The 57,160-nt window shown below is 69.7% G+C and carries 47 protein-coding genes and 2 pseudogenes (2 of these 49 only partly in view); 21 read left to right on the top strand and 28 right to left on the bottom strand.

The genetic code is table 11. The features are described from left to right. On the bottom strand, positions 1–639 hold the 5' portion of the coding sequence (locus AT699_RS15365) for a DAPG hydrolase family protein (protein WP_024069005.1). Its footprint begins 63 nt before the window's first position; 639 of the gene's 702 nt are visible here — the first part of the coding sequence; its start codon is at positions 637–639; its stop codon lies off the left edge, out of view. A gap of 117 nt (positions 640–756) precedes the next feature. On the opposite strand from AT699_RS15365, the gene AT699_RS15360 reads away from it, so the two are divergent. Continuing rightward, on the top strand, positions 757–1,425 hold the full coding sequence (locus AT699_RS15360; RefSeq protein ID WP_020927882.1) for a TetR/AcrR family transcriptional regulator: 669 nt from the start codon (positions 757–759) through the stop codon (positions 1,423–1,425). Here the strand turns inward: AT699_RS15360 and AT699_RS15355 are convergent. Together AT699_RS15355 and AT699_RS15350 are read right to left on the bottom strand one after the other, a co-directional pair. Continuing rightward, complete coding sequence (locus AT699_RS15355; protein ID WP_006387195.1) at positions 1,422–2,069, bottom strand: CerR family C-terminal domain-containing protein; 648 nt, start codon at positions 2,067–2,069, stop codon at positions 1,422–1,424. The two genes, AT699_RS15360 and AT699_RS15355, sit on opposite strands and share 4 nt — an antisense overlap. A 111-nt stretch (positions 2,070–2,180) precedes the next feature. Beyond that, positions 2,181–3,437, bottom strand: a complete 1,257-nt coding sequence (locus tag AT699_RS15350) for a M24 family metallopeptidase (protein WP_024069004.1) — start codon at positions 3,435–3,437, stop codon at positions 2,181–2,183. 208 nt (positions 3,438–3,645) lie between these two features. On the opposite strand from AT699_RS15350, the gene AT699_RS15345 reads away from it, so the two are divergent. Further along, positions 3,646–4,197, top strand: a complete 552-nt coding sequence (locus AT699_RS15345) for a Dps family protein (RefSeq protein ID WP_006387193.1) — start codon at positions 3,646–3,648, stop codon at positions 4,195–4,197. 66 nt (positions 4,198–4,263) lie between these two features. Here the strand turns inward: AT699_RS15345 and AT699_RS15340 are convergent, their stop codons facing one another. Both AT699_RS15340 and AT699_RS15335 read right to left on the bottom strand, forming a co-directional pair. Beyond that, entirely contained in the window at positions 4,264–4,764 is a 501-nt protein-coding gene (locus tag AT699_RS15340) for a hypothetical protein (protein ID WP_006387192.1), read from the bottom strand. 163 nt (positions 4,765–4,927) lie between these two features. After that, the gene (locus tag AT699_RS15335; protein WP_024069003.1) at positions 4,928–7,732 is read right to left on the bottom strand and encodes an autotransporter family protein; all 2,805 of its coding nucleotides are present in this window, start codon (positions 7,730–7,732) and stop codon (positions 4,928–4,930) included. 195 nt (positions 7,733–7,927) lie between these two features. Here AT699_RS15335 and AT699_RS32380 point away from each other — a divergent pair, with 195 nt between their 5' ends. Then, on the top strand, positions 7,928–8,050 hold the full coding sequence (locus tag AT699_RS32380) for a hypothetical protein (protein ID WP_024069002.1): 123 nt from the start codon (positions 7,928–7,930) through the stop codon (positions 8,048–8,050). A gap of 150 nt (positions 8,051–8,200) precedes the next feature. Here AT699_RS32380 and msrA read toward each other — a convergent pair whose 3' ends face one another. Together msrA and msrB are read right to left on the bottom strand one after the other, a co-directional pair. After that, positions 8,201–8,887: a peptide-methionine (S)-S-oxide reductase MsrA gene (msrA, locus tag AT699_RS15330; RefSeq protein WP_020927877.1), complete on the bottom strand. Its 687-nt coding sequence runs from the start codon at positions 8,885–8,887 to the stop codon at positions 8,201–8,203. A 34-nt stretch (positions 8,888–8,921) separates the two neighbouring features. Further along, complete coding sequence (gene msrB, locus AT699_RS15325) at positions 8,922–9,419, bottom strand: peptide-methionine (R)-S-oxide reductase MsrB (RefSeq protein WP_024069000.1); 498 nt, start codon at positions 9,417–9,419, stop codon at positions 8,922–8,924. On the opposite strand from msrB, the pseudogene AT699_RS32490 reads away from it, so the two are divergent. Further along, positions 9,418–9,720 (top strand): annotated as a pseudogene (locus AT699_RS32490) (pentapeptide repeat-containing protein); the annotation flags it as partial. The gene msrB and the pseudogene AT699_RS32490 overlap by 2 nt on opposite strands. Here the strand turns inward: AT699_RS32490 and AT699_RS32485 are convergent. The 3 genes and pseudogenes from AT699_RS32485 to AT699_RS15310 all read right to left on the bottom strand — a co-directional run. Then, positions 9,676–9,843, bottom strand: a pseudogene (locus tag AT699_RS32485) (pentapeptide MXKDX repeat protein); the annotation flags it as partial. The pseudogenes AT699_RS32490 and AT699_RS32485 overlap by 45 nt on opposite strands. A gap of 42 nt (positions 9,844–9,885) precedes the next feature. Further along, positions 9,886–10,677, bottom strand: a complete 792-nt coding sequence (locus AT699_RS15315; protein ID WP_024068998.1) for a molybdopterin-dependent oxidoreductase — start codon at positions 10,675–10,677, stop codon at positions 9,886–9,888. Positions 10,678–10,687: 10 nt separating this feature from the next. Beyond that, a complete protein-coding gene (locus AT699_RS15310) occupies positions 10,688–11,326 on the bottom strand; it encodes a cytochrome b/b6 domain-containing protein (RefSeq protein WP_024068997.1) in 639 nt (212 codons plus the stop codon). A gap of 197 nt (positions 11,327–11,523) precedes the next feature. Between AT699_RS15310 and AT699_RS15305 the strand changes: the two genes are divergently transcribed. Together AT699_RS15305 and AT699_RS15300 are read left to right on the top strand one after the other, a co-directional pair. After that, entirely contained in the window at positions 11,524–12,255 is a 732-nt protein-coding gene (locus AT699_RS15305; protein ID WP_024068996.1) for a response regulator transcription factor, read from the top strand. Continuing rightward, positions 12,252–13,724: a sensor histidine kinase gene (locus AT699_RS15300; RefSeq protein ID WP_054518393.1), complete on the top strand. Its 1,473-nt coding sequence runs from the start codon at positions 12,252–12,254 to the stop codon at positions 13,722–13,724. Before AT699_RS15305 ends, AT699_RS15300 begins: the two co-directional genes overlap by 4 nt. Before the next feature lie 27 nt (positions 13,725–13,751). On the opposite strand, the gene AT699_RS15295 is transcribed toward AT699_RS15300, so the two are convergent. The 6 genes from AT699_RS15295 to AT699_RS15270 form a co-directional block, all read right to left on the bottom strand. Further along, the gene (locus AT699_RS15295) at positions 13,752–16,349 is read right to left on the bottom strand and encodes a PEP/pyruvate-binding domain-containing protein (protein WP_232254228.1); all 2,598 of its coding nucleotides are present in this window, start codon (positions 16,347–16,349) and stop codon (positions 13,752–13,754) included. Then, positions 16,346–16,987 carry a TetR/AcrR family transcriptional regulator gene (locus AT699_RS15290; protein ID WP_024068993.1) on the bottom strand — a complete coding sequence of 214 codons (642 nt, stop codon included), beginning with the start codon at positions 16,985–16,987 and terminating at the stop codon, positions 16,346–16,348. The genes AT699_RS15295 and AT699_RS15290 overlap by 4 nt, the downstream gene beginning before the upstream one ends. 92 nt (positions 16,988–17,079) lie before the next feature. Further along, the gene (locus AT699_RS15285; protein WP_006384251.1) at positions 17,080–18,237 is read right to left on the bottom strand and encodes an NAD(P)H-dependent flavin oxidoreductase; all 1,158 of its coding nucleotides are present in this window, start codon (positions 18,235–18,237) and stop codon (positions 17,080–17,082) included. A gap of 183 nt (positions 18,238–18,420) precedes the next feature. Continuing rightward, entirely contained in the window at positions 18,421–19,809 is a 1,389-nt protein-coding gene (locus AT699_RS15280) for a tripartite tricarboxylate transporter permease (protein ID WP_020927869.1), read from the bottom strand. Next, positions 19,806–20,279, bottom strand: a complete 474-nt coding sequence (locus AT699_RS15275; protein WP_020927868.1) for a hypothetical protein — start codon at positions 20,277–20,279, stop codon at positions 19,806–19,808. The genes AT699_RS15280 and AT699_RS15275 overlap by 4 nt, the downstream gene beginning before the upstream one ends. Before the next feature lie 94 nt (positions 20,280–20,373). Then, positions 20,374–21,663, bottom strand: coding sequence for a hydroxymethylglutaryl-CoA reductase, degradative (locus tag AT699_RS15270; protein WP_024068992.1), 1,290 nt, complete (start codon positions 21,661–21,663; stop codon positions 20,374–20,376). Between the two features lie 140 nt (positions 21,664–21,803). On the opposite strand from AT699_RS15270, the gene AT699_RS15265 reads away from it, so the two are divergent. Further along, positions 21,804–23,234: an aminotransferase-like domain-containing protein gene (locus tag AT699_RS15265; RefSeq protein WP_006384247.1), complete on the top strand. Its 1,431-nt coding sequence runs from the start codon at positions 21,804–21,806 to the stop codon at positions 23,232–23,234. Here the strand turns inward: AT699_RS15265 and AT699_RS15260 are convergent. From AT699_RS15260 to AT699_RS15230, 7 genes are all read right to left on the bottom strand, one after another. Continuing rightward, entirely contained in the window at positions 23,225–24,016 is a 792-nt protein-coding gene (locus tag AT699_RS15260) for an anaerobic ribonucleoside-triphosphate reductase activating protein (protein ID WP_024068991.1), read from the bottom strand. The genes AT699_RS15265 and AT699_RS15260 overlap by 10 nt on opposite strands. Then, the gene (gene nrdD / locus AT699_RS15255) at positions 23,982–24,164 is read right to left on the bottom strand and encodes an anaerobic ribonucleoside-triphosphate reductase (protein WP_006395259.1); all 183 of its coding nucleotides are present in this window, start codon (positions 24,162–24,164) and stop codon (positions 23,982–23,984) included. Before nrdD ends, AT699_RS15260 begins: the two co-directional genes overlap by 35 nt. A 64-nt stretch (positions 24,165–24,228) precedes the next feature. Continuing rightward, positions 24,229–26,229 carry a ribonucleoside triphosphate reductase gene (locus AT699_RS15250; protein WP_024068990.1) on the bottom strand — a complete coding sequence of 667 codons (2,001 nt, stop codon included), beginning with the start codon at positions 26,227–26,229 and terminating at the stop codon, positions 24,229–24,231. Positions 26,230–26,368: 139 nt separating this feature from the next. Next, a complete protein-coding gene (locus tag AT699_RS15245) occupies positions 26,369–26,719 on the bottom strand; it encodes a DUF3325 domain-containing protein (protein WP_006384243.1) in 351 nt (116 codons plus the stop codon). Continuing rightward, positions 26,716–28,326: a PepSY-associated TM helix domain-containing protein gene (locus tag AT699_RS15240; RefSeq protein ID WP_024068989.1), complete on the bottom strand. Its 1,611-nt coding sequence runs from the start codon at positions 28,324–28,326 to the stop codon at positions 26,716–26,718. The genes AT699_RS15245 and AT699_RS15240 overlap by 4 nt, the downstream gene beginning before the upstream one ends. A 185-nt stretch (positions 28,327–28,511) precedes the next feature. Then, the gene (locus tag AT699_RS15235; RefSeq protein ID WP_024068988.1) at positions 28,512–29,504 is read right to left on the bottom strand and encodes a Bug family tripartite tricarboxylate transporter substrate binding protein; all 993 of its coding nucleotides are present in this window, start codon (positions 29,502–29,504) and stop codon (positions 28,512–28,514) included. Positions 29,505–29,516: 12 nt separating this feature from the next. Continuing rightward, positions 29,517–30,935 (bottom strand): M20 family metallopeptidase, encoded by a 1,419-nt coding sequence (locus AT699_RS15230; protein WP_024068987.1) that lies wholly within the window; start codon positions 30,933–30,935, stop codon positions 29,517–29,519. 114 nt (positions 30,936–31,049) lie between these two features. Between AT699_RS15230 and AT699_RS15225 the strand changes: the two genes are divergently transcribed. Beyond that, a complete protein-coding gene (locus tag AT699_RS15225; protein ID WP_024068986.1) occupies positions 31,050–31,976 on the top strand; it encodes a LysR family transcriptional regulator in 927 nt (308 codons plus the stop codon). Positions 31,977–32,006: 30 nt separating this feature from the next. Here the strand turns inward: AT699_RS15225 and AT699_RS15220 are convergent, their stop codons facing one another. The 4 genes from AT699_RS15220 to AT699_RS15205 all read right to left on the bottom strand — a co-directional run bounded on the left by AT699_RS15220 (position 32,007) and on the right by AT699_RS15205 (position 40,353). Continuing rightward, positions 32,007–35,075: an efflux RND transporter permease subunit gene (locus tag AT699_RS15220; protein WP_024068985.1), complete on the bottom strand. Its 3,069-nt coding sequence runs from the start codon at positions 35,073–35,075 to the stop codon at positions 32,007–32,009. Continuing rightward, entirely contained in the window at positions 35,072–38,149 is a 3,078-nt protein-coding gene (locus tag AT699_RS15215) for a multidrug efflux RND transporter permease subunit (RefSeq protein ID WP_024068984.1), read from the bottom strand. Before AT699_RS15215 ends, AT699_RS15220 begins: the two co-directional genes overlap by 4 nt. Then, a complete protein-coding gene (locus tag AT699_RS15210; protein WP_058207324.1) occupies positions 38,146–39,318 on the bottom strand; it encodes an efflux RND transporter periplasmic adaptor subunit in 1,173 nt (390 codons plus the stop codon). Before AT699_RS15210 ends, AT699_RS15215 begins: the two co-directional genes overlap by 4 nt. 90 nt (positions 39,319–39,408) lie before the next feature. After that, positions 39,409–40,353, bottom strand: coding sequence for a LysR family transcriptional regulator (locus tag AT699_RS15205; protein WP_054498881.1), 945 nt, complete (start codon positions 40,351–40,353; stop codon positions 39,409–39,411). Positions 40,354–40,479: 126 nt separating this feature from the next. On the opposite strand from AT699_RS15205, the gene AT699_RS15200 reads away from it, so the two are divergent. Then, positions 40,480–41,661: an FAD-dependent oxidoreductase gene (locus AT699_RS15200; protein WP_024068981.1), complete on the top strand. Its 1,182-nt coding sequence runs from the start codon at positions 40,480–40,482 to the stop codon at positions 41,659–41,661. Between the two features lie 61 nt (positions 41,662–41,722). After that, positions 41,723–42,577: a hypothetical protein gene (locus tag AT699_RS15195; protein WP_024068980.1), complete on the top strand. Its 855-nt coding sequence runs from the start codon at positions 41,723–41,725 to the stop codon at positions 42,575–42,577. A 19-nt stretch (positions 42,578–42,596) separates the two neighbouring features. Here the strand turns inward: AT699_RS15195 and AT699_RS15190 are convergent, their stop codons facing one another. Continuing rightward, on the bottom strand, positions 42,597–43,847 hold the full coding sequence (locus tag AT699_RS15190; protein ID WP_058207599.1) for an NnrS family protein: 1,251 nt from the start codon (positions 43,845–43,847) through the stop codon (positions 42,597–42,599). 241 nt (positions 43,848–44,088) lie between these two features. On the opposite strand from AT699_RS15190, the gene AT699_RS15185 reads away from it, so the two are divergent. From AT699_RS15185 to AT699_RS15135, 11 genes are all read left to right on the top strand, one after another. Continuing rightward, a complete protein-coding gene (locus AT699_RS15185; protein ID WP_058207323.1) occupies positions 44,089–45,348 on the top strand; it encodes an MFS transporter in 1,260 nt (419 codons plus the stop codon). Positions 45,349–45,367: 19 nt separating this feature from the next. Then, positions 45,368–46,753: a NarK family nitrate/nitrite MFS transporter gene (locus tag AT699_RS15180; RefSeq protein WP_024068977.1), complete on the top strand. Its 1,386-nt coding sequence runs from the start codon at positions 45,368–45,370 to the stop codon at positions 46,751–46,753. A 149-nt stretch (positions 46,754–46,902) separates the two neighbouring features. Next, positions 46,903–50,658 (top strand): nitrate reductase subunit alpha, encoded by a 3,756-nt coding sequence (locus AT699_RS15175; protein ID WP_024068976.1) that lies wholly within the window; start codon positions 46,903–46,905, stop codon positions 50,656–50,658. Beyond that, positions 50,655–52,217, top strand: coding sequence for a nitrate reductase subunit beta (gene narH, locus AT699_RS15170; RefSeq protein WP_020927845.1), 1,563 nt, complete (start codon positions 50,655–50,657; stop codon positions 52,215–52,217). The genes AT699_RS15175 and narH overlap by 4 nt, the downstream gene beginning before the upstream one ends. Positions 52,218–52,231: 14 nt before the next feature. Further along, a complete protein-coding gene (narJ, locus tag AT699_RS15165) occupies positions 52,232–52,879 on the top strand; it encodes a nitrate reductase molybdenum cofactor assembly chaperone (protein WP_020927844.1) in 648 nt (215 codons plus the stop codon). A gap of 17 nt (positions 52,880–52,896) precedes the next feature. After that, positions 52,897–53,580: a respiratory nitrate reductase subunit gamma gene (gene narI, locus AT699_RS15160; RefSeq protein WP_006386093.1), complete on the top strand. Its 684-nt coding sequence runs from the start codon at positions 52,897–52,899 to the stop codon at positions 53,578–53,580. A 15-nt stretch (positions 53,581–53,595) separates the two neighbouring features. Beyond that, complete coding sequence (locus AT699_RS15155) at positions 53,596–54,354, top strand: peptidylprolyl isomerase (RefSeq protein ID WP_058207322.1); 759 nt, start codon at positions 53,596–53,598, stop codon at positions 54,352–54,354. Further along, positions 54,351–55,394 (top strand): GTP 3',8-cyclase MoaA, encoded by a 1,044-nt coding sequence (moaA, locus tag AT699_RS15150; RefSeq protein WP_024068974.1) that lies wholly within the window; start codon positions 54,351–54,353, stop codon positions 55,392–55,394. The genes AT699_RS15155 and moaA overlap by 4 nt, the downstream gene beginning before the upstream one ends. Positions 55,395–55,397: 3 nt before the next feature. Beyond that, on the top strand, positions 55,398–56,057 hold the full coding sequence (locus AT699_RS15145) for a carbonic anhydrase (protein WP_024068973.1): 660 nt from the start codon (positions 55,398–55,400) through the stop codon (positions 56,055–56,057). After that, complete coding sequence (gene mobB, locus AT699_RS15140) at positions 56,026–56,550, top strand: molybdopterin-guanine dinucleotide biosynthesis protein B (protein WP_058207321.1); 525 nt, start codon at positions 56,026–56,028, stop codon at positions 56,548–56,550. Before AT699_RS15145 ends, mobB begins: the two co-directional genes overlap by 32 nt. A 100-nt stretch (positions 56,551–56,650) precedes the next feature. Further along, on the top strand, positions 56,651–57,160 hold the 5' end (the start) of the coding sequence (locus AT699_RS15135; RefSeq protein ID WP_024068970.1) for a type IV pili methyl-accepting chemotaxis transducer N-terminal domain-containing protein. Its footprint extends 1,428 nt past the window's final position; 510 of the gene's 1,938 nt are visible here — the first part of the coding sequence; the start codon lies at positions 56,651–56,653; its stop codon lies beyond the right edge, outside the window.

Genomic DNA, 57,160 nt, shown 5'->3' with positions numbered 1-57,160 from the left:
GCGCGACAGGAAGGTGAACTCCGTATAACAGTGGCGCAGCAGGTTCAGCCCCAGCGCGTCCGGCACGGCCTGTTCCGGCCGTTCGCCCGACAGCCCCAGGTAGAAACGGCTGCGCAGCACGCAGCCGAACGGCGTGTCGCGCGTCAGGTGGATCATCTGGCCGTCCATCGGATCGCCGTCCGGGTCGAGCTGGACGTGGTCGCCAAAGCCAATGCGCGCATAGACGGCCGCCGACACGTCCTGGCTGTCCTGCGCCGCGCGCAAGCGCTCGGCGTCGAAGGCCTCTGCGGGCGCGTGGAACTTCAGCCTGGCCGCCACCGGCGGCAGGTCGGCCAGCGACTCGACCGCGTGGATCGAGGCGCCGATGTAGTTTTCACCCCGGCGCCAGGCGCTGTCCCAGCCGCGGTGCTCGACGTGGTCCTGCGGATGCCACCACTTGATGTGCTGGGTGGTCTGGAAGAATTTGAACCACCAGTCGAACATGCGGCCCTTGCAGCCGTGCAGGTCGGTGCGCGCGGCCACCACCAGGCCGCCGCCGGGCAGCCGGGTGATGCCGGTCTCGAGCCTGAGCGGCGCGGGGTCGAGCAGACTGTCCATGTCGGCGCGGATGTGCGCCGCGTCGGGATGCGGGGAGGTCATTGCGTAGGCTCCGAGAGGGGGGGGGAAGGCGGATTCTACAATAAAGAAACGTTATTCGTTTCCAAAATAAGCGTAGCGTGTAAGATCGCACTTCATTCACAGGAGCTCCTCCCGACCATGGCATCGTCCCCCTCGCCGCGGCCGCGCGGCCGTCCCGCCCGGCCCGACGCCGAATTGCGCGCGGCCGCGCTGGAGGCCGCCACCTGGCTATTGCTGAACCAGGGCTACGCCGCGGCCACGCTGGAAGCGGTGGCCAAGCGGGCCGGCATGGCCAAGAAAACCGTCTACCGCTTCGCGGCCAATCGCGAGGACCTGGTGGCGCAAGTGGTGCGCGGCTGGACCGACACATTCGAGCCGGTGATGGCGCAGGATGTCGGCAGCGCCGCCGATGTGCTGCCGGCCCTGGCGCGGGTGCTGCAGGCGATCGCCGATCGCGCCTTGTCGGCCGACGCCGTCGGCATGTTCCGGCTGCTGACCGCCGACTTTCCGGCGCGCGCGGCGCTGTTGGCGGTCTACCAGGAAAATGGCATCGAGCGCGGCACCGCGATGCTGGCCGCGTGGTTCGAGAAGCTCGCCGCGCGGGGCTTCATCCGCATCAGGCAGCCGCGCGAGACGGCCGGCCTGCTGCTGGCCATGACCATCGCCGAGCCGTTGCGGCAGATGGCGCTGGGCCTGGCCCAGCCGCTGCCCCAGGGCTCCATCGCGGATCGCATCCAGGCTTGCGTGGCGTTGTTTGCCGGCCAGGGCGAAGTGTTCGCGGTCAGGTCCGGCGCGGCCGTGGACTAGTCGCGAGCGGCCGCCACCGCCGTGGCGCCGACCATGGCGGCGATCTCGGCGACCATGGCGCGGGTCAGGCGGCCGGTTCCCAGGCGCCGCAACAGCGCTTCGCGCGCCACGGCAAAGACAATGGCCTGTCCCAGAATGGCGTGGGCGCGCAGGATGCAGCCGCGGCTGTCGGGCGCTTCCCCCCGGATGACGGCGACGCGCCGCGTCACCGCTTCGTGCAGGGGCATGAACAGCACGGCGTGGATGGCTTCGAATTTGGGAGTGGGTTGCAGCTGTTCGCGCGCCAGCAGCAGGCTGCGGGCGGCGGACGCCTCGGAATCCAGCAACGCGGCCGCGAAGCCGCGCATGATCGCTTCCAGTTGCAGCGCCGCGTCGGCTGCTGTGCGGGGCGCGGCATCCGGCCAGTCCAGCCGTTCGGCGATGGCTTGCGCCGTCTGCTCCAGTACGGCTGCATAGACGCCTTCCTTGCCGCCGAAATGATACGGAATGGCGGATTGGTTGACGCCGGCGGCCTGCGCCAGCTGGCGCGTGCGCACGCCTTCGAGGCCCAGCTGGCTGAAGAGGGCCAGTCCGGCCCGCAGCAACCGGTCGCGCGTGTCGGCGGCGCGCTCGGTGGCAGGGGATTCAGTCGTCGATGTACTCATGTGCGTTCTTGCTTCGCGTGTCTTCGGCCTGGGCCGGCACGGGGAAGGCCCCCCGGCCGCGCGCCAGGATAGCAGGGCCTGGGTCCGCGCCGGCGATCCTGGCGGCGAAGGCTAGCCGTCGGCGAGCATCAGCCGGGTCGAATTCCGGTTCAGGGCGATGCCGCCATTTTCACCCACGATCACCGTGCCGCCGATGTTGGCCAGATGGCGCCCGAAGCCGCAGTTGGGCTCGAACGCGAAGCACATGCCGGCTTGCAGCGGAAGATCCCGGCCCACGGTCGGCAGGGGCCGCAGTTGCGGATAGCGCGCGGCCTCGGGCAGGGATTCTATCCCCGGCGCGGTGCCGAAGCCCACCGGACCGTAGGGGTTGATGCTGTGGACCAGGGGATGCACGTGCCAGCCGCCGGATTCCAGCAAAGGCGCCTCCATGGCGTCGACCAGATCGCCAAACGTATTGCCCACGCGCAGCGCCGCCAGGCCGCTTTCATAGCAGGCGCGGGCGACGTCGGCGGCGCGATGGATGTCCGGGTGGACCTCGCCGATCGCCACCGCCGCCTGGTGCTGCGTTTCCATCAAGCCATAGAGCGCGAAGATCTCCGACAGCACGATGTCGCCCTCGCGCAGCAGCCGGGGCCGCTGCGACCGGTACTGCCACGCGGGCGGTCCCCAGCCGACATACTCCGGGCCGGTTCCCAGCAGCACTTCGGCGGTGTAGCCGCCCATGGCGAAGCAGGTGGCGGTGACGGCGGCCACCAGGTCGGCTTCGCTGACCCCCGGCCGGGCCGTGGCGCGCAGTGTTTCGCTCATGGCCTCGCCGATATGGGCGGCGTAGCGGACCAGGCCGAGTTCTTCCTCGCTCTTGACCGATGCCAGCCGGAAGAAGGCTTTGTACACGGGGACGAGTTCCGCCTTGGGCAAGGCCTGCGCCAGGCCCTGCAGGGTGCGCGCGGGCAGGGCGCCGTCGAAATAGAAGGGCGGATAGGGTTCCAGCCCGATGATGCCGACGCGGCTGCCGTCCAGCCCGCGTTCAGCCAGCCAGGCGCCGACGTCGCGGCCCGTCTTGCCCACGTACAGCTGTTCCGGCGCGATCCATTGCAGGTCGCCGCGCAGCGCCGACTGGATGTGGTCGGCGATCATCAGCGAGGCGAAGGTATAGACCCTGGGCGCTTCGTCGCCGATGAAGACCACCAGCGATCCGGGGCGGTCGTTGCTGAAATAGCAATCGGGCGAAAAACCGGCGGGCGCGGCCGCTTCGCGGTCGCCATAGACGACCAGCGCCTGCAGGCCTTCGGCCCGCATGAGGTCGCGGGCCAGGTTCCAGCGCCGGTTTCTTTCCGCCAGCGACAGCGGGGCGGGAGGGGTGTTCATGCGTGTTCCTTGGTTTGGGTCGGGATGTACAGATTAATTCATTCAAATGAATGAATCAAGGCGACTATCAGGCCCGGTGCGACGGCGAGCAGCCGGTTTGCGTTTGTCCCATTGGCAAAGCGCCCGTACGGGATTACCCTGGGGCGTGGCGGCGCGATCGATCGCGCCGCGCGCGTGTTTTCCGAATCATTTCCAGGAGCTGCGATTCATGGCCAAGAAACTGAATGAGAAGACCACCAAGGCGGCAAAGACGCTGCGCAAGCGTCCGCTGGCGACCCCCACCGACCTGGCCGCCGCCGCCACCCGCGACATCTCCGCGGTGCTGAACCAGGTGCTGGCCGACGTGTTCGCGCTGTACCTGAAGACCAAGAATTTCCATTGGCACGTCAGCGGGCCGCATTTTCGCGACTACCATCTGCTGCTCGATGAACAGGGCGACCAACTGTTCGCCATGACCGATCCGATCGCCGAGCGCATCCGCAAGATCGGCGGCACCACGCTGCGTTCCATCGGCCATATCTCGCGCAGCCAGCGCATTGCCGACAACGACGCCGACTACGTGCAGCCGCTCGACATGCTGGCCGAGCTGCGCGAAGACAACAAGACCCTGGCGGCCACGCTGCGCGAGGCCCACAACGTTACCGACGAACATCGCGACATCGCCAGCTCCAGCCTGATCGAGAACTGGATCGACGAGACCGAGCGGCGTACCTGGTTCCTGTTCGAGGCCAGCCGGCAGGGCGACAGCACCGGCCATTGAGCGGCGCTTGCGAGAGCCCGGGGGCGCTCACGCCGCCCGGCGCCCTTCATGTGGCGGGGCCCGGCGTCAGCCGTCCCGCCCAAAACCGCCGCTGGCCCATTCCTGGGCGCGCCGCACGTTCAGCTTGTACGTCGGCGCAACCTGGATCCGGGCCAATTCGTCGCCCGATTCATCGTAGGCGCTGAGCACGGCGTAGGGCTCGTCTTCGTCCGGAACGATGTCCAGCTTGATCGTCAGGCGGCCGTTGGCGCCGTCGATCTTCACGCTCTTGTGCAGCGTGGCGTGCAACTGCTGTTCGTGGCGGCGCAGGACTTCGTTGGCGGTCTTGACCAGGGTGGAGAACGCGGGGCCGTCCAGCGGCTTGGGGTTCTTCTTGTCGCGGCCCATGGTCCAGGGCCCCACCAGCGCCGGTTCGGCCTGCCCGTCCAGGGTCATCTCGACGGCCCAGCCGTCGTCGTCCTCGTTCTTGATGATGCGCGCGGTCCAGCCGTCGTCGCGCCACAGCGTGGCGGTCTGTTCCTTGCGGTATTCGGACACGTCGGTGTCCGGCGTGGGGGAGTCATTCACTGCGGTGCTTTTCCTGGATGCATGGATTCAAGGCCGCGGCAGTCATGGATGCCCGCGGCACCCCCGCACTGTAGCGCAATGGCGGCGCCGTTTGCCCGCGCCCGGCGCCGCGGCGTGCCGCGGACGTCACGATCGCGACGCCCGCGGCCTGGCCGGCGCTGGCCTAGAAGCGCATGGCCAGCTTGAACAGGCCCGACTGCTGCCGGTTGCCGCCGCCGAACTGCGCGTCGTAGGCAACGCCCGCGGTGGTGTTGCGCGTGATGGCCATTTCGGCGCCCAGCCCGACCACGGCGGCGTTCTGCGCGATCGGCACGCCCCGCACCGAGAACGTGCTGCCGCCGTCGAAGGCCAGCTCCTGGCGCGGCTTCACGTCGCCCATGGCGTGGCGCCAGCCCAGCGATGCGGTCAGGCGGCCCGGCGCGCCGTGCGAGTCGAAGCGCCATGAGCCGCGCATTCCCAGCGTGGTGCTGGTAACGTCGTCCGAGCCGCCCTTGCCGCGCAGCGCGGCGCTGCCGCCCGATTCCTCGAAATCGCGCGTGCGCAGCTGGTTCCAGGCCAGGCCGGCAAAGGGTTCGATGGCGTAGGCGTCATTGAGCGGCAGGTGGTAGCCGAGTTCGGTGAACACCTGGGTCGACGAGGCGCGATACGACGACTTGAGCTGCTGGTTCAGGCTGCCCGCGGCCACGTTGCGCTTGGTGTCGATGTCGTGCCAGGTGTAGGCCGCGCCCGCCATGAAGCGGACGTGGCCGGGGCCGGCCGCGAAGTTGCGCCCGCCGAACAGGGTCGCGGTGTAGCTGTCGACGTCGGTGCGCGACGCGGCATCGGCGACCGAGCTGTGGCTGCCCGTGTAGCCGAGCGCGCCGCCCAGGCGCCAGCCGCCGCCGACCGCGCCGTCGCCGCCGACGAAGAAGCCGCCGGCCGACTGCTTCACGCTCGATGCGTTGCCGTCGCCGCCGAGCGTGCTCCAGTTGCCGAAGGCCTGGGCCCAGAGCGGCGAGGCGCCGCTTTGCGGCAGGGCGTCGGCGGAAGGCGAGCCCAGCTGGGCGGTGGGCTGGCCGGCGCGCATGGGCGCGTCCAGGTTGCCGCGCAGGTGCTCCAGCGGCAGCGCGCGCACGGTGTCCGCCTGGCCTTGCAGCACCGAGGCGGTGCTCGCGTAGGCTTCACCCGCGAGCAGCTTGAGGGCCGATCGCGCTTCGTTCGCCGTCATCGACAGCACCGCCGTGGTCACCTGGCGCGCGCCGGAACCCTGGACCGACGCGTTGCCGCTGCCGATGACGGCCGATCCGCCACCCGGCGACGCGTCATTGCCGTTGGACGGCGAACCGTTGCCGTTGGACGACGAGCCAGTGCCGGCCACGGGCGGGTCTTCCTTGTCGAGGGCTTCGCCCACGCTGCTTTCGTTGCCGCCATTGCCGATGCTGCCGATCGGGACGTCATTGCGCGTCAGCGTCATGTAGGCGTTCTTCGTGTCGTAGCTGAGCGTGGGCGTAAGGAAGGCATAGGCGCTGGAGGCGCCCGTGAAGCGGCCCTGGATGCCGCCGTCGGCGGTCAGGATGTTGTAGGTGGCGCGCGGCGCATAGTTGCCGGCCGGCCCGATGTGCGCCACGGTCCCGTCCAGGCTGGCGATGCCGGTGACGTGGATGCGATCGCTCGCGCTGCTGGCCGGGTCGGCGTGCACGCGATAGATCGTGTCCGCGCCGAAGGTGAGGTTGCCGTTGATCGTCAACGTGCCGATGGGCGAGCCGTCATTGCCGGGCGCGATGACGGCGGTGGGGTAGAGCGTGGTGGCGCCGAGTTGGCCGACACCCGCCAGCACGACTTCGCGGCCGATGTCGACGGGGCCGTTCAACTTGCCGTCGATTTCCAGGGCGCCGTCGGCGATCAGGATGGGGCCGCTCAGGCCGCTGCTGTCGGCGGTCAGGATCAGCGACCCCGGGCCGGTCTTGACGAAGCCTTGCGTGCCTTGCAGCGGGTTGTGGATGGTGTCGACGAACTGGCCGGAGGCATAGGTGCCGTCGCCAACCACCAGGGCCGGCGGATTGCCGCCGTTGCCGACCAGGGTGATGGGCGCGCCTTGCAGGGTGTAGCGGTCGGTGGCGAACTGGATGCCGGACACGCGCACGGGGCCGGCGCCGCCATCCACCGTGACGGTGCCGGTCGCGCCCGCGAATATGGCGTAGCCGCCGTCGGGCAGCGCGCCGGTGGCATTGGCCGGGCTGTTCCAGTTGGCGCTGGCGGCGCTCCAGGTGCCGTTGCCGCCGCCCGCGCGGGTCGCCGACGCCACGCCGTTGCCGTTCCACAGATTGGTCGTGCTGGGGCCCAGGATGAGGTTGATCTGCTTGTCGCCGGTGAGCGACTGGATGGTCGCGGCCGGCAGCGAGTCGCCGCTGACCGTGCCCAGCGTCAGGCCGTTGCCGCTCAATGTGCCGCCGTACGACAGGATGCGGTAATAGCCGGCGTTGACGCCCAGGGTGTTGACCGACACGTTCAGCGTGGTGTTGTTCAGGGCGACGTTGCCGCCGACCGTGATGTTGTCGCCGGTGCCGGGTTGCGTGATCGGCAGGCCCGCGTAGCCGGTCTCGAAATCGAACACGGCGTTGTTCATCGACAGGTCGCCCTTGACGACGAGGTTGCCGTTGGACACGCCGGTCGGCGTGCCGACCGGGTACCCGGGCGCGACGCGCGCGCCCGTCACGTCGAGATTGCCGTCGATCGTGCCGAAGCCCGACACCGTGCCGTTCGACGCGGCGTTGACGTTGCCGGCAAGGGTGACGCCGGCGCCGCCGCCGTTGCCGCCCACCACCAGCGTGCCGCCGTTGACGTCAATGCCGCCCGGCAGGCTGGCCGAGCCGTCGAACACCTGGGTATTGCCGGACGTCACCGTCAGGTCGGCGGCCATGGCGGCGCCGCAGCAGGAGGTACTCAATGCGACCGTGGCCGTCAGCCACTTGTTCGTGCGGTAAGTCAAGACTGGGATCCTTTTTGTCGCGGCCCAGCGTGTGGAATCCATGCGTATCCGCCCGCGGAAATACGGTTTCCGTGCGCGGAAATATTTTGTATGGATTCGACTGGCCCGTAGAAAAAGGACGCAATTTATACCCGCTTTTTTGCAAAATAAAAAATTATCCCCGAGATACCATCCAAATCGAGGTAATCAATATGAATGGATACCAACCGCCTTGTTTTTATTGGAGTTTTGGATACCGGCCGCATTATCAAAATGGCGGGAATTGATACATTCGATATTATGTTTCAGACACGAAAACTGCTGATTCCCGATTTTTGAAATCCATTCGTTTTTATTATTTATCCGGCTGGATTGGCCGGCTTGTCGAATTGCCGCGTGGCGGCAGCGGGCGGCGCGCCGCCGGCCGGATGCGGCGGCGCCCGCCAGGCCGACATGCCGTCGCCAGGCGTGGCCAACGCCGCCGACCGTCTATGGATTCACCAGCACCGGCTTGTCGCGGTACGCCGCCGGGAAGGTCCGGGCCAGGTTCTCCACCTTGGGCACGTCGTTCACCATGATGTACATGCTGTACGGATGCCGCACCAGGTAGTCCTGGTGATAGCCCTCGGCGGGATAGAAGCCCTTGAGCGGCTCGACCGTGGTCGCCAGCGCCTTTGGGTAGACGCCCGACTTGTTCAGTTGCGCGATGTAGGCCTCGGCCACTTTGCGCTGGTCGTCATTGGCCGGGAACACCGTGGACCGGTACTGCGTGCCGCTGTCCGGACCCTGGCGGTTGAGCTGGGTGGGATCGTGCGCCACCGAGAAATAGATCTGCAGCAGCTGGCCATAGCTGACCTGGCTGGGGTCGTAGGTGATCTCGACGGATTCCGCGTGGCCGCTGCGGCCGCCGCTGACGGTGTCGTAGTCGGCGGTGGACGCCTGGCCGCCGGCGTAGCCGGAGACCGCCGAGGTGACGCCCTTGACGTGCTGGAACACCGCCTGCACGCCCCAGAAGCAGCCGCCGGCGATCACGGCCTTTTCCTGGGCCGCGCCGGCCGGGGCGTCGAGCGCGGGCGGCGGAATGACGAAGGCGGTTTCGGCGGCGCCGGCCGAGCCCAGGGCGAACAGGGCGCCGGCGGCGGCCAGCGTGGCGCGGGAGAGGGAAAGAAGGGGCATGATGCGCAATCCTCGAAAAAAAAGGCGGCCCAGGTCAGGCCCGCGGGGTGAAGCTCAAGGCCACGCCGTTCATGCAGTAGCGCAGTCCGGTCGGGCGCGGCCCGTCGTCGAAGACGTGGCCCAGATGGCCGCCGCAGTTGCTGCAATTGACGGCGGTGCGGGTCATGCCGAAGCTGCGGTCTTCCAGCGTGTCGACGGCGCGTTCCAGCGGCTGCCAGAAGCTGGGCCAGCCCGTGCCGCTGTCGAACTTGGTGGCCGACGAGAACAGCTTCTGGGCGCAGCCGGCGCAGGCGAACGTGCCGGCGCGGTGCTCGTCGTTGAGCGGGCTGGTGTAGGGCCGTTCGGTGCCTTCCTGGCGCAGCACCTCGTATTGCGCCTTGGTCAGCCTGGCGCGCCATTCGGCGTCGCTCAGGGCATAGGGATAGGCGCGGGGCTGCGCGGCACGGGCGCCACGCCCGGCCAGCAGCGGCGCCAGGCCGGCGGCGGCGAATACACCGCTCGCGCCCAGGAAATGCCTGCGTGTCAGTTTCATGGGAAGTTCCTCGGTGAATGGCTCATGGGGGCCGCGTGGCCGCGGGCCGGCCGTCGGCGCGGCCGGGCCGGCGCCGACGGGGCGGTCGGCTGGCCTACTTGCCCATGCTGTCCTTGCTCATGGAGCCGCCCTTGGACATGCCGTCCTTCGACATACCGCCCTTGGACATCCCGTCTTTCGACATGCCATCCTTGGCCATGCCGTCCTTCTTCATGCCGTCGTGCGACATGCCGTCCTTGGACATGGAGTTCTTCGACATGCCATCCTTGGCCATGCCGTCCTTCGACATGCCATCCTTCGACATGCCATCTTTCGACATGCCGCTCTTGGCCATGCCGTCCTTGGACATGTTGTCGGCCGCGTGCGCGGCAACCGCGCCAAAGGCCAGGCACAGCGAAAATGCGGCGGTGGTGAGTGTCTTCATGATGCGTTCCTCTGGTGTGTCGTGGTGGAAAGAAAAAAGCACCTAGCTGCCGCCGAACCAGTTGTAGCCCTGGTCCTCCCAGTAACCGCCCGGGTAGGTGTTGGTGACGAAAATCGCCTGGATGTGCTTGGGGTTCTTGTAGCCAAGCTTGGTGGGCATCCGCAGCTTCATCGGGAAGCCGTACTCCGGCGGCAGCGTCTTGCCGTCGTAGGTCAGCGCCAGGATGGTCTGCGGATGCAATGCGGTGGGCATGTCGATGCTGGTGTAGTAGTCGTCGGCGCACTTGAAGCCGACGTACTTCGCCGTCAGGTCGGCGCCCACGCGCTTCAGGAAGGCCGAGAACGGCACGCCGCCCCATTTGCCGATGGCGCTCCAGCCTTCGACGCAGATGTGGCGCGTGACCTGGTCGATCTGCGCCATGGCGCGCAGCTCGTCCAGCCGCCAGCGGCGCTTGTCCGCCACCAGGCCGGTGACTTCCAGCCGGAAGCTCTCTTCCTCGACCTGCCGCACCTCGTCGATGCCGTAATAGGCATTGAACGGGAACGGGCGGGTGATCATCGATTCCGGGTAGGTGGGTGCCAGCTTGTTCGGGTCGAAGATCCAGCCCTGCACGCGATCGTTCAAGCGCGACACCGCGGTCAGCGCCTTTTCGACGTTTTCGTCGTCGGACAGCGTGCATCCGGACAGCATCGCCAGCCCGCCCAGCGTCAGGCCGCGGCGCAGGAAGGCCCGGCGCGAGGGCGCCTCGACCCGCTTGTCCAGGATCTTCACGGCTTCCTTGAGGATGGCGGGGCCGTCCAGGCCCAGCAGCGACAGGCGTCGTTTTGCGCTCACGAGGGTCTCCTTATTTGCCGCGGATCATGGCGATGAGGCTGCGCGGCACCAGCGCCACCATGACCAGGTGCACCGCCACGAACGCCACCAGCAGCGCCATGGCGAAGAAATGGATGCGGCGCGCGAATTCATAGCCGCCCAGCAGCGTGCGCAGGGTGTCGAACTGCACCGACTTCCACAGCACCAGGCCCGACAGGACCAGCACCGTGATATCCGCGATGACGAACAGATAGGCCAGCCGCTGCACCTGGTTGTAGTGGCGCGGGTCGGCGTGCGACAGCTTGCCGCGCAGGGCCGCGGCCAAGTCGCGGGCGACGCCGCGCGGGCCGACCGGGAAGAACTTGCGCCACAGGCGGCCGGTGGTCAGGTTCAGCCCCAGGTAGAGCAGGCCGTTGACCAGCAGCAGCCACATGCCGGCGAAGTGCCATTGCAGCGCGCCGCCCAGCCAGCCGCCCAGGGTGGCGCCGTTGGGAAAGGTGAAGTCGAAGAACGGCGCGGCGTTGTAAATGCGCCAGCCGCTGGTCACCATGATGACCACGGCCAGCGCATTGAGCCAATGCACGATGCGCAGCCAGCCGGGATGGACCGGGCCGCGGCTGTCGGGCGCCGGGGCGGCGGGGGCGTCTGGGGTGGCGGGCGTGGCCATCATGGCGGGGCTCCTCGGGGAGGCGGTTGTTGTCGTTGCAGCCATTCTTCCCCGGCGCCGATATCGAAGTCCTCACGCAAACTTAAAATAAATGTGATAACTCGCCGGCCATGGATTGGCGACAATAGCGCTGCCGGGGGCGGATCGCCCGCGCCCGGCGCTGTCCGCGGCCCCGGCCGCCACCCTTGCACCGAGCCCCTATGGATACGCCCCGCCGCGTCCTGATCGTCGAAGACGACGCCCACATCGCCGAATTGCTGCGCCTGCACCTGCGTGACGAGGGCTATGCCGTCGAGCACGCCGCCGACGGCAACGAAGGCATGCGCCGGCTCGAAGAGGGCGGCTGGGACGCGCTGGTGCTGGACCTGATGCTGCCCGGCATCGACGGCCTGGAAATCTGCAAGCGCGCCCGCGCCATGACGCGCTACACCCCGATCATCATCACCAGCGCCCGCTCCAGCGAGGTGCACCGCATCCTCGGCCTGGAACTGGGCGCCGACGACTACCTGGCCAAGCCGTTCTCGATGCTGGAGCTGGTGGCGCGGGTGCGCGCGCTGCTGCGCCGCACCGAGGCGCTGGAGCGCAATGCCCGCATCGACGCCGGCAGCCTGCGCCAGCACGGCGTGGCCATCGACCCGATCGCCCGCACCGCCTCGGTCGACGAGCGCCGGCTGGAGCTGACGCCGCGCGAGTTCGACCTGCTGCATTTCTTCGCCCGCAATCCGGACAAGGTGTTCTCGCGGCTCGACCTGCTGAACCAGGTCTGGGGCTACCAGCACGAGGGCTACGAGCACACCGTCAACACCCACATCAACCGGCTGCGCACCAAGATCGAGGCCGATCCGTCCAATCCGCAGCGCATCCTGACGGTCTGGGGCCGCGGCTACAAGTTCGCGGCGGCGCCGGGCGCGCCGGCGGAGCCGACGCCATGAAGCGCCTGACCCTGACCCAGCGCCTGTCGGCCGTGTTCGCCTTGCTGCTGCTGGCTTGCTGCGGCGCGTCGGCCTGGCTGCAGATCTCGGCCAACCTGCGCTACGAACAGGAAGTGGTGCAGCGGCTGTCCAGCGGCCTGGCGCAGCACATCGCCGGCACCAACGAGTTGATGGACGCCAATGGCTGGAAGCCGGAGGCGGTGCGCTCGCTGTTCTCGATGCTGATGATGGTGAATCCGGCGGTCGAGGTCTACTTGCTGGACAACGACGGCCGCATCGTCGGCGACGCGGCGCCGCCCGGGCAGATCAAGCGCGACCGCGTGGATCTGGCGCCGGTGCGCCGCTTCCTGGCGGGCGGGGCGCTGCCGATCGCGGGCGACGATCCGCGCCACCTGGATACCGCCAAGGTGTTCTCGGCCGCCCCGGTGCGCGTGGCGGGGCGCGAGCAGGGTTATGTCTATGTGGTGCTGCAAGGCCAGGCGCACGACGCGCTGGCCATGGCGGCCTCGCGCAGCGCGGTGCTGCGCACCACCCTGTGGTCGATCGCGCTGGTGGCCTTGCTGGGCCTGGTGGCGGGCCTGGCGGCATTCGGCCTGATCACGCGGCCGCTGCGGGGGCTGACGCGCGCGGTGCGCGCCTTCGGCGACGACGGCGGCCGCGCGCTGGCAGCGCTGGAAAAGCCGGCCGACGCCGGCGATACCAGCGGCGACGAGATTTCGCTGCTGCGCCGCAGCTTCGTGCAGATGGGACGGCGCATCTCCGAGCAGTGGCGCGAACTGACACGCCAGGACCAGCAGCGGCGCGACCTGGTGGCGAACATCTCGCACGACCTGCGCACGCCGCTGACCTCGCTGCACGGCTATCTGGAAACGCTGCGGCTCAAGGACGAAACGCTGGATGCCGGCGAGCGCCGCCGCTACCTGGATATCGCGCTGGCGCAGAGCCGCAAGGTCGGCCGGCTGGCGCAGGAACTGTTCGAGCTGGCGCGGCTGGAGTCCGGGCTGGTGCGGCTGGAGCCTGAAACGTTCTCGCTGCCCGAGCTGGCGCAGGATGTGATCCAGAAATTCGAATTGGCCGCCGAGGCGCGCCAGCAGCGGCTTACCACCGCCATCGACCAGGAACTGCCGCCGGTGCGCGCCGACCTGGGCATGATCGAGCGGGTGCTGACCAATCTGCTGGACAATGCCATCCGCCACACGGCCCCGGGCGGGCGCATCGAGCTGCGCCTGGGCGCGGTGCGCGGCGGCGTGCAGGTGCGGGTCAGCGACAACGGCGCGGGCATTCCCGAAGCCTTGCGCGCCGGCCTGTTCACCCGCGCCTCGGTGCTGGCCAACGGGCCGCGCGATGGCGGCGGGCTGGGGCTGGTGATCGTGCACCGCATCCTGCAACTGCACCACAGCGACATCCGGCTGGTGGAGCGGCCCGAGCCCGGCGCGGTATTCGAGTTCGACCTGCCGGCGGCGCGCTGAGCCGACGCCGCCCGACGGCGACCTCCGCTAAGGCTGCCGAGGCCGCGGCGGGCCGCCGTCGGGGGTTGCCGCGCCGGCGGGCGCCGGCAGGCGCCGCACCGTGCCTCGCGCGGCGTCGACCTCCAGCCAGTCGCCGCTGGCCACCTGGCGCAGGATACCCTGCACGTTGACCACGGCCGGTATGCCGAACTCGCGCGCGACGATGGCGCCGTGCGACAGGTAGCCGCCGGCCTCCATGACCACCGCTCCGGCGCGCAGGAACAGCGGCGTCCAAGCCGGATCGGTGGAGGGCGCCACCAGGATGGCGCCGGCCGGCATCGCCAGCGCCGCGTGCGGATCCTGGGCGACGAAGGCGGGGCCCTGCGCCCGGCCGCTGGCGACCGGCGTGCCGCGCCAGGAGGCGTTGCCACCGACCGGCGCGGCGGGCGCGACCACCGGGGGCGCCTCGCCGTATTCGACGATCACGTCGCGATCGGGCGCTTCGGCCCACGCCGCCAGGCGCGCGCACCGGTCGGCGGCGCGGCGCGCGGCGGCCGCGGGGGCGAGACGGCCCGCGGCGAGCGCGAAGATCTCTTCGGCGGTCAGGTGGAAGATGTCGTCGGCGGCCGCCAGGCCGTCCGCGCCACGCATGCGCGTGCCCAGCTCCAGCGCGCTGCGGCGCGCCGCCGCCAGGTACGCCACCAGCACGCTGCGCGCGGCTTCGCGCTGGGCGCCTTCACGGCGCGCGGCCGCCAACAGCTTCGCGGCCAGCGGACGTTGCCACCAGGGCAGGGCGGCGCGCACGGCGTGCCATGCCTCGCGCGCGGCCCGTTCCTGGCGGGCGCGCAGCGCCGCGGGGTCGGCGCCGATCAGGTTCAGCACGCTGTCCAGCAGGTAGTCGGGCGCTTCGCGCCAGCGCGGATTGCGCAGATAGGTTTCGTACACCGCGCGATGGCCGTAGCGCCCCAGGAAATCCGCCAGCGCCTGGCGGAAGGCGCTGTCCGGCGGCAGGCGCCAGGCCCAGGCGGCGCCATCGCGGCCCGGCTCGCGCAGCCAGGCCAGGGTGTGCGGTTCGCGCGCCGCCCGTTGCGCCAGCGCCATCAGGTCATAGCTTTGGGCCGCCGTCACGCTGGGTTCGCCGCCGGCCATCAGCGCCGCGGTCAGCGCATGGCCTTGGCCGGGACGGGCGCGTTCCACCCATTCCAGCAGTTTGGACAGGGCGCCGCCGCCCGAGCCTTGCAGGAAGAACAGGTCGTCGGCGGCGGCCACGGTGCGGAATTGCTCCAGCAGGCGCGCGCCCAGCGCCGCGCTGTCGGCCGGCGGCGTTTCATCCAGCCAGGCCCGCGCCCGCGCGAACTGGCGCGGCAGGTCGGCGTCGGCGCGGCGCCGCAGCGGCCCGGCCCGGCGCAGGTAGCGCAGCATGCGCAGTGCGTGGCGCCAGCGCTGCGCCAGGCCGGGCGCGGGCACCTGGATCTCGGGCTGCGGGCCGCCCAGCAGCGCGTTCATGGCGCTCGGGGCGATGCCGAGCGCATCGTGGCCGACCCACTGGATCACGGAGGCGTCCAGGTAGACGCGGCCGTCGAACATTGCCGCCAGGCGCGCGCCCGGCAGCGTGCGGTAGCCGCTCAGTTCGAAGCCGCGAGTCAGCATGCGCTCGGCCATCAGGCGGCCGCCGTCCCATTCCAGCGCGGACATGGGCAAAGGCAGCACTTCGCGGGTATTGCCGCGCGACCAGTAGGAAGGTTGCGATTGCAGGCCGGGGTAGGTGTGACGCGCCATGGCGGTGACGGGCCGGGCCTGCACGATCCAGAAATCCTGGCCGTCGTGGACCCATTCCAGGTCGTAAGGGGCGCCGGAATAGTCCAGGGCGCGGGCGGCGTCGCGCGCCAGGGCGGCCAGCGCGTCCACCTGCGCGGGCGTCAGGACGGGCTGCGCTGCCCGCGCCGCCGACTGCTCCACCAGTTGTGTGCCGCCGCCAGTGGCGGGCAGGCTGGCGCGGCGTTTGGCGCCGATGCGTTGGCGGGCCAGGGGCCAGGCCAATTGACGGGCATCCGCGTGCAAGTGGTATTCGTCACCCTCGGCCTGGCCGCCCACCAGGGATTCGCCCAGGCCCCAGTTGGCGTGGATCACCATGCGATCGAGGCGGCCGCCGAGCGGGTCGCAGGTGAAGGCGATGCCGGAGGACGTGGCGGGCAGCAGGGGCATGACCACCACGGCCATGGGGCGTTCTTCGGCTTGCAGGCCGAGGCGCTGGCGGTAGGCGTCCGCCTGCGGCGACCAGGCCGAGTCCCAGATGTGTCGCGCGGCGTCGACGGCCGCCGCCGCGCCGCGCACGTTCAGGCACGACAGATGGATGCCGGCGAACGATGCGGTGCGCGCGTCTTCCTGGGGCGACGAGGAGCGCAGCGCCAGGGGCAGGTCGAGCCAGCCGCGCTGGCGCAGGGCCTCGTGCAGCGCCTGCGCCAGCGCGTCGGCCACGGGCTCGCCGGGGCGCCGCGCGAGGCTGGCGGACGCCGCCAGCACGAAGCCCGGCGGCACCGGAACCCCGAGGTGCGCCATGCGCGCCAACTGCCAGCCCTTGCCGCCCGCGCCCGCGACGCCAGCCTCGCGGGCGGCGGCCCAGTCCAGGATGGCCGCGGTGGTCACGCGGCGCTCCCGGATGGCGCCGCGCCTTGCAGGAACAATGAAAGCAGCGCATCGAATTCGCGCCGCAGGCTGGCGCCGGGCAGGTCGAGCCAGCGCAGCAGCGCGCCCAGGTGCAGGAACTGCAGTTGGTGCGTGAGCAGGTCGGCAGGCAGGTCGGCACGCAATTGGCCCGCCTGCTGCCCTTGCGTGATGAGGCTGTGGAACAGCGTCTGCAAGCCGCTGCGCGGCGAGCGGCCGTCGCCCTGGGCGTCGGGGCGCAGGGTCGACAGGCGGTAGCGCAGGTAGGGCCCGAGATAGGCGCGGTTGGCTTCGGACCAATGCGCGGAGGCGTGCAGGACACGCCTGAGCCGCGCGGCAAAGCCGGGCACCGTGCGCAGCCTGGGCAGCAGGTCCACCATGCTGGCGGCCAGCTCGGCGTGGAAGCGGTGCGCCAGCAGGGCTTCCTTGACCGGGAAATGGTTGTACAGCGTGCCCTTGGAAACGTCCGCCTGGGCCGCGATCTGCTCCATGGTGACGACCTCGTAGCCCAGGGTCTCGAACAGGCGGTAGGCGGTCTGGGACAGATGGTCCAGCGTCTGCTGGCGCTTGCGCTCGCGCAGGCCGGGGGCAGGGGAGTCGTGCGGATCGGCGAGGGACATGGGGCGGGAAATTATTGAACGAAAAATAAGATTATACGTCGTTCAATAATTTTCCCGGCCCCGTATGAAGGAGGCAGCCGCGGGCCGGCCGGTCAGGCCGCCGTCGGCATCCTGCCGTTCAGCAGGTAGTCCATCAGTTCGCGCACGCTGCGCATGGCGTCGCCGAACGGCAGCTTGGAGGCGCCCCGGAAGAACAGGCCGCGGCTGACTTCGCCGCGCATGGCGGCGGCCAGCTTCAGGTCGATGCAGAACTGGCCGAAGCGCGCGATGCCGTCGCGCAGTCCGCACTGCGTCAGGCAGTCCATGCGCTGGCTGCAGCGGCGCGCGTCGCAGCGGGTGTTTTCCTGCAGCGTCTTTTCCTGGCGCAGGTAGCGCGTCAGCCAGGGCGTCGGCACGGCGCGGGCCGGCAGGCCGGCGACGCTGGTGAATTCGGCCAGCTTGTCGGGGTCGGCTTCCATCAGCACGCGCTTGAAATTCTCGTGCGCGTCGCCTTCCCGGGTCACGGCGAAGGCCGTGCCGACCTGCACGCCGTCGGCGCCGTTGCCGAGCCAGTGGCGTACCTGTTCATGGCTGCCGACGCCGCCGGCCACGATCAGGCGCGGGGCGTCGCGGCCCAGTTGCAGGTCCTGGAACAACTGGCGGCATTCGGCCAGCACGCGCTTGAAGTCGAAGCGTTCATCGTGGATGTCGTCCAGGCGGGCCGCGCCCAGGTGGCCGCCGGCGTAGCCGGGGTGCTCGATGACCACGGCGTCGGCCATGCGGCCTTTCTTCATCCATTTCTTCAGCACCGCCGCCACGCCGCGCGCTTCGGACAGGATCGGCACCAGGGCCACCTTGGGATAGTCGGCGGTCATGTCGGGCAGGTCCAGCGGCAGGCCGGCGCCCATGACGATGGCCTGGGCGCCGCTTTCGCAGGCCTGGCGCACCAGCGCGGGATGGTCGCGCACCGCCTTCATGACGTTCACGGCCACCACGCCGCGCCCCTGCGAGGTGTCGAGCGCGGCGCGCACTTCACGGTCCAGGGCCACCAGGTTGGCGTTGTCGATCTGCTCGCGGTCGCGGCAGTCCTCGGTCTGCTCGATCAGGTCCGGATGGTGATGGCGCAAGTCCACACTGGCAATGGTGCCGACCGCGTTCTGGCTGGCGACCGCGCCGGCCAGGCGATGGGCGGATACGCCGACGCCCATGCCGCCCTGGACGATGGGCAGCAATTCGCGTCCGGCGAGTGTGAGGGATTTGAACCACGTCATGAAATGGGAGCCTTTATTGGGAACAGTGGCTCCGAGGCTAGAGCAAGGCATGCCGCGCCGCCTTGCGCGGGATCAAGCGGGCGGGGGAAATCGGGGGGGATGAAGGCGCCGCGCCCGGACGCGGTCGCCGCAAAAGCAAAAAAGGGGCGGAGCACGGCGGCTCCGCCCCTTGCCGCCGGTGAATCACGCCACCAGCTTGACCAGCGCCGGCACCGTCAGCACGGCGGTGTAGTAGCCCATGAACTGCACGCCGGTGTTAAAGCCGAACAGGCGCGACAGCAGGCCGCCGAACAGGCCCATGGTCAGGATCACCAGCAGGCCCAGGAACTGGCCTTCCCACACGCTGATCACGATGATCAGGCCGACGAAGGTGGCGATGATGGCCTCGTGGCTGACCTTGCGCGACACGAACAGCGCGGCGCGGCGCGCGAAGTTCATGGCGAACGGATACGACACGATCGCCGCCAGCAGCACCGCCAGCATGCCGTAGCCCAGGAACTCCCAGTGGTTCAGCAGGTTGTGCAGGTTGTGGGTCTGGCCGCTGGCCGCATCCACCGTGAAGCGCGGCGGCGCGTTGAACAGCGGCGCGGCCGGACCGGCGGCCACCGGGCTGAGCGGCAGGCCGAAAGCGATCAGCGGGATCAGGGCCTCGGCGATGTAGGTGGCCTCGGTGACGCCGTTGCGCGCGCTCAGCACCGTGGTCAGGCGGTGATAGGCGTGCTTGACGCGCGAGCCCACCAGTTCGCCCAGCACCACCGTCATCGCCACCGGGCTGAACACGAAGGTGGCGCTGGAGATGGTGGCGGTGGCCAGGGTCCAGCGGGTCTGGATGCGGTCCATCACCTTGAGCGGGTTGGGGAAGTAGCCCGACCAGCCCTTGACGTCCGGCGCCAGCGAGAACGTGCGCACCTTGTCGCGCATCATTTTGGCGCGGCCCTGCGGCGCGATCACGGTGAACAGGTCGGCGATCAGCGGGCCGATGGCGATGCCCAGGAAGTAGCTGATGCTGAGCTTGACGCCGTACTTGGCGGTCAGGCTCTGCAGCGCCACGATCACCACCACGAACGGCACCAGCAGCGCCACCGCGGCCCAGCGGCCGGCCGAGAAATAGGCGATCAGCACCGCCGCGGCCAGGAAGATCCACGGCGCCGACTTGGTGATGGCGCCGCCGAACGGCGCCAGCAGCACGGCGAACAGCACCGCCAGCGGCACCGCCACGAAGGCGGCGACGATGGCGCCCGACACCATCTTGCGCAGCGCGATGTGCGGCACGCCGAGCTTGCGCAGCATGTTGGCGTCCTGCAGCAGCGGCGTGGCCAGCGTGTCGCCGGGGATGCCCAGCAGCGCCGTCGGCACCGCGTGGGTCATGTGCTTGGCCACCGCGCCGGCCAGGAAGAAGGTGAAGACGCCGGCGGGCGGCACGCCCAGCAGCACCACCAGCAGCGTCAGCGGCGCCAGCGTGGTGGTCTCGTCGGTGCCGGACACCAGGCCAATGGCGGCGAACACCACCGCGCCCAGGAGACCCATGCCGGCGGCCACCATGATCTGTTCAAGCAACACGGGATCGCTCATGCCGGCACCTCTTCACGCACGTTTTGCGGCCGGCCCTGCGGCGCCGGGGCCGCGGCGGGGGCGGCGAACAGCTCGTACAGGTCCAGTTCCTTCAGCTCCTTGACCACCGCGGGCGGCAGGTCGGCCAGCGTGCCCAGGCCGCCCGGTTGCGCGGCCAGTTCGGCCAGCACCTCGGCGCGCCAGGCCGGATCGTGCGAGGCGCTGTGCTCGACCACTTCGCGCTTGGGCGGGAACAGGCGGGCGCAGATCACGCCCGCCAGCACGCAGCCGGCCAGCCCGGCCAGCATGGCGTAGGCATGCGCCAGTTCGGGCGAGGCGACCTTGTCGCGCAGCCAGCCGCTGGCGGCGTAGAAGCCGGCCACGCTGACGGCGATGCCGATGGCGATGGCCCACGCCAGGTGGCGCAGGTCGACCGTGTCGTTCCATACTTCGGCCAGGCGTCCGGCGGACGCCTTGCTGTCTCTTTCCATGTCTGTCTCCTTGATGGACGGGTGGCGCGGGAGGTTCCCGGCGCCGCCTCTGTTCTTGTGCGGCCGGCGTGCCTGCGCCGGCCGTGCCGCGCCGTCAGGCCGGTTTCCGCAGTTCCTCCAGCAGCGCCAGCGCGCGGTCGGCGCGCACGTCCTTTTCCTCGGCCATGCGGCGGGCCAACTGGTCGACTTCGGCGCCCACCGCGCCCACCGTCAGCGCGATGTTGCGCGCGTGCAGCGCCATGTGGCCGCGCTGGATGCCCTCGGTGGCCAGGGCGCGCAGCGCGCCCAGGTTCTGCGCCAGGCCCACGGCCACGGCGATCTCGCCCAGTTCCTGGGCCGAGCGCACCGCCATGATCTTGAGCGCCAGCCGCGCCAGCGGATGGGTCTTGGTGGCGCCGCCCACCAGGCCCACCGGCATCGGCATTTCCAGCGTGCCGACCAGGGCGCCGCTGGCGTCCTTTTCCCAATGCGTCAGCGAGGTGTAGCGGCCGTCGCGGCAGGCGTAGGCATGGGCGCCAGCCTCGACCGCGCGCCAATCGTTGCCGGTGGCGACGATGACCGGGTCGATGCCGTTCATGATGCCCTTGTTGTGGGTGGCGGCGCGGTACGGGTCGGTGGCGGCGAACACGTAGGCGTCCAGCACGCCCTCGATGATCTCGGCGCCGCTGCGGTCCTTGGTGTCGAGCGTTTGCGGCGTCAGGCGCACGCGGGCCCGCGACAGGCGCAGGTCGGCCAGGTTGGACAGGATGCGCAGCCGCACCGTGCCGCCGGTGATCTCCTCGACCAGCGGCGCCACGGCCTCGGCCATGGTGTTGACGGTGTTGGCGCCCATGGCGTCGCGCACGTCGACGATCAGGTGCAGCACCAGCATCGGGCCGCGCGGCGTGTCGGCGAACACGTGCGCCTCGATGTCCTGGCAGCCGCCGCCCAGGCCGATCAGCACCTGGTCGCGGCTGTTGGCCAGCTTGACGATGCGCTCGCGCTCGCGCAGCAGGGCGACGCGCGCGCCGTGCGGATCGGTCAGGCCCAGCACCTGCACCTGGGCGCGCATCAGCGGCCGGGTGCTGGAGGTTTCGAAGCCACCATTCTCGCGCGCCAGCTTGGCCATGAACGAGGCGGCCGCCACCACCGACGGTTCTTCCACCGCCATCGGCACCAGCACGTCGCGGCCGTTGACCTGGAAGTTGCCGGCCACGCCCAGCGGCAGCTCGAAGGCGCCGATGACGTTCTCGATCATGCCGTCGGCGCGGTCCAGGCCCAGCGCGCCCGGTTCGGCCAGTTGCTGGCGTTCCTCGGGCGTCAGGCCGGCCGCGTCGGCGATGGCGGCGAGGCGTTGGGCGGGGGTGAGGGCGCGGAAGTTGGGCAGGCGTGAATCGGCCACCATGGCATGTGTCTCCATCGGAAATCTAAGAATTGGGTGGCCAGATTCTAGGTAAACTGTACCGGCATTCAGAGGTACAGTTTGGGCGAACAGTACCATCGCACTGCACCAATTTTCGACTTTTTCCCGCTGGAAACCACGCCGTGGACGCCGATAACTCCCCGGGCCGCGCCCCGCGCGCCGCGCCCATCGCCGAAAGCCTGGCGCGCCTGATCGGGCGCCAGATCGCCGAGGGCGTCTACCGCCCGGGCGATAAATTGCCATCGCTGCGCGAGCTGGCGCAATTGCACCGCTACGCCAAGAACACCGTGGTGGTGGCGTTCGAGATGCTGGTGGCGCGCGGGCTGGTGGAACCGCGCCGCGGCTCGGGCTTCTACGTGCTCGATACCGGACCGGCGCGGCGCGCCGCCGACGAGGAGCCGGGCCAGTTGAGCCGCGCCATGGACATCGTCTGGCTGATGCGCGAGCAGCTCAAGACCCAACCAGACGCCATCGCCGCCGGCGACGGTTTCCCGCCGGTGGAATGGCTGGCCGACATGCGCATGGACCGCTATCACCAGAAGGTGGTGCGCACCGGCCTGGGCACGCTGTTCCGCTATGGCAGCCGCTTCGGCTACGCGCCGCTGCGCGAGAGCCTGGTGCGCAAGCTGGGCGACGTCGGCATCAGCGCGGCGCCGTCGCAACTGGTGTTGACGCACGGCGCCAACGAGGCCATGGACCTGGTGATCCGCTACTTCCTGCCGCCGGGCGCGGCGGCGCTGGTGGACGATCCGGGCTACTACCCGCTGTTCGGCAAGCTCAAGCTGGCGGGCGTGCGCATGCTGGGCGTGCCGCGCCTGGCGGACGGGCCTGACCTGGCGGCGCTGGAGGCCTTGTTGCAGCGCGAGAAGCCGCGCCTCTTTTTCACCCAGTCGCTGGCGCACAATCCCACTGGTTCGGACATCTCGCCAGCCAAGGCCTACAAGCTGCTGCAGCTGTCCGAGCGCTACAACCTGATCGTGGTGGAGAACGACCCGCTGGCCGACTTCAAGCCGACCTCGGCGGTGCGGCTATCGGCGCTGGATCAGCTGGAACGCACGGTCTACATCGGCAGTTTCTCGAAGTCGTTCTCGGCGGCCTTGCGGGTCGGCTTCATCGCCTGCGGCGCGGGCCTGGCCAGCGATCTGGCGGACCTGAAGGCGCTGGTGCACGTCAGCAGTTCGGAATACTGCGAGCGCATGGTCGACGTGATGCTGCGCGACGGCCACTACGAACGCCATCTGGTGCGCCTGCGCCAGCGGCTGGAGGCGGCCACCGGCGACGCGCTGCGGGTGCTGGATTCGCTGGGCGCCGAGGTCTACGCGCGGCCCACCAGCTCGCTGTACCTGTGGTCGGCGTTTCCGGGCGTGGACAATTCGCTGGCGCTGGCCCAGGACCTGATGCCCGAGAAGGTCATCATGGCGCCGGGCCGGGTGTTCAGCGTCGACCCGACCGCCGTGTCGCCGTGGTCGCGCTGCAATGTGGGCGCGGTGGCGTCGCCGCGCTTTCACGCGGCGCTGGCGGCGCGCCTGGGACGCGCCAGCGCTCAGCGGTAGGCGAATTCCTCGAACCAGCCGCGCAGCAAAGCCTGTGCCTGCGTGCCCAGCAGCCGCGCCGGCGGCGTGCTGGGGCAGCTGCGCGCGCCCTGCACCGCGAAGCGCTTGACGCCGCGCCGCGCCAGTTCGCGCGCCAATCCCAGCAACCGGGTCTCGTCGAGCCAGTCGGGATGCCAGGTGATGCGGCATTCGAAATCCACGCCGGCCGTCAGCAACTGCGTCAGGCAGGCCTGCGCCGGGCGGTGCGAATCGCGCCGGCCGGTGATGTCGTCATAGCCCTGCGCGTCGGCCTTGATGTCCAGGCCGACCCAGTCCAGGTAGCGCAGCACGTCGGCCAGCCGCAGCGGATAGATGCCGGCCGTGTGCAGGCCGATGCGATAGCCCATGCGCCGCGCCTCGCGGATCATCGACGGCAGGCGCGGCTCGCTCAGCGGTTCGCCGCCGGAGAACACCACGGCGTCCAGCAGCCCCTGGCGGTTGTCGAGGAAGGCGCGCACGTCGCGCCAGTCGTAGCGCGCGTTGCGCGTCTGCAGTTCGGGGTTGTGGCAGTAGTGGCAGCGCCACGGACAGCCGGCGATGAAGATGACGGCGGCCAGCGTGCCGGGCCAGTCCACGGTGGAAAACGGCGTCAGCCCGCCCACCGCCGGGGAATGGCGCGGCAGCGGCTGGGCCGCCGACCGCGGCGGCGCGGCATAGGCCATGCGCGGTGGGTGGCGGGCGGGGGCGGCCTTGCGGCCGCCGGCCGCTTCAGGCACGTTGTTCGACGAAGAAGCGGCGTTCATTGAATTCGCCTTGTTTGCCGGTATTGAAGGAAGACACGGGGCGGTGGTAGCCCATGACGCGGGTCCAGACTTCGCAGCGCACGCGCTGGCTGTCGTCCAGGCGCAGCGCCTGCGGGGCGGCGGCTTCGGGAGAGATCACGGTTTGCATAACGGCTCCTTGGGGAAAGGCCGGGCGGGGATCGCCCGGGGAAAAAAGCGGTCGACAGCGGCGGTCAGGCCGGCGCGCAGCAAGACGCCTGCCTGGCCAGCAATTCGGCGTCGCACTTCGGGCAGAACTCGTGGTGCCCGGCCAGATAGCCGTGGTTCGGGCAGATCGAGAACGTCGGCGTGACGGTGATGTACGGCAGCCGGAAATTCGACAGCGCGCGCCGCACCAGTTCCTTGCACGCGCTGGCCGACGACACGGCCTCGTTCATGTACAGATGCAGCACGGTGCCGCCGGTGTACTTGCCCTGCAGCGACTCCTGCAGGGCCAGCGCCTCGAACGGATCGTCGGTGTGGCCCACCGGCAGCTGGCTGGAGTTGGTGTAGTAGGGCTGGGCCTCGGTGCCCGCCTGCAGGATGCCGGGGTAGCGCTTGCGGTCTTCGCGGGCGAAGCGGTAGGTGGTGCCTTCGGCGGGCGTGGCCTCCAGGTTGTAGAGGTGCCCGGTCTCTTCCTGGAACTCGGTCATGCGCGCCCGCACCCGATCCAGCAGGCGCACCGCCAGCGCATGGCCGGCCGGCGTGGTGACGTCCTCGGCGTCGCCGCTGAAGTTGCGGATCATCTCGTTGATGCCGTTCACGCCCAGCGTGCTGAAGTGGTTGCGCAGCGTGCCGAGGTAGCGCCGCGTGTACGGGTACAGCCCCTGGTCGATGTAGCGCTGCACCACCTTGCGCTTGGTTTCCAGCACGTCGCGGCCCAGGCCCAGCAGGTGATCCAGGCGCGCCATCAGCGCTGCCTCGTCGCCGCGGCAGGTGTGGCCCAGGCGGGCGCAGTTGACGGTCACCACGCCCACCGACCCGGTCTGCTCGGCCGAGCCGAACAGGCCGTTGCCGCGCTTGAGCAGTTCGCGCAGGTCCAGTTGCAGGCGGCAGCACATGGAGCGCACCATGTGCGGCTCCAGGTCGGAATTGAGGAAGTTCTGGAAGTACGGCAGGCCGTAGCGCGCGGTCATTTCGAACAGGCGCTCGGTGTTGGGGTGGTCCCAGTCGAAGTCGGGCGTGATGTTGTAGGTGGGAATCGGGAAGGTGAACACGCGCCCCTTGGCGTCGCCGGCCATCATCACCTCGATGTAGGCGCGGTTGATCATGTCCATCTCGGCCTGCAGGTCGCCATAGGCGAACGGCATTTCCTCGCCGCCGACGTAGGGGATCTGTTCCTTCAGGTCGGCCGGGCAGGTCCAGTCGAAGGTCAGGTTGGTGAACGGCGTCTGCGTGCCCCAGCGGCTGGGCACGTTGAGGTTGTAGATCAGTTCCTGCATGCACTGCTTGACCTCGGTGTAGGTCATCGCGTCGCGCCGGATGAAGGGCGCCATGTAGGTGTCGAAGGAACTGAAGGCCTGGGCGCCGGCCCATTCGTTCTGCAGCGTGCCCAGGAAGTTGACGATCTGGCCGATGGCCGCCGACATGTGGCGCGGCGGCGTGGCCTCGATCTTGCCGGGGATGCCGTTGAAGCCTTCGGTCAGCAGCTGGCGCAGGGACCAGCCGGCGCAATAGCCGCTGAGCATGTCCAGGTCGTGGATGTGGATGTCGCCATCGCGGTGGGCCTGGCCGGCCTCGGGGGTGAAGACGTTGGACAGCCAGTAGTTGGCGGTGACCTTGCCGGCCACGTTAAGGATCAGCCCGCCCAGGCTGTAGCCCTGGTTGGCGTTGGCGTTGACGCGCCAGTCGCGCTGTTCCAGGTATTCCTCCATGGCGCTTTCCACGTCCACCAGGGTGTGGCGCAGCGCGCGCAGGCGGGCGTGTTGTTCGCGGTAGACGATGTAGGCGCGGGCGGTGCGCCAGTAGCCGGCCTTGACCAGCGTTTCCTCGACCTGGTTCTGGATGGTCTCCACGCCGGGGCAGACGTTGCCTTCGGCGGCCAGCGCCTCGATCACCGCGCCGGTCAGCGCCTGCGCGACGTCGGCGTCCAGTTCTCCGGTGCCGCGGCCGGCGGCGGCGATGGCCGCGGCGATCTTGTCGCGGTCGAATGCGACGACCCGGCCGTCGCGCTTGAGGATGTGTTGGAGTTGCATCGCTGACACCATATGTTGTGGGGTAGGAAAACTCTACCACCACCTATGGTGTCGAAAGCCCGGCTATCGAGGCGTTTGTCGGCTTGTCTTGATGCCGGTCAAACGGCCCCGGCCGGGCCGGCGCGGACGCAATGCGGCCCTAGAAACCGAAGCCGACCCCGGCCAGCGAGATCACCAGCGCCAGGGCGGCGGTGCCCATGGCCGGGCGCGGCGACCACGACAGCATGCCGACCCACAGCAACGCGCCGGCCGACAGCCAGCCCAGCCAGGCCACCACGCCCACGGTGTTGCCCCACAGGCCGACGCAGGGCAGCAGCGCCAGCAGCAACAGCAGGATGCCCGCGCCGCGCAGCACGCGGGAATGGCCGGCCGAGGGATCGCGGCCCCAGACCTGGTCGTAATGGCGCGGCATCGCCAGGCTCAGGCAGGCCATGCCGGAATAGGTCAGCAGCAGCGCCATGGCGATGCCGAAGGCGTCGTTGAGATTCATGCCGTGGCCTCCCGCGAAGCGCGCGTATCGCGCGGCGGCGGCGCCGACAGCGGTTTGCGGCCCAGCCGCAGCGCGGCCCAGCCGGCCGCCACGCCTATGGCCACGGCCGTCAGTTCGACCCCGGCGCTTTCCCAGTCGCCGCGCGCGATCTGCGCCAGCGGATGGTCGCCCAGCGTCAGCAGGGACAGCAGCGGCAGCAGCAGGCACAGCGCCGACAGCAGGCCCAGCTGCCACAGCCAGGCGCGCCGCGGACTGCACAGCCAGGCATGGGCCAGCGTCAGCGCCCAGACGATGAAGAAGGCGCGCAGTTCCCAGCCGGCGCGCTGCGGCAGCGACACCGGCAACAGCCGGTTGGCCCACAGGTAGGCGACGCAGGCGATCGCCAGGCCGGCCAGCGCGGCCACGTTCAGGCCTTCGATCAGGCGGTAGACGCGCGCGGTGGCGGCGCCGAATTCGTCGCCCATCCGGTTGCGGCGCTTGACCATGAACAAGACCGCGCCGGTGCCCATCATGGCGCTGCCGGCCAGGCCGCACACGAAGTACAGCCATTTCATCGCCAGTCCGCCGAACTTGACCATGTGCAGGTCGGACATCACCTGGCGCGTCAACGGCGCGGCGCCGCCCTCGACGCCGCCGGGGGCGCGCAGGCGCAGCAATTGGCCGGTGGCGGCGGAGAATTCCGCCATGCCGGTGGTGCTGCTGATATGGACGTTCTGGTCGGCCTCCTCGTTCCAGCCATAGACCGCGATCCGCATCGAGCCGTCTTCGGGGTTGTTGATGACGATGGCGCGCGCGGTCTGCCCGATCAACCGTTCGGCGCGCGCGACCAGCGGTTCCAGGGCCGGCACGGCGAGCGCGGTGGCGGTCAGCGGGGGCTGGTCTTCGCGCGCCAGTTCGGCCAGGTACAGGCGGGCGGCCTCGGCGCCGGGGCCATAGGTCGCCGCGATGGGCGCTGGCATCAGCGTGAAGGCCGAGATCACGATGCCGGTATAGGCGATCATGAACTGGAAGGGCAGGGTCAGCACCGCGGTGGCGTTGTGCGCGTCCAGCCACGAACGTTGGCCCTTGCTGGCGCGGAAGGTGAAGAAGTCCTTGAAGATGCGCTTGTGCGTCGCCACGCCGGAAACCATCGCCACCAGCATCGCCATGGCGGCGAAGGCCACGATCCACAGGCCCAGGGGCTGCGCGTGCAGGTTGTAGTGGAAGTCGACGAAGTGGTCGCCGCCGAAGGTGGCGCGGCCTGCCTCGTGGTGGTCCTCGTCCAGTTCGCGGCCGGTCTCGGGGTCGAGTTCGGCGTCGGCGTATGCGCCGTTCGAGTCGAACCAGTAGGCCACCAGGCCGTTGTCGTGGTGGCGGTTGACCGGCCAGATCTCCCACATGCCGGCGCCGGCGTGATGCCGCGCCATGTACTGCACCGCCAGATCGAGCCGGCGCGCGCGATCCACCTTCACGGGCTCGCGCGCCGCCGCTTCGGCCTCGGCCGCATGGTGCTCCGGCGTCATCCAGTGGGTGATGGGTTCGGCGAACACCGCCAGCGTCCCGGTCAGGAAGACGGCGAACAGCAGCCAGGAAAACCACAGGCCGACCCAGGTGTGGAGCCAGGCCATGGACAAACGGAAACTGGGTTTCAGAACGCGCCTCTTTCTTCTATCGACGCCGCCGCGAGCCCTGCCGCGGGTCTTTTATTGAGAATGGTTCCGATTCTAGTCGAAATGGGGTCGGAATAGGACGATTCCCGACGCCATCGTGCCGGCGGACCGTGGCCCGCCGGCGCCCGCGCGGGGCGGGCGCTTCAGTCCAGCTTGATGTCGGCGCGCCGGCCCACTTCGCCGAAGGTCTTGAGTTCCTGTTCCATGCGCGCGGTGAAGGCGGCGCCGTCCAGGTAGACCGGCTCCAGCGCCAGGTCGGCGATGGCGCGGCGTACCTGCGGGTCGGCCATGATGTCCGCGACCGCGCGGTTCAACGTGTCCAGCACCGGCGGCGGCGTGCGAGCCGGCGCCACCAGCCCGTACCAGCCCACCATCGAGACGCCGGGCAGGCCGCTTTCGATGAAGGTCGGCACGTCCGGCAACTGCGGCACGCGGTGTTCGCCGGTGACGGCCAGCGCGCGCACCTTGCCCGCCTTGACCTGCGGCGCGGCCGACGACACGGTGTCCACGCCCAGCGTGATTTCGCCGCCGATCAGCGCGGTGATGAACTGCGCGCTGCCCTTGTAGGGCACCGGCGTCATTTTGGCGCCCGCGGCCTCGGCGAACATTTCACCCACCAGGTGCGGCGCCGACCCTGGACCGAAGGTGCCGTACATCAGGCCGCCGCCGGCGGTCTTGTCGCGCGCCAGCTCGGCCGCCTGTTGCGCGGTCTCGGCCGGCAGGCTGTTCTGCGCCAGCAGCACCACCGGCGCCAGGGCCACGATGGCGATGTGCGCGAAGCTGCGGCGCGGATCGTAGGGCAGGTCGCGCTTGAGCGCCGGCAGCACGGTGTAGGTGGTGCTGCCCGACAGCATCAGCGTGTAGCCGTCGGGCTGCGCCTGCGCCACGGCGTTGGCGCCGATGACGGTTGACGCGCCGGGGCGGTTCTCGACGATCACGGCCTGGCCCAGCTTGCCCGACAGCCGGTTGGCCAGCAGGCGGGCCACGGCGTCGGTGGCGCCGCCGGGCGTGAACGGCACCACCAGCTTGATGGCCTGTTCGGGATAGGCGGCGTGCGCGGCGGGGGCGGCCAGGGTGGCTTGCAGGGCAAGGGCCGAAAGGCAGGCCAGCGCGGCGGCGCGGAGTCGGGCGATCATGGAAGAGTCCGGTCAGGAGGGAGAGGAATCGGTTTCGGCGGCCTGGCGCAGCGCGGCGCCCTGGTCGCCCAGGTCCCAGAACAGGCCCGCCATGATGGCCAGGCCCTCGCGCGCCACGCTGCCCAGCAGATGCTCGTTGGGCGCGTGCTGGGCGCAGGCGGGGTAGGAATGCGGCACCCACAACGTGGGCAGGCCGAGCAGGTCGGCGAAGATATCGTTGGGCAGCGAGCCCCCCAGGTTGGGCAGCAGCGCCGGGCGCTGGCCGGTGCTGCGCTCGATCGAGGCGGCGGCCCAGCGTACCCAGGGGTTGTCGGGCGACAGGCGGGTGGCGCCGGCCTGCATGCCGACGCGGACCCGCACGTCGGCAAAGCCGGCCGCGTCCAGATGCGCGCGCACGTGCTGCTCGAGCGCGCGCCAGTCGGTGCCGACGACGAAACGCAACTGGCACCAGGCCGTTGCGACGGGTGGAATGGCATTGACCGGCTTGGCCGGATCGCCGGCGCCGAAGGTCAGCACGTCCAGGCTGTTCCAGCCGAACACCTGCTCCGAGGGCGACAGGCCGGGCTCGCCCCAGTCGTGGTCGATCGCGGGATCGTCGGCGCCGCCACCCACTTCCAGGTCCGCCAGCGCCACCGCCACCGGCGCCGGGATGGGCGGCGGCCGCAGGCCCGGCACCAGGATGCGGCCACGCGCGTCCACCAGGGAGGCGATGGCGTGCGACAGGACGATGGCGGGATTGGCCAGCAGCCCGCCCCAGTTGCCCGAGTGGTAGCCGCGTTCGCGGGCGCGCAGGCTCAATTCGAAGTTCACCGCGCCGCGCGAGCCCATGAACAGGGTGGGGCGGGCGGCGGCCAGGCGCGGGCCGTCGCTGGCAATGAAGACGTCGGCGGCCAGCGCCTCGCGCTGCGCTTCGCAGAAGGCGGCCAGGCCGGGCGAGCCCGCTTCCTCGCCGGTCTCGATCAGCCAGGTGGCGTTGAAGCCCAGCTTGCCGTCGCGCGCCCGCAGCACCTGGCGCAGCGCGGCCAGGTTGATGGTGTGTTGCCCCTTGTTGTCGGCGGTGCCGCGGCCGTACCAGCGGTCGCCCTCGACCCGCAGGCGCCATGGATCGCGGCCGGCTTCCCACTTGGCCGCATTGCCGCGCACCACGTCGCCATGGCCGTACAGCAGCACGGTCGGCAGCGCCGGCGCTTCGATGCGCCGCGCCACCAGGATCGGCAGGTCGACGCCCGCCGGGTTGGCGTGCACGCGACAGCTGAAGCCGAGCTGTTCCAGCTGCGGCGCCAGTTCGTCGTTCAGGTAGGCGTGCTGGCAGGCGGCCTGGCCGGGCTCCTCGCTTTCGGTCTGGTAGGCGACGCGGCGGGCCAGTTCGGCCTGCAAGGTGCCGTCGTCATAGGCTTGGGTGGCGTGGAGGATGGCTTGTTCGCGGATCACTGCGGTCTCGGGGTAGCGGCACAGGCACAAAGTTATTACGCTTATGCACATGCCACAATTAGATAATTCGCATTTGATCGTTGCCATTTAGGCAATGGCTTGGGGAAGCTTGCCATGATTTCGCTGGGCCTGAGGTATTTCCTGGAGGTGGCGCGCTGCGGCTCCATCGCCGGCGCCGCCGCGGCGCAGCACGTGGCGGCCTCCGCCGTGAGCCGCCAGATCGCCAAGCTGGAGGACGAGCTGGGCATTGCGCTGTTCGAGCGCCAGGCGCGCGGCATGGCATTGAGCGAGGCCGGCCGCCAGCTGGCGGCATACGCCAACGCCGCCGCGCTGGAGGCCGAGCGCGTCACCACCGGCATCCGCCAGCGCAGCGCGCTGGGCGACGTGACCATCCGGCTGGCCTGCACTGAAGGCTTTGCCCATCGCTTCCTGCCGCAGTGCATGGCCGACTTCAAGCGTATCCGCCCCGAGGCGCGCTTCCACCTGCTGGTGGAGCGGCCGGAGGAGGTCAACCGGCTGGTGCTGGAAGGGTTGTCGCAGCTGGCGCTGCGCTACACGGTGGCGCCCGACGAGCGCCTCAAGACCGAATTGCAATGCCGCGCGCCGGTCTACGCCATCATGTGCCGGCGCCATCCGCTGGCCGCGCGCCGCAGCGTCGGCGTGCGCGACCTGGCGCAGGCGCCGCTGTCGCTGGGCGACCCCGGCACCACGGTGCGCGACCTGTTCGACGCGGCCTGCGCCAATGCCGGCGTGCATATCGAGCCTGCCTACGTCTCGAACCATTCGGCGGCCTTCCTGCCGATGCTGCCGGGCAGCCAGATCGTGGCGTTGACGGGCTACCTGACAGTGATCGGTCTGCTCGCCAGCGCCGGCCTGGTGGCGGTGCCGTTCAGCAATCCCGAAATGCGCCAGCGCAGCATCCAGGTCGTGACCTTGCGCGGCGCCAATCTGCCGCCGCTGGCGCGTGCCTTTCTGGCGCTGTTGGCCGAACGCCTGACCGTGGCGCCACGCGCCCCGGAAGTGGAACGGGGCGCGGGCTGAGGCGTCGGGCGCGGCGCGGACGGGCGGGGATCAGGCGCGCCGCGCCCGCCAGCCCGCCATCTTCAGCCGCAGCCGTTCCAGCGCCAGATACACGATCGGCGTGGTGTATAGCGTCAGGAACTGGCTGATCATCAATCCGCCGACGATGGTCACGCCCAGCGGCCGGCGCAGTTCGGAACCTTCGCCCATGCCCAGCACCAGCGGCAGCGCGCCCAGCAGGCCGGCCAGGTTGGTCATGACGATGGGCCGCAGGCGCAGCATGGCGGCGCGGTGGATGGCCTGTTCCGGCGTCAGGCCCTCGCGCCGCTCCAGGCCGAGGGCGAAGTCGATCATCAGGATGGCGTTCTTCATCACCACCCCCACCAGCAGGAACAGGCCGAGCAGGGCGATCAGGCTGAACTCGATATCGGCCAGCCGCAGCGCCAGCAGCGCGCCGACGCCGGCCGAGGGCAGGGTCGACAGGATGGTCAACGGATGCAGCGGGCTTTCGTACAGGATGCCCAGCACCAGGTAGATCGCCACCAGCACGCCCAGGATCAGCCAGGGCTGGTCCTGCAGGCTTTGCTGGAAGCTGCGGGCGTCGCCGCCCAGCCGCGTCTGGATGTGGGCGGGCACCATCAGCCGCGCCATGGCGGCGTCGATGGCGGCCAGGCCCTGCTGCAGCGAGACGCCCTCGGCCAGCGAGAAGCCGACGCCGACGGCGGCGAACAGCCCGTCGTGGAAGACGCGGTCGTTGACCAGGCCGTGCTCGTAGGTGGCGAAGGCCGACAGCGGCACGCGGTTGCCGTCGGCCGCCACCACCTGCACCCGTTCCAGCACCTCGGGGTCCTCGGTGTAGCGCGGGTCCAGCTCCAGCACCACGCGGTACTGGTTCATGGGGTCGTACAGCGTCGCCACCTGGCGCTGGCTGAAGGAATTGCCGAGCACGCTGGCGATGGTGCGCATGTCCACGCCCAGGCGCCGGGCGGCGGCGCGGTCGATGTTGATGACCACCTGCTGGGTGGCGGCATCGCCCACCGCATCGACGTCGCGCAGCTCGGGAATGTCCTGCATCGCGCGCGAGATCCTGCGTGACCATTGCCGCAGCGCCGGCACGTCGCTGGCCATGATGGCGAGCTCGTGGTCGCCGGAATTGCCGAAGCCGCCCGGCATGCGCAGGTCCTGGTCGACGTTCAGGAAGAACATGCCGCCCGGCACCGGCGGGGCGTTGGCGCGCAGCCAGTCGATCACCTGGACCGAGGATTCGCGCCGCTCGGAAGCGGGTTTCAGGCGGATCAGGAACAGAGAATTGCTGATGCCCAGGCTGCCGCCGTTGTAGCCGATCACGTCCTGCACCGCGGGGTGCTTGAGCACCAGCTGGCGGTAGACGTCGATCTTGGGCTGCATCACCTGGAACGAGAAGCCGTCGTCGCCGCGCACGAACCCCATCAGCTGGCCGGTGTCCTGCTGCGGCAGAAACCCCTTGGGCGCTTGCGCATACAGATAGGCGTTCAGCGCCACCACGGCGGCCAGCAGCAGCAGGGTCAGGCGCGCGTGACCCAGCACCCGCGCCAGCGACGCGCCATACCATTGGTGGACGCGGGCGAACACGGCGCGCAGCCGCGAGGGCCGCGTTTGCGCCTCGGCTGGCGGCCGCAGCCAGCGCGCGCAAAGGCTGGGAATGATGGCGACCGACACCACCAGCGAAATCAGGATGGCCGCCACCAGCGTGATCGAGAACTCGCGGAACAGCCGTTCCACCAGCCCGCCCATGAACAGGATCGACACGAACACCACCGACAGCGCCAGCGTCATCGCCACCAGCGTGAAGCCGACCTCGCGCACGCCGCGCAGGGCCGCCTGGCGCGGCCCCAGCCCGCGCTCCAGGTGGCGCGAGATGTTCTCCAGCACCACGATGGCGTCGTCCACCACCAGGCCCGCGGCCACGATCAGCGCCATCAGCGACAGGTTGTTGAGCGAGAAGCCCCATAGGTACATGACGGCGAAGGTGGCCACCAGGCAGACCGGAATCGCCACGCTGGGAATGGCGGCGGCGCGGGCGCTGCCCAGGAACAGCCACACCACCAGGATCACCAGCCCGACCGCCAGCCCCAGCGTGACGTGGGCCTCGCGCAGCGTGGCGTGGATGCCGGGCGAGCGGTCCAGCACCACGGTCAGGTCGACGTCGGCCGGCATCAGCGCGCGCAGGCCGGGCAGGGCCTGGTTGATGGCGGCGATGGTCTCGATGATGTTGGCGCCCGGCTGGCGGCTGATGGTCAGCACCACCGCCGGGTCGTGGTTGTGAAAGCCGCTGCTGTAGCGGTTCTCGACCGAGTCGCTGACACGCGCGATCTGCGCCAGCCGGATGGTGGCGCCATCCTGGTGGCGCACGATCAGGCCGTTGTAGTCGTCGGCCGTGCGCGGCTGGCCGGGCGTGCCGACCTCCCAGCGCTGGCCGGCCGAGTCCAGCTGGCCCTGCGGACCCATCGGGGCGGCGTCGGCGATGGACTGGCGCAGGTCGTCCAGCGCCACGCCATAGTGCGCCAGCGCGTTCGGGTTGACCTGCACCCGCACCGCCGGCAGCGAGCTGCCACCCAGCGTCACTTCGCCGACGCCGACGATCTGCGACAGTTTCTGCGCCAGCACCGTGGCGCCCAGGTCGTAGAGCCGGCCGGCCGGCCGCGTCGGCGAGCTGAGCGCCAGCGCCATGATGGGCGCCTGCGACGGGTTGACCTTGCGGTAGGTGGGGTTGCCGGGCATGCCGGACGGCAGCTCGGCGCGGGCGGCGTTGATGGCGGCCTGCACGTCGCGCGCGGCCGCGTTGATGTCTCGGTCCAGCGCGAACTGCAGCAGCACGCGGGTGGCGCCCTGGTTGCTGGACGAGCTCATGGCGCTGACGCCGGCGATGCCGCCCAGCGCGCGCTCCAGGGGCGCGGCCACCGTGCTGGCCATGCTCTCGGGGCTGGCGCCGGGCAGTTCGGCGCGCACCTCGATGGTGGGGAAGTCCACCTGCGGCAGGGGCGCCACCGGCAGCAGGCGCCAGGCCACCGCGCCCAGCAGCGTCAGGGCCAGCGCCAGGAAGATGCAGGCGATGGGCCGGTGCAGCAGCGCGCGGATCATGGCGCCGGCCGGTCAGCGGGGGCGGGCAGGGCCTTGCGGCGGCCCGCGCCCAGCCGGTGGAAGAACAGGTAGACGGCGGGGGTGGTGAACAGCGTCAGCACCTGGCTGACCAGCAGGCCGCCCACCATCACCCAGCCCAGCGGCTGGCGCAGCTCGGCGCCGGAGCCGGTGGCCAGCATCAGCGGCAGGGCGCCGAACAGCGCCGCCAGCGTGGTCATCAGGATCGGCCGCAGCCGCAGCAGCGCGGCTTCGCGGATCGCCTCGCGCGGCGCCAGGCCGCGGCTGCGTTCGGCTTCCAGCGCGAAGTCGACCATCATGATGCCGTTCTTCTTGACCAGGCCGATCAGCAGGATGATGCCGATCACGGCGATCAGGTCCAGCGGCCGGCCGGTGAGCAGCAGCGCCAGCAGCGCGCCCACCGTGGCCGACGGCAGGGTCGACAGGATGGTGACGGGATGGATCGCGCTTTCATAAAGCATGCCCAGCACCAGGTACATGGTGACCACTGCCGCCAGCATCAACCACAGGGTATTGGACAACGACGCCTCGAAGGCCGCCGCCGCGCCCTGCAGGCGCAGTTCGACGCTCGCGGGCATGGCGATGTCCTGGCGCGCCGCCTCGATGGCGGCGATGGACGCGCCCAGCGAGCCGCCCGGCGGCAGGTTGAACGAGAAATTGACGGCCGGGAACTGGGACAGGTGGTTCACCGCCAGCGGCACGGCGCGCTCGCTGACCGTGGCCAGCGCCGCCAGCGGAATCGGCTGGCCGTCCGCGGTTTTCAAGTGGATGCGCTCCAGCGCCTCGGGGCTGGCGGCCAGGCGCGGGTCCACTTCCAGCACCACGCGGTACTGGTTCGACTGCGTGAACAGGGTGGCCACCTGGCGCTGGCCGAAGGCGTTGTAGAGCGCCTGGGCCACGTCGTCCATGGTCAGGCCGAGCCGCGCGGCGGCGTCGCGCGAGACCTCCAGGTAGGCCTGGCGGCCGCCGCCCTGCAGGTCCGACGAAATATCGGCCAGTTGCGGCGCGGCGTCCAGGCGCTGGGCCAGCGCGCGGCTCCAGCGCGCCAGCAGGGCGGCGTCGGGCGAGGTCAGGGTGAACTGGTACTGGCCGCGGCTGACGCGGTCTTCGATGTTCAATTCCTGCACCGGTTGCAGGTACAGCGAGATGCCCCGCACTTGGCGGGCGCGGGCATCGAGCCGCGCCATGATGTCGGCCAGCGGCGCGCCGCGTTCGCTCCAGGGCTTGAGGTTGACCAGCAGGCGGCCGGTATTCAACGTGGCGTTCATGCCGTCGATGCCGATGAAGGACGACAGGCTGGCGACGTCGGGGTCTTGCAGCAGGCTTTGCGCCAGCGCCTGCTGGCGTTGCGACATGGCCTCGAACGAGGTGCTCTGCGCCGACTGGGTCACGCCTTGCAGCACGCCGCCGTCCTGCGCCGGGAAGAAGCCCTTGGGCACCGCCAGGTACAGCAGCGCGGTCAGCGCCACGGTGGCCAGCATCGCCAGCAGTGTCAGGCGCTGGTGGCGCAGGGTCACGTCGAGCCAGCCGGCGTAGCGCGCCTGCAGGCGGTCCAGCAGGCCGGGCGGGCGCTCGGCGTGCGGCGGCAGCAGGCGCGCGCACATCATGGGGGTGAGCGTCAGCGACACCGCCAGCGAGATCAGGATGGCCACCGCCAGCGTGATGGCGAATTCGCGGAACAGCCGGCCGACCACGTCTTCCATGAACAGCAGCGGGATCAGCACGGCGATCAGCGACAGCGTCAGCGACACCAGGGTGAAGCCGATCTGTCCGGCGCCCTTGAGCGCGGCCGCCATCGGGCTGTGGCCCTGTTCGCGGTAGCGGGCGATGTTCTCCAGCATGACGATGGCGTCGTCGACCACGAAGCCGGCGCCGATGGTCAGCGCCATCAGCGTCAGGTTGTTGGTCGAAAAGCCCGCCAGGTGCATCACGCCGAAGGTGCCGATCAAGGACAGCGGCACCGCCAGGCTGGGAATCAGCGTGGCCGGCAGGTTGCGCAGGAACAGGAAGGTCACCAGCACCACCAGCCCGACCGCGAAGGCCAGTTCCCACTGCACGCCGCGCACCGAAGCGCGGATGCTTTCGGTGCGGTCGGTCAGCACGCGCACCTGCACCGCCGCCGGCAGGCTGGCGGTCAGCTGCGGCAGCAGCGCCTTGACCTGGTCGGCCACGGCGATGACGTTGGCGCCCGGCTGGCGCTGGATGTTCACCAGCACCGCCGGCTGGCGGTCGACCCAGGCGGCCAGGTAGCGGTCCTCGGCGCCGTCCTCCACCGTGGCGACCTCGCCCAGCCGCACCGGCGCGCCATTGTGCCAGGCCACGATCAGGTCGCGGTACTCCTGCGCGCTCTGCAACTGGTCGTTGGCGTCCATGATGACCGAACGCACCGGGCCGTCGAAGCTGCCCTTGGGCTGGTTGGAGTTGGCCTTGGCGATGGCCTCCTGCAGGTCGGACAGTTGCAGTCCGCGCGCGGCCAGCGCCATGGGGTTGGCCTGCACCCGCACCGCGGGGCGCTGGCCGCCGGCCAGGCTTACCATGCCCACGCCCGACAGCTGCGCCAGGCGCTGTGTCATGCGGGTGTCGACCAGGTCGTAGACCTGCGGCAGCGGCAACGAATCCGAGGTGACGGCCAGCGTCAGGATCGGCACGTCGGCCGGGTTGACCTTGCGGTACACCGGCGGCGTCGGCAGGTCGGACGGCAGCAGCGAGCCGCTGGCGCTGATGGCGGCCTGCACCTCCTGCTCGGCCACCCCCAGCGAGACGTCGAGCGAGAACTGCAGCGTGATCACCGAGATGCCGCTGCCGCTGGAGGACGACATCTGCTTGAGCCCCGGGATCTGGCCGAAGCGGCGCTCCAGCGGCGCGGTCACGGCGCGCGCGGTGACGTCGGGGCTGGCGCCCGGATAGGGCGTGGTGACCTGGATGATGGGGTAGTCGACCTGCGGCAGCGCCGCCACCGGCAGCATGCGCCAGGCGAGGATGCCCGACAGCAGCAGCGCCAGCATCAGGAACGAGGTGGCGACCGGCCGCAGGATGAAGGGACGTGACAGGCTCATTGGGTTTCCACGATCAGCACGTCGCGGCCGTCATGCAGGCGGTCCACGCCCTCGACCACCACGCGCTCGGCCGCGACCAGGCCCGAGCGGACTTCGACGCGGCCGGCGTTGGCGCGGCCCAGCGTCAGTTCGCGCCGGGTGGCGCGCTGGTCATCGCCGATGACGAAGACGAAGGCGCCGTCGGCGCCGTACTGCACCGCCGCCGTGGGAATCGACAGCACGTCTTCCTGGCGTGCCAGCGCCAGGCGGATATTGACGAACTGGTTCGGGAACAGCGCCTCGTCGGCATTCTCGAACAGGGCGCGCAGCTTGACCGTGCCGCTGGCGGCGTGGATCTGGTTGTCCAGCGCCTGCAGGGTGCCCAGCGCGAGCAGGCGGCGCTCGTCGGCGTCCCAGGCCTGCACCTGCAAGGCGCCGTCGCCGGCCTGCGCCTGGCGCAGCAGGTCCAGGCGGGTTTCGGCAAGCGTGAACAGCGCCGAGATCGGCCGCGTCTGCACCAGCGTGGCCAGGCCGTCGGCGTCGCCGGCGCGCACGTGATTGCCGGCGTCCACGCGGCGCAGGCCGATGCGGCCGTCGTGCGGAGCGACGATGCGCGTCAGCGCCAGCAGCCGCCGGGCGTCGGCCACGGCCGCCGCCAGCCGCTGGCGCTGGGCCGCGTAGCTGCGCGCCTGGGCCTCGGCGGTGTCCAGCTGCTGGCCCGCCACCGCTTCCTGGCGCGCCAGTTGCCGGTAGCGGCGCAGGTCGATCTCGGCGTTGCCGAGCAGCGCCTCGACGTGCGCCAGTTCGCCTTCGGCCGCCGCCAGCGCCGCCTGGTAGGGGCGTGGATCGATCTCGGCCAGCAATTGCCCGCGCCGCACGGCCTGGCCCTCGGTGTAGTGCAGGCGTTGCAGCTGGCCATCGACCTGGCTGCGCAGCACCACGCGGGCCAACGGCGTGATGGTGCCCAGCGCATGCAGGTCGCGCGGCAAGGGGCCGCTGCGCGCGGCGGCAACGCTGACCGCCACCGGCTGTTGGGCATAGCTGGGAATGGCGGCGGGGGCGGGGCCTGGCAGGGCGTAGCGCCATACGGCCCACCCGGCCCAGGCGGCCAGCATGGCGACGGCCACAAGGCCGGCGAGCGCCAGACGCCGGCGCACGTTGGCGGGGCCAGCGGAGAAAGGCAGGGGCATCTCGGTACTGCCAGGGGATAAGTTGGGGACAGTGCGGATTCTATCTGAATAATAATTATTAGCGTTTTGGAATCAGCTTGTAGTCAGGTTTTATGCGGCTTCTTCCGACGCGGTTCCGGGCGGCGTTCCCAGGCCCATTTCGGCCAGGCGCGCCTGGATCAGTTCGAGCAATGCCCGGGCGCGCGCGCTGACGGAATGCCGATGGCTGTAGACCCCCAGCAATTGCAGGGGCGCGGGGCGCAGGTCCAGCGGCACCTCGCGCAGTCGCCCGCTGGCCAGGTCCTCCTGGCACGAGCAGGCCGCCAGGATCGCGAAACCGATGCCCTGGCGCGCGCCCATCAGCGCCAGTTCGCCGCTGTTGACGCGGTAGCGGCTGCGCACCGGCACCTTGACGATCTCGCCGGCGGCATCCTCGAATTGCCAGGGCATGCCCTTCAATGCGCTCAGGGTGGTGATGCAGGGCAGGGCCTTGAGCTGGCGCGCCTGGCGCGGCACGCCGACGCGGGCCAGCAGCGCCGGCGCGGCGACCACGATGCTGGGCAGCGTGGCCAGTTCGCGCGTGATGAGGCTGCTGTCGTCCTGGCGGCCCCGATGAAAGACGATCGACAGATCGACGTCCTCGCGCAGCGCGTCGATGCCGTCGAGGCGGGTGTCGCAGGCCAGCTCGATGCCCGGATGGCGGTCGCAGAATTCCGCCAGGATCGGCGCCAGCAGCCGCGGCGCTTCACCTGGCATGCACAGCGTCAGCGGCCCGCGCAGTTCCCGCCGGACCGCGCCCAGTTCCTCTTCGGTGGCGGCAAGCGTGTCCAGCAGCGGCTTGGCCCGCTGGTACAGCAACTGGCCGGCCTCGGTCATGCGCAAATGGCGGGTGCTGCGCTCCAGCAAGCGCGCGCCCAGCCGCCGTTCCAGTCCGGCGACATGGCGGCTGACGTTCGACGACGGCATCGCCAGCCGCCGCGCGGCGCCGGCGAAGCTCTGTTCATCCACGACGGCGGCGTAGACGCGCACGCTGTTCAGATCCAGGGCTTGGCCCATGATTATCCCGATCCAGATATGAAACAAACCCATTTTTCCATACTAGTTATCGGATCCGGTGGAATCTACGATGCGGTTCCCGGTTCCGGCGTGGGACCGGCGCGGGGTTTGATGGAAGGAATCAGCATGGATATCGGAATACTGGGCGGCGGCATCGCTGGCCTGAGCGTGGCGCTGGCATTGCATCGGACCGGCCATCGGCCGCGGGTCTACGAACGCGGGGCCGCGCCGGCCACCATGGGCGCCGGCGTGACGTTATGGCCCAACGCCGGCTTCGTGCTGGACGCGCTCGGCCTGTTGCCGGACGTCGCGGCAGCGGGTGGGCGGCCGCGGGCGATGCGCCGCTACGACAACGCGGGCCATGCCCTGGGCAGCCTCGACATCTCCGCGCTCGACCGATTGATGGGATATCCGACCCACACGATCCTGCGCCGCGACCTGCTGGCCGTGTTGCTGGCGCACGCGGCGCGGGCCGGCATCCCGGCCGAGTACGGCCATCGCGCCGTGGCGATCGAACCCCACGCCGACGGCCGCGCCGCCGCCAGGTTCGAGAATGGCGCCGTGGTGCGCGCGGACCTGCTCGTCGGCGCGGACGGCCGCATGGATTCGGTGGCGCGGCGGTTCGTCGTCGGCGACAACACCCCGGTCTACCAGGGCTTTGTGAACTGGATCGGCATCGCCTCCGGTCCCGGCCTGGCCGAGGACATGGCCATCCAGGACTATTGGGGCGTCGGCGAGCGTTTCGGCTGCGTCGCGGTGCGGCCCGACCTGGTCTATTGGGCGGGGGCCGAGGCCCGGTCGCTGGCCGCCGCGGTCCAGGGGCCCGACCCGCGCGCGGAGGTCGCGGACCGGTTCGCCGGCTGGGCCGACCCGATCGCGCGCCTCATCCAGGCCACGCCCGCCGACGCGGTGCGCCTGATCGCCGTGCACGACCTGGATACCCCGGCGGCCTGGCACCGCGCCAATGTGCTGCTGGTGGGGGACGCCGCGCACGCGCCGCTGCCGACCTCGGGCCAGGGCGCCTGCCAGGCGCTGGAGGACGCCTGGCACCTGGCGCGTTGCCTGGCGGGCGCGCCGCGCGACCTGGACGCGGCCCTGAGCGCCTTCACCGCGCTGCGCCAGCCCAAGACGGCCGCCCTGACCGAGCAGGCCCGCGTGTACGCGCGCGGCCTGTTCGAGCGGGATCCGCAGGCCTGCCGCCTGCGCGACCAGCAGATCAAGGCCGTCGATGCCGGGGCGGCGCTGCGGGCGATGGCGAGCGCCTGGGGGCAGGGATTGGCATGCGGCGGGGGCGGTGAACGGGGATAATGCGGTTTTCCGACCAGGTACCGGCGCGCTTCGCGCCGGGCCGCTCGATAGGGTTTCATCCATGCAAGAGAACACGTCCGCCGCGTCCCGACCGCCGGCGCCGGGCTCATCGTCGCCCAGCCAGACCTGCGCCGCGCTGATCGACGCGCTGCGCACCGACCGCGCCGCGTTGCAGTTGTGGCAAACCGTGGCGCGCCAATACCAGGACAAGCATGCCGAGGTGCTGGCGCCGCTGGAGGTCACCGAGATCGAGCTCAAGGCCAAGTTGGTGTTCTGCTTCGACCATGCCGCCAAGCAGAAGGAGCTGACCAAGGCGGAACGCCAGCTGGTGTCCGAGATTGCCGCGCAATTGGGGCAGGAGACGCTGTTCTCGATCCTGCTGGACGGCACGCCGGCCGAATGCGACATGGAGCGCCTGAAGGCGGTCTACCGCAAGCACAGCGATTCCGACATCGACGCCGAAGTGGCCGAGGAACGCGAGGCCGAGGCGGCCGACAGGGCTGCCTCGGCGCAGGCGCCGGCAGACGAACCGGCCACCGCCGTGACGTTCGCGCCTGACGCGCTGGCGCAGGCCGAGGCCTTGCTGGCCCTGGGGCCGGACGGGTTGGACGGCGTCGCCGAAGACAAGCTGGCGCTGGCCATCCCGGTGCTGCAGGAACGACTGGCCGCCTTGAACCGCGAGCTGGCCGCGTTCGAGCGCGATTTCAAGGCCGAATACCGCTTCGACCCGGAACAGCCGATCGACCCGGCCGACCTGATGGAAGACCTGGATGCCGAAATCGCCGACGTCCAGGACTACATCGGCGAACTGGAGTTCGAGCTGTCGCAGTTCGTCGACATGCAGCAGCTCAAGGCCTGGCTCAAGGCCATGAAGAAGCAGCTGGAAGCGACCCGCCGGCGCGAGGCGCGCGGCTGAGGCCGGGGCCGCCCGTATTTCAGGGCGCCCGGCGCGGTCCGGCGGGCACGATCTTCATCATCGGCGCGGCGGGCTTGGCCACGGCGTCCGCGCGCGGCCGGATCATCCACGGGAAGAAGCGCCACAGGTACAGGCCGAATCCCAGCGCCCAGGCGCCGGCCGAGGCATGCAGCAGGCCCAGCGTGGCGCTGGTGGGCAGCAGGGCAGCCAGCCGCAGCAGCGCCGCCAGGATCACCAGCGCATAGCTCAACACCATGCTGCGGTCGGCGCGCAGCGGCCGGCCCAGGTGGCCCATGGCGGTGCGCGTGGCCATGCCGATGATCAGCACCGAGAACCCGGCTATGCCGATGACGTGCGCCGGCCAGGCGGGCCGCGCCACGTAGCCGGTCAGTTGCGCCGCGCCCACCAGCAGGCCGAGGCCCAGGCCCAGATAACCCGCATACAGGATCCACAGCAGAGGCACGCGGCGCGCGGCCCACGGCTTCCAGGCCAGCCACTGCACCAGCGCCAGGACGCCGGTCACCGCGAGCAGCAGCGCCGCGGCGCGAGGCGCGCCGGCCAGCAGGCAGGCGATGGCCAGCACGCCGGCGCCCAGCTGCCAATGGCCGCTGCGGGTGTGGGGCGGAATCTCCAGGCCGGCGACGGCGCGCTTGGCGAAGAACGGCAGCACGCGGCGCGCGATCAGCAGCGTCAGCACTGCCATGGCCAGCAGGCCGGTGTTGAAGTAGCGCATCAGCGCCAGGTAGTCGCCGGCCAGGGCGGCGCGCAGGTACAACGCATGGGCCGCGGCCAGCGCCAGCAGCAGCAGCGGCACGCCGTAGTTGCGGCGGTTGCGCGTGATCCAGACGGCGCGGGCCAGCGCGGCGGCGGCCCAAACGAAGAACAGCAGGTCGGCGGCCGCGGCGATGGCGAACGCCGTCATGCCGGGCGCCAGGTAGGCGCCGCGCGCCACCAGCCAGACCACACACAGCGCCGCCAGGGGAGCGCCGCGCAACGGATTGCGGCCGGTCCAGTTGGCGCCGGCGGTCATCAGGAAACCGACCGCGATGGTGGCCACGAAGCCCCACAGCATCTCGTGCGCGTGCCAGGGCATGGCGCTCAGCACGCCCGTCAGCCGGGCTGGCGCGAACACCCACAGCAGCACCGAGGCCAGCGCCCAGAAACAGCCGGCCAGGTAGAGGGGGCGAAAGCCCATTTCGGTGAAGGCGCGCCAGTTCGGCCGCGCGGCGCCGTCGGCGGCGGGTTCTTCCAGGGTGAGCAGGGTGGACATGTTGGCCTTTGCGCGGATGGCCGGCGGAGCGGCCTTGAATGTGTATTTGAAATACATATTAACGCCGCCGGACGCTTTCGGCCCATCGCGCGGATTTGATCCCGCGCAAACGCGGCGGCTTTTCCGGGGTGACTAGTCACATCGGCGGCGCCGATATGGTCGGCCGGCGAATGGTGGCGGCGGGCGCGGATGCCTAGGCTTGGGGCTGTCGTATTCCGTGTGCAAAAAAGCGAGAACCACCATGGCATCAACCCACCCCTCGGCCAGCGTGCCCATGCGGGTCCTGGTATCCAGCACCTTCGCCTTCACCATCTGCTTCGCGGTATGGATGATCTTCGCGGTGCTGGGCATTCCCATCAAGACGCAGCTCGGCCTGTCCGAGACCGAATTCGGCCTGCTGGCCGCCATGCCGGTGCTGACCGGCTCCCTGGTGCGCGTGCCGCTGGGCATCTGGACCGACCGCTACGGCGGCCGGCCGGTGTTCTTCGTGCTGATGCTGCTGGCGGTGGTGCCGATCTGGCTGCTGTCCTACGCCACCGAGTACTGGCAATTCCTGGTGCTGGCGCTGTTCGTGGGCCTGACCGGCGGCTCGTTCTCGGTCGGCACGCCCTACGTGGCGCGCTGGTTCCCGCGCAACAAGCAGGGCCTGGCCATGGGCGTGTTCGGCGCCGGCAATTCGGGTTCGGCCATCACCAAGTTCGTGGCGCCGGCGCTGATCGCCGCCGCCGGCGGCGCCTGGGTGATCGTGCCGCAGGTGTACGCGGTGGCGCTCCTGGTGACGGCGATCCTGTTCTGGCTGTTCTCGGCCTCGGATCCGTCGCACCGGGTGGCCGGCGGCGCCAGCCTGAAGGCGCAATTCGCGATGCTGAAGGATCCGCGCGTGTGGCGCTACTGCCAGTACTACTCGGTGGTGTTCGGCGGCTACGTGGCGCTGGCGCTCTGGATGACCAAGTACTACATCGGCGAGTATGGCTTCGACATGAAGCTGGCGGCGCTGCTGGCCGCGTGCTTCTCGCTGCCGGGCGGCGTGCTGCGCGCCATGGGCGGCTGGATCTCGGACCGCTACGGCGCCTACAAGACCACCTGGTGGGTGATGTGGGTGTGCTGGGTGGCGTTCTTCATCCTCAGCTATCCGCAGACCCACTTCACGGTCATGACCACCGGCGGCCCGCGCCAGTTCGACATCGCCCTGGGGCCGACCAGCTTCACCATCCTGCTGTTCATCGTCGGCATCGCCATGGCCATCGGCAAGGCCTCGGTCTTCAAGTTCATCTCGGATGAATTCGGCCAGAACATCGGCGCGGTCTCGGGCATCGTCGGCCTGGCCGGCGGCCTGGGCGGCTTCATCCTGCCGATCCTGTTCGGCGTGCTGCTGGACCTGACCGGCGTGCGTTCCAGCGCCTTCATGCTGCTGTACGGCACGGTCTGCGTCTCGCTCATCTTCATGCATTTCAGTTTCCGGCCCGAAAGCGCCGCCACCGCGCGGCGCCAAGCCGCCTGACCCCAACCGGAGAACACCTATGACTTCCCATGTCCTGGCGCGCTGGGAGCCGGAAAACCCCGGCTTCTGGAAACAGACCGGCGCCCGCATCGCCAACCGCAACCTGTGGATTTCCATTCCCGCGCTGATGCTGGCGTTCAGCATCTGGATGCTGTGGAGCGTGGTGGTGGTCAACCTCGACCGCGCCGGCTTCATGCTGTCCAAGAACCAGATGTTCTGGCTGACCGCGCTGCCGGCCCTGTCGGGCGCCACGCTGCGCATCTTCTATTCGTTCCTGGTGCCGGTGTTCGGCGGCCGCAAGTGGACCGCGATCTCGACCGCCTCGCTGCTGATCCCGGCGCTGGGCATGGGCTTTGCGTTGCGCGACCCGACCACCTCGTTCCCGACGCTGCTGATCCTGGCGCTGCTGTGCGGCCTGGGCGGCGGCAACTTCAGCTCCAGCATGGCCAACATCAGCTTCTTCTTTCCCAAGGACAAGAAAGGCCTGGCCACGGGCCTTAACGCCGGCATCGGCAACCTCGGCGTGTCGCTGGTGCAGTTCGTGGTGCCGGTGGTGATCTCGATGGGCGTGTTCGGCGCCCTCGGCGGCGAGCCGCAGACGATTACCGCCGGCGACGCACAGCGCAGCCTGTGGCTGCAGAACGCCGGCTTCATCTGGGTCATTCCCATCGCGCTGGCCTCGCTGGCGGCATGGTTCGGCATGAACGACATCGCCGATGCGCGCGCCTCGTTCGCCGACCAGGCGGTGATCTTCAAGCGCAAGCACAACTGGCTGATGTGCTGGCTGTATGTCGGCACCTTCGGCTCGTTCATCGGCTTTTCGGCCGGCTTCGCCATGCTGACCAAGACGCTGTTCCCGCAGGTCGATCCGACCACCTACGCCTTCCTGGGGCCGCTGGTCGGCTCGCTGACGCGGCCGGTGGGCGGCTGGGTCTCGGACAAGCTGGGCGGGGCGCGCGTCACGCTGTTCACCTTCATCGGCATGATCGCCGCGGTGCTGGGCGTGGTGATGTTCCTGCCGCTGAACGGGCAGGGCGGCGACTTCAACGGCTTCCTGGCCATGTTCATCGTGCTGTTCGCGCTGACCGGCGTGGGCAACGGCTCGACCTTCCGCATGATTCCGGTGATCTTCCTGCGCGAGCGCACCCAGGCCGCGCACGGCAAGGGCGAGGCCGCGCAGAAGCAGGCCCTGACCGACGCGGCGCGCGAATCGGCCGCGGTGCTGGGCTTTTCCGGCGCGATCGGCGCCTATGGCGGCTTTTTCATCCCGCGCAGCTTCGGCACCTCGCTGGAGCTGACCGGCAGCGCCCAGGCGGCCCTGTATTGCTTCATCGGCTTCTACGCCACCTGCGTGCTGATCACCTGGTGGTACTACGCGCGCCGCAACGCGCCCGTGCCCTGCTGACGGCAGGGTTGGCCGGGGTGACTAGTCACTCTGCCGCGCCCGCCCTGTGCCACCGGCGAATGGTCGGCGGGGCGGGCGACCACTAAAGTGATTTTGACAGCACAGATTGCAGTACGCGCCGGCCGGGCCGGCGCTCTTGGAGAAACGCAATGAGTCATTTTCTGGACCGGTTGAAGTTCATGTCGCGGGTGAAATCCACCTACGCGGACGGTCACGGCGAAGTGGTCAACGAAGACCGCAAGTGGGAAAACGCCTATCGCGCCCGCTGGCAGCACGACAAGGTGGTGCGCTCGACCCACGGGGTCAACTGCACCGGCTCTTGCTCGTGGAAGGTGTACGTCAAGAACGGCCTGATCACCTGGGAAACCCAGCAGACCGACTACCCGCGCACCCGCCCGGACCTGCCCAACCACGAGCCGCGCGGCTGTCCGCGTGGCGCGTCCTACAGCTGGTACGTCTATTCGGCGCAGCGCGTGAAGTACCCGATGATGCGCGGCCGCCTGATGGAAATGTGGCGCGAGGCGCGCAAGACCATGGACCCGATCGCGGCCTGGGAATGGATCAGCCAGGATCCGGCGCGCGCCAGGCGCTACAAGTCGGTGCGCGGCCTGGGCGGCTTCGTGCGCACGGACTGGGACACGGCGACCGAGATGATCGCCGCCGCCAACGCCTACACCATCAAGAAGTTCGGCCCCGACCGCCTCATCGGCTTTTCGCCGATTCCCGCCATGTCGATGGTCAGCTACGCCGCCGGCGCCCGCTACCTGAGCCTGCTGGGCGGCGCCTGCCTGAGCTTCTACGACTGGTACTGCGACCTGCCGCCGGCCAGCCCGCAGATCTGGGGCGAACAGACCGACGTGCCGGAATCGGCCGACTGGTACAACTCGACCTACCTGATGGTGTGGGGCTCGAACGTGCCCCAGACCCGCACCCCGGACGCCCACTTCTACACCGAGGTCCGCTACAAGGGCACCAAGACGGTGGCCGTGTCCAGCGACTTCGGCGAAATGGTCAAGTTCGGCGACATCTGGCTGGCGCCCAAGCAGGGCACCGACGCCGCGCTGGCGATGGCCATGGGCCACGTCATCCTCAAGGAATTCCACCTGTCGGGCGCCTCGGCCTATTTCCGCGACTACGTGCGGCGCTACACCGACATGCCGATGCTGGTGCTGCTCAAGGAGCGCGACGGCTTTTACGCGCCCGATCACTTCCTGCGCGCCTCGCAGCTGGACGGCGCGCTGGGCGAACAGAACAACCCCGACTGGAAGACGCTGGTGTTCGACGAAACCAGCGGCGACCTGGTGGCCCCCAACGGCAGCATCGGCTTTCGCTGGGGCGAGGGTGCGGTCAACGGCGGCGAGAAGGTCGGCCGCTGGAACCTGGAAGCGCGCGACGGCGGCAGCGGCCGCGCGATCGAGCCGCGTCTGAGCCTGGTCGATGGCGCCGACGCCGTGGTCGGCGTGGGTTTCCCGTACTTCGGCGCCGAGCACGACGAGGTGCTGGTGCGCAACGTGCCGGTGCGCCGCATCCGCCTGGCCGATGGCAGCGAGGCCCTGGCGGCCACGGTGTACGACCTGCAGATGGCCAACTACGGCCTGGATCGCGGCCTGGGCGGCGGCAACGTGGCCACGTCCTATGACGACGACGTGCCCTATACCCCGGCCTGGCAGGAAAAGCACACCGGCGTGCCGCGCGCGCAGGTGATCCAGGTGGCGCGCGAGTTCGCCCAGAACGCCCACGATACCGAAGGCAAGTCGATGGTCATCGTCGGCGCCGGCCTGAACCACTGGTATCACATGGACATGATCTACCGCGGCATCATCAACATGCTGATGATGTGCGGCTGCGTCGGCAAGAGCGGCGGCGGCTGGGCCCATTACGTGGGCCAGGAAAAGCTGCGTCCGCAGTTCGGCTGGGCGCCGCTGGCGTTCGCTTCCGACTGGGTGCGTCCGCCGCGCCAGATGAACGGCACCTCGTTCTTCTACGCCCATACCAGCCAGTGGCGCCATGAAAAGCTGAACGTGCAGGAAGTGCTGGGCCCGACCGCCGACCGCGGCCGCTATGGCGACCTCAGCATGATCGACCTGAACGCCCGCGCCGAGCGCATGGGCTGGCTGCCGTCGGCGCCGCAGCTGCGCACCAATCCGCTGGACCTGACCGCGCAGGCCGAAGCCGCCGGCAAGGACCCGGTGGCCCACGCCGTCGAGCAGCTCAAGTCCGGCGAATTGCGCATGTCCTGCGAAGACCCGGACGATCCCGCCAACTTCCCGCGCAACATGTTCGTGTGGCGCTCGAATATCCTGGGCTCCAGCGGCAAGGGCCACGAGTATTTCCTGAAGTACCTGCTGGGCACGCAGAACGCCGTGTTCGGCGACGAGGCCGACGCCATCAAGCCGGTCGAAGTCAACTACCAGGAAGACGCGGCCGAGGGCAAGCTCGACCTGTTGACGGTGCTGGATTTCCGCATGAGCACCACCTGCCTGTACGGTGACATCGTGCTGCCGACGGCCACCTGGTACGAGAAGGACGACCTCAACACGTCCGACATGCACCCCTTCATCCATCCCTTGAGCGAAGCCGTGCAGCCGCTCTGGGAAAGCAAGACCGACTGGGAGATCTACAAGCTGCTGGCCAGGAAGTTCAGCGACATCGGCGGCCCCTACCTGGGCAAGCGCCGCGACCTGGTGCTGACGCCGCTGATGCACGACACCCCGGGGGAACTGGGGCAGGCCTTCGAGCCCAAGGACTGGAAGCTGGGCGAATGCGACCTGGTGCCGGGCAAGACCGCGCCCAACATGACCGTGGTCGAGCGCGACTACAACGACATCTACCGCAAGTTCACCTCGGTCGGTCCGCTGCTGGACAAGCTGGGCAACGGCGGCAAGGGCATCAACTGGAACACCGAGCACGAAGTGGGCGAACTGGCCGGCATCAACGAGCGCGTCGAAGAACCCGGCGTGAGCCAGGGCCGGCCGCGGCTGGACACCGCCATCGACGCCGCCGAAATGATCCTGACCTTCGCGCCCGAGACCAACGGCCACGTGTCGGTCAAGGCCTGGGAAGCGCTGGGCAAGGTCACCGGCCGCGACCACACCCACCTGGCGGTGGGCCGCGAGCACGACAAGATCCGCTTCCGCGACATCCAGGCGCAGCCGCGCAAGATCATCTCGGCGCCGACCTGGTCGGGCCTGGAAAGCGAAGAGGTCAGCTACAACGCCGGCTACACCAACGTGCACGAGCTGATCCCATGGCGCACCCTGACCGGCCGCCAGCAGTTCTACCAGGACCACCGCTGGATGCTGGATTTCGGCGAGGGTTCGTGCGTCTACAAACCGGCCATCGACACCAAGACCGTGGCGCCGATGCTGGGCCGCTATCCCAACGGCGAAAAGGAACTGGTGCTGAACTGGATCACGCCGCACCAGAAGTGGGGCATCCACAGCACCTATTCCGACAACCTGCGCATGCTGACGCTGAGCCGCGGCGGTCCCCACGTGTGGATCTCCGAGGCCGAGGCCAGGCAGGCCGGGCTGGTCGACAACGACTGGGTCGAGGTGTTCAACGTCAACGGCACGCTGACCGCGCGCGTCGTGGTGAGCCAGCGCGTGCCGGTCGGCATGTGCCTGATGTACCACGCGCAGGAAAAGATCGTGAACGTGCCGGGCGCGGAGACCAGCGGCAAGCGCGGCGGCATCCACAACTCGGTGACGCGCACCGTGCTCAAGCCGACCCACATGATCGGCGGCTACGCCCAGCAGGCCTACGGCTTCAACTACTACGGCACCGTGGGCGCCAACCGCGACGAATTCGTGGTGCTGCGCAAGATGAAGAAAGTGGACTGGCTGGAAGGCCCGCTGGTCGAAGATCCCGCCGTCCAAACGCAACAGGAAGAGAAGCAATCATGAGGATACGCGCCCAAATCGGCATGGTGCTGAATCTGGACAAGTGCATCGGCTGCCACACTTGCTCGGTCACCTGCAAGAACGTCTGGACCAGCCGCGACGGCGTCGAGTACGCCTGGTTCAACAACGTCGAGACCAAGCCCGGCATCGGCTATCCCAAGGAATGGGAGAACCAGGAGAAGTGGAAGGGCGGCTGGCGCCGCACGGCGGCCGGCAAGCTGGAACCGCGCCAGGGCGGCAAGCTGCGCATCCTGGCCAACCTGTTCGCCAACCCCAACCTGCCGCAGATCGACGACTACTACGAGCCGTTCACCTTCGACTACGAGCACCTGAAGAACGCGCCGCTGTCGCAGACGCCGCCCACCGCGCGCCCGGTGTCGGTGCTGACCGGCAAGAAGATGGACAAGATCGAATGGGGCCCCAACTGGGAAGACGACCTGGGCGGCGAATTCGCCGCGCGCAGCCGCGACGCCCTGTTCGAGGGCGTGCAGAAGGAGATGTACTCGACCTTCGAGAACACCTTCATGATGTACCTGCCGCGCCTGTGCGAACACTGCCTGAACCCGGCCTGTGTCGCCAGCTGCCCGTCGGGCTCGATCTACAAGCGCGAGGACGACGGCATCGTGCTGGTCGACCAGGACAAGTGCCGCGGCTGGCGCATGTGCATCTCGGGCTGCCCGTACAAGAAGATCTACTACAACTGGCACAGCGGCAAGGCCGAGAAGTGCACCTTCTGCTATCCGCGCATCGAGGCCGGCCAGCCGACCGTGTGCTCGGAAACTTGCGTCGGCCGCATCCGCTACCTGGGCGTCATGCTGTACGACGCCGACCAGATCGAGCGCGCCGCCGCCGTCGGCAACGAGCAGGACCTGTACGAATCGCAGCTGGACCTGTTCCTGGATCCGCACTCGCCCGAGGTGATCGCCGCGGCGCGCGAGCAGGGCATCCCGGAATCCTGGCTGGAAGCCGCGCGCCAGTCGCCGGTCTACAAGATGGCGGTGCAATGGCGCGTCGCCTTCCCGCTGCATCCGGAATACCGCACGCTGCCGATGGTCTGGTACATCCCGCCGCTGTCGCCGATCCAGACCGCGGCCGAGGCCGGCAAGATGCCGCAGCGCACGCTCGGCACCAGCGCCATGATCCCGGACGTGGCCAGCCTGCGCATCCCGGTGCGCTACCTGGCCAACCTGCTGACCGCGGGCAAGGAAGCCCCGGTGCTGCAGGCGCTGGAGCGGATGCTGGCGATGCGCGCCTACAAGCGCGCCGAGACCGTGCACGGCGAACACGACACGGCCCTGCTGGAACAGGTCGGCCTGTCAGAAGAAACCGTGCAGGACATGTACCGCATCATGGCCATCGCCAACTACGAGGACCGCTTCGTGGTGCCCAGCAGCCACAAGGAAATCGTCGAGGACAGCTTCAACGAGAAGGGCAGCTGCGGCTTCACCTTCGGCAACGGCTGCTCGGGCGGCGTCTCGGAAGGCACGCTGTTCGGCCGCAAGCCGCAGGGCAGCGAGATCTTCATCGACATGCCGAAGTCGCGCAAGAAGGCCGCGGCCTGAGACCGGAGAACATCATGAGCCTTTATCGACTGCTTTCCGCGCTGCTCTGCTACCCCGAACAGGAACTGCTGGACGCCCTGACCGAGGTCGAGGCCGCCCTGGCCGCCCATCCCGAGGCCGAGGAAACCCTGCAACCGCTGATCGGCCACCTGGCCAGCCAGGACCTGATCGCGCTGCAGGAGACCTACGTCGCCACCTTCGACCGCAACCGCGCCCATTCGCTGCACCTGTTCGAGCACGTGCACGGCGAAAGCCGCGACCGTGGCCAGGCCATGGTCGACCTGCTCGAGACCTACCGCCAGCACGGCTTCGAACCGGTGGTGTCGGAACTGCCGGACCACGTGCCGTTGTTCCTGGAGTTCCTGGGCGTGATCGACCCGGCCGTGGCGCGGGACCTGCTGGACGACGCCATCCACGTGCTGGCCGCCATCGGTTCGCGCCTGGCGCGCAACGAGAGCCCCTACGCCAGCGTCTTCGTCGTGCTGCGCGGCCTGTCGCGGGTCACGCCGCGCGAGCAGACCGCGCCGCCGGTGCGCGACATGGACGAAGCCATGGAGACCTTCGGCGCCGGCGCCGACGGCGTCGAGCCGCTGCTGCGCCCGTTCTCGGGCGACGGCGCGCAGGCCGTGCGCTTCTATCCCCGCGCGCCGGCGACCCGCTAATTTCCAGGACACGCATCATGAATTCCCTGAACCAGTTCTTCTTCGGCATCTACCCCTACATTGCCCTGACGGTGTTCCTGCTGGGCAGCCTGGCGCGCTTCGAGCGCGAGCAGTACACCTGGAAGACCGACAGCTCGCAGCTGCTGCATCGCGGCCAGCTGCGGCTGGGCAACATCCTGTTCCACGTCGGCATCCTGGGGCTGTTCTTCGGCCACCTGGCGGGCCTGTTGACCCCGGTGGTGGTGTGGGACACGCTCGGCGTGTCGCACACGCTCAAGCAGACCGTCGCCATGGTGGCCGGCGGCGTCATGGGCGGGCTGTGCCTGATCGGCCTGCTGATCCTGATCCACCGCCGCCTGAGCGACCCGCGCATCCGCAAGACCACCCGGCCCGGCGACAAGCTGTTGCTGCTGTGGATCCTGGTGACGCTGCTGCTGGGCCTGTCGACCATCGCGCTGTCGGCCGGCCACATGGATGGCGAGATGATGGTGCGCCTGATGAACTGGGCGCAGCACATCGTGACCTTCCGCGGCGACGCCGCCAGCTTCGTGGCCGACGTGCCGCCGCTATTCAAGGCGCACCTGTTCATGGGCCTGACCCTGTTCGTGATCTTCCCGTTCACGCGCCTGGTGCACGTCTGGAGCGGCTTCGCCTCGGTCGGCTACCTGGGCCGCGCCTGGCAACTGGTGCGTCCGCGCTGACCCGAGGAGGCCGACATGCCTGTGACGATCAATGGCGTCGAACTGACCGACGCCGACATGGAGCACGAACTGCCGCTGCACGCGGACGCGCCCAACCCGATGCGCGCCGCCACCACCGCGCTGGTGCTGCGCCGGGTGCTGCGGGACGAGGCCGCGCGGCAGGGGTTGGATCTCGCTTCGGAAGAGGACGCCATCGGCGTCCTGCTGGAACGCCACGCGCCGGCGCCCGAGGCCGACGAGGCGGCCTGCCGCCGCTACTACCAGGCCAATCCGCAGCGCTTCATCGTTGGCGAGCTGATCGAGGCCGACCACATCCTGTTCCAGGTCACCCCCGGGGTCAACCTGGACATGCTGCGGGCCCACGCCAGCGCGGTGCTGGCGGACCTGCTGGCCGACCCCTCCGGCTTTGCCGAGGTGGCGCGGCGGCAGTCCAACTGCCCGTCGGCGGCGGTGGGCGGCAACCTGGGGCAGCTGGGGCGCGGCGACACCGTGCCGGAATTCGAGAAGGCCGTGTTCGCCCTGCCGGCCGGCGGCCTGCTGCCGCAGGTGCTGGAAACCCGTCACGGGCTGCACATCGTGCGGGTGACGCGGCGCATCGAAGGACGCCTGCTGCCGTTCGAGCAGGTGCGCGAATCGATCGCCTCGGCCCTGGCCGCCGCCAGCCGCGACACCGCCTGGCGCCAGTACGCCAGGCTGCTGGTGGATCGCGCCGACGTGCGCGGCATCGACCTGGGCGGCGCCGAGGACGACCGGGTGTTCGGGAGCCCGTCATGACACCCGCGCCCGCCCTGGCGGCGGTCCCGGTGGCCAGCGGGACCGCGGCGCCCGCCGAGCCCCTGGGGCTGGTCGACAGCTTCGGCCGCCGCATCGATTACCTGCGGGTCTCGGTCACCGACCGTTGCGACCTGCGCTGCGGCTACTGCATGCCCAAGGGCTTCAAGGGCTTCGAGGAGCCCGCCAACTGGTTGCGCCATGACGAAATGGCGCGCCTGGCGGGCCTGTTCGCCGGCCTGGGCGTGCGCCGCTTGCGGCTGACCGGCGGCGAGCCGCTGCTGCGCCGCGGCGTGGCCGGCCTGGCCGCCGCCATCGCGGCGCTGCCGGGGGTGGACGACCTGTCGCTGTCGACCAACGGCACCCAGCTGGCGCGCCATGCCGCCGCCTTGCGGGCGGCGGGCGTGCACCGCCTGAACATCAGCCTGGACACCCTGGACGCGGCCGAGTTCGGTCGCATCACCGGACGCGATTGCCTGGATGCCGTGCTGGCCGGGCTGCGGGCCGCGCGCGAGGCCGGTTTCGCGCCGATCAAGCTCAACAGCGTGGTGCATGCCGCCACGCCCGAGGCCGACGTGCGCCGGCTGCTGGACTACGCGCTGGCGCAAGGCTTCATCCTGCGCCTGATCGAGCCGATGCCGGTGGGCGATTGCGGCCGCCGCTATGCCCATGCCGACCTCGGCGAGCTGGGCGCGCGGCTGGCGGCCGACGCCGGCCTGGTGCCGGCGCTGGCGGGCCAGGGCGCGGGCCCGGCGCGCTACTGGAGCAGCGGCGGCGGCGCGCCGGTGCTGGGCGTCATCACGCCCATGTCGCGCCATTTCTGCGCCGCCTGCAACCGCGTGCGGCTGGGCGTGGACGGCACCCTCTACCTGTGCCTGGGCCAGGAAGACCAGGTGCCGCTGGGGCGGCTGCTGCGCGAGGGCGCCAGCGACGCCGACCTGGAACGAGCGATCCGCGCCGGCATCGCCGCCAAGCCGGAACGCCACGAATTCACCACCCGGCCCGAGCGCATCGTGCGTTTCATGTCGCAGACCGGAGGCTGAACCATGCGCGACATCGAACGGCTGGTGGACGGCTTCCAGCGCTTCCAGCATCAATACTACGAAGAGGCGCCATCGCTGTACCGCAACCTGCGCGACGGCCAGCACCCCAGCACGCTGCTGGTGGGCTGCTGCGATTCGCGGGTCGATCCGGCCATGCTGCTGGGCTGCGATCCGGGCGACATCTTCACCGTGCGCAACGTCGCCAACTTGGTGCCGCCGCCCGACCGCGACCAGGGCCACCACGGCGTGCTGGCCGCTATCCAGTTCGCGGTCGAGCAGCTCAAGGTCAGCCGCATCATCGTGCTGGGCCATGCCCAGTGCGGCGGCATCCGCGCGCTGATGGAGCGTCCGGCGCTCGGCGGCGGCGAGCCGGACTACCTGGACCGCTGGATGGATATCGCCGAGCCGGCGCGCCTGCGCGTGTTGAGCGAGATGCCGACGGCGTCGCTGGCGGAACACCGGCGCGCCTGCGAGCAGGCCTCCATCCTGATCTCGCTGCGCAACCTGGAGCGCCTGCCGTGCGTGCAGCGGCGCCTGCAGGCCGGCGACCTGACCCTGCACGGCTGGTACTTCGACCTGGTGGCGGGCGCTTTGCTGGCATACTCGGCCCGGGCGGACGCGTTCCTGCCCATTGTCTGTCCCTTGTTCACGGAGCCCGCATGACCCCGTTTTCGGCATTGCCGGCCGCTCAGGCAGCGGCAAGACCACCCTGATCGAGGCCATGCTGCCGCTGCTGCGCGCGCGCGGCCTGAAGGTCAGCGTCATCAAGCACAGCCACCACGACTTCGAGATGGAGCCGCCCGGCAAGGACAGCGCGCGTTTCCGCCAGGCCGGGGCGCAGGAGGTGATGGTGGCGTCGCCGTTCCGCTATGCCATCGTGCACGAGCTGCGCGGGGCGCCGGAGCCGTCGCTGCAAGAGCAGTTGCTGCGCCTGGCGCCGGCCGACCTGGTGCTGGTGGAGGGTTTCAAGCAGGCGGCCATTCCCCGCATCGAGGTCTACCGTCCGGCGCTGGGCAAGCCGCCGCTGCATGCCGAGGACGCCGGCTTCCTGGCGATCGTGACCGACGCGGCGCTGGCCACGGACCTGCCTTGCCTGCCCCTGAACGACCCGGCCGCGGTGGCCGATTTCATCATCCGGGCGGTGCGGCAGGGTTGAGCGGAACGACTACACTGGAGTCTGCCAGCCGCGCGGCGTGCGCCTCAAGGCTGGCAATCGCCCAACCCGCTTCAGGCACGCCCGCGCGCAAGCCCAGTCCATGACCACACCCGATTCCCCCTCCGACGCCCAGGGCCTGCCGTCGCCACGCCACCGGCTGTCGACGCGCATCGTCGCCAGTTCGCTGCTGGCGTTGATCGTGGTGCTCGGCATGATCGGCCTGACGCTGTGGCTGTCGTGGCAGCTGGAAGGCGCGGGCGCGGCCATCAACGACACCGGCAGCCTGCGCATGCGCGCCAACCGGGTCGCGGTGGAGCTGATGCGGCCCGAGGCCGGGCGCCAGGCGCGCACCGAAGAGCAGGTGCAGTTGATGGACGACACCATCGCCCGCCTGGCGCGCGGCAATCCGGCCCGGCCGCTGTTCATTCCCAACGATCCGACCATCCGCCAGCATTGGCTGGGCGTGGCCGACTACTGGCGCGACATCATGCGGCCGGCGGCAATGCGCGCCATCGCCCGCGAGGACGCGGCCGAATACCTGGAGACGCTGCCCGATTTCGTTGCCCGCGCCGACGAGCTGGTGCGCATGATCGAGCAGGACAACGCCGGC

Source organism: Achromobacter xylosoxidans, assembly GCF_001457475.1.
GTDB classification, from domain to species: domain Bacteria; phylum Pseudomonadota; class Gammaproteobacteria; order Burkholderiales; family Burkholderiaceae_B; genus Achromobacter; species Achromobacter xylosoxidans.
The sequence above is the reverse complement of the archived record's forward strand: the minus strand, read 5'-3'. Positions and strand labels throughout refer to the sequence as shown.

Excerpts from the sequence above, each read along its gene's own strand:
- AT699_RS15240 (WP_024068989.1), bottom strand. The coding sequence starts at position 28,326 with ATGGCCTGGCTCCACACCTGGGTCGGCCTGTGGTTTTCCTGGCTGCTG.
- AT699_RS15190 (WP_058207599.1), bottom strand. The coding sequence starts at position 43,847 with ATGTCCACCCTGCTCACCCTGGAAGAACCCGCCGCCGACGGCGCCGCG.
- AT699_RS15210 (WP_058207324.1), bottom strand. The coding sequence starts at position 39,318 with ATGCCCCTGCCTTTCTCCGCTGGCCCCGCCAACGTGCGCCGGCGTCTG.
- AT699_RS15290 (WP_024068993.1), bottom strand. The coding sequence starts at position 16,987 with ATGTCCCTCGCCGATCCGCACGACTCCCCTGCCCCCGGCCTGCGCGAG.
- AT699_RS15200 (WP_024068981.1), top strand. The coding sequence starts at position 40,480 with ATGGATATCGGAATACTGGGCGGCGGCATCGCTGGCCTGAGCGTGGCG.
- AT699_RS15355 (WP_006387195.1), bottom strand. The coding sequence starts at position 2,069 with ATGAGTACATCGACGACTGAATCCCCTGCCACCGAGCGCGCCGCCGAC.
- AT699_RS15180 (WP_024068977.1), top strand. The coding sequence starts at position 45,368 with ATGACTTCCCATGTCCTGGCGCGCTGGGAGCCGGAAAACCCCGGCTTC.
- msrA (WP_020927877.1), bottom strand. The coding sequence starts at position 8,887 with ATGCCCCTTCTTTCCCTCTCCCGCGCCACGCTGGCCGCCGCCGGCGCC.
- AT699_RS15345 (WP_006387193.1), top strand. The coding sequence starts at position 3,646 with ATGGCCAAGAAACTGAATGAGAAGACCACCAAGGCGGCAAAGACGCTG.
- AT699_RS15185 (WP_058207323.1), top strand. The coding sequence starts at position 44,089 with ATGGCATCAACCCACCCCTCGGCCAGCGTGCCCATGCGGGTCCTGGTA.
- AT699_RS15235 (WP_024068988.1), bottom strand. The coding sequence starts at position 29,504 with ATGATCGCCCGACTCCGCGCCGCCGCGCTGGCCTGCCTTTCGGCCCTT.
- AT699_RS15280 (WP_020927869.1), bottom strand. The coding sequence starts at position 19,809 with ATGAGCGATCCCGTGTTGCTTGAACAGATCATGGTGGCCGCCGGCATG.
- AT699_RS15175 (WP_024068976.1), top strand. The coding sequence starts at position 46,903 with ATGAGTCATTTTCTGGACCGGTTGAAGTTCATGTCGCGGGTGAAATCC.
- AT699_RS15215 (WP_024068984.1), bottom strand. The coding sequence starts at position 38,149 with ATGAGCCTGTCACGTCCCTTCATCCTGCGGCCGGTCGCCACCTCGTTC.
- narJ (WP_020927844.1), top strand. The coding sequence starts at position 52,232 with ATGAGCCTTTATCGACTGCTTTCCGCGCTGCTCTGCTACCCCGAACAG.
- AT699_RS15260 (WP_024068991.1), bottom strand. The coding sequence starts at position 24,016 with ATGAACGCCGCTTCTTCGTCGAACAACGTGCCTGAAGCGGCCGGCGGC.
- AT699_RS15350 (WP_024069004.1), bottom strand. The coding sequence starts at position 3,437 with ATGAACACCCCTCCCGCCCCGCTGTCGCTGGCGGAAAGAAACCGGCGC.
- AT699_RS15310 (WP_024068997.1), bottom strand. The coding sequence starts at position 11,326 with ATGATGGCCACGCCCGCCACCCCAGACGCCCCCGCCGCCCCGGCGCCC.
- narH (WP_020927845.1), top strand. The coding sequence starts at position 50,655 with ATGAGGATACGCGCCCAAATCGGCATGGTGCTGAATCTGGACAAGTGC.
- AT699_RS15155 (WP_058207322.1), top strand. The coding sequence starts at position 53,596 with ATGCCTGTGACGATCAATGGCGTCGAACTGACCGACGCCGACATGGAG.
- msrB (WP_024069000.1), bottom strand. The coding sequence starts at position 9,419 with ATGAAACTGACACGCAGGCATTTCCTGGGCGCGAGCGGTGTATTCGCC.
- AT699_RS15270 (WP_024068992.1), bottom strand. The coding sequence starts at position 21,663 with ATGGTGGCCGATTCACGCCTGCCCAACTTCCGCGCCCTCACCCCCGCC.
- AT699_RS15305 (WP_024068996.1), top strand. The coding sequence starts at position 11,524 with ATGGATACGCCCCGCCGCGTCCTGATCGTCGAAGACGACGCCCACATC.
- AT699_RS15360 (WP_020927882.1), top strand. The coding sequence starts at position 757 with ATGGCATCGTCCCCCTCGCCGCGGCCGCGCGGCCGTCCCGCCCGGCCC.
- AT699_RS15245 (WP_006384243.1), bottom strand. The coding sequence starts at position 26,719 with ATGAATCTCAACGACGCCTTCGGCATCGCCATGGCGCTGCTGCTGACC.
- AT699_RS15225 (WP_024068986.1), top strand. The coding sequence starts at position 31,050 with ATGATTTCGCTGGGCCTGAGGTATTTCCTGGAGGTGGCGCGCTGCGGC.
- AT699_RS15220 (WP_024068985.1), bottom strand. The coding sequence starts at position 35,075 with ATGATCCGCGCGCTGCTGCACCGGCCCATCGCCTGCATCTTCCTGGCG.
- AT699_RS15275 (WP_020927868.1), bottom strand. The coding sequence starts at position 20,279 with ATGGAAAGAGACAGCAAGGCGTCCGCCGGACGCCTGGCCGAAGTATGG.
- narI (WP_006386093.1), top strand. The coding sequence starts at position 52,897 with ATGAATTCCCTGAACCAGTTCTTCTTCGGCATCTACCCCTACATTGCC.
- AT699_RS15205 (WP_054498881.1), bottom strand. The coding sequence starts at position 40,353 with ATGGGCCAAGCCCTGGATCTGAACAGCGTGCGCGTCTACGCCGCCGTC.
- AT699_RS32380 (WP_024069002.1), top strand. The coding sequence starts at position 7,928 with ATGGATACCAACCGCCTTGTTTTTATTGGAGTTTTGGATACCGGCCGC.
- AT699_RS15145 (WP_024068973.1), top strand. The coding sequence starts at position 55,398 with ATGCGCGACATCGAACGGCTGGTGGACGGCTTCCAGCGCTTCCAGCAT.
- moaA (WP_024068974.1), top strand. The coding sequence starts at position 54,351 with ATGACACCCGCGCCCGCCCTGGCGGCGGTCCCGGTGGCCAGCGGGACC.
- AT699_RS15195 (WP_024068980.1), top strand. The coding sequence starts at position 41,723 with ATGCAAGAGAACACGTCCGCCGCGTCCCGACCGCCGGCGCCGGGCTCA.
- AT699_RS15300 (WP_054518393.1), top strand. The coding sequence starts at position 12,252 with ATGAAGCGCCTGACCCTGACCCAGCGCCTGTCGGCCGTGTTCGCCTTG.
- AT699_RS15250 (WP_024068990.1), bottom strand. The coding sequence starts at position 26,229 with ATGCAACTCCAACACATCCTCAAGCGCGACGGCCGGGTCGTCGCATTC.
- nrdD (WP_006395259.1), bottom strand. The coding sequence starts at position 24,164 with ATGCAAACCGTGATCTCTCCCGAAGCCGCCGCCCCGCAGGCGCTGCGC.
- AT699_RS15285 (WP_006384251.1), bottom strand. The coding sequence starts at position 18,237 with ATGACGTGGTTCAAATCCCTCACACTCGCCGGACGCGAATTGCTGCCC.